This window comes from Aneurinibacillus thermoaerophilus (assembly GCF_019603355.1).
Lineage (GTDB): Bacteria > Bacillota > Bacilli > Aneurinibacillales > Aneurinibacillaceae > Aneurinibacillus > Aneurinibacillus thermoaerophilus.
Map to the genome: position 1 here is coordinate 3,472,509 of NZ_CP080764.1, position 57,671 is coordinate 3,530,179.

Here is a 57,671-nt window from a genome sequence, read left to right on the forward strand (position 1 = left end):
TACAAAAAGATTGGATAAAGCGAAACAGCCATTACAACCGCCGAAGCCGAAACAATCCACTGGGAATGCAACTAAGGGGACGGGTAAATTTAGTAAGTATGATGTAGGATTATATAAAGAAATAAAAGGTGTACCGGGGTTAGATGCACATCATGTTGGACAAAAAGCAATTATGAAAAAATTCATTCGAAATTATGATCCAAATAATGCACCAGCAATATTAGTACCAAAAGCTGGACATACAAGAAAAGGTCCTAGGGGAATAGTTTCGAGAAGTTCAAAAGGAATTGAGAGTGTAAGACAATTATTAGCAAGAGATATAATGGAATTAAGAAGAGTATATCCAGACATTCCTAATTCTCAACTTCGAAAATTAATTGAATTAAATAAACAATTGTATCCAGAGATGAGAAGGAGATGAGATATATGAATAAAGAAGAGTTTGTTAAACTTTTACATCAGTCAATTATAAAAGAAAATCGTAATTTTTATCGAGATATATTCAATAATACTGATATTAATGAAGTTACAGACCCCTATTGGAAAGAAGCATTGATGTTTTATTCAGAACTATCAGATAAAAATAAAGAAATATTATTTAAAATAATCGAACAAGTAGAAGTGGATGCTGTATCTAATATTTTAGGGGTGTTAGATGGGGTAGTATCAATAGGAGAAGAGGATATTGAGTTTAAAGTGACAATTAACGATAATAATGAACCAATTAATGGAGATTTACAAGACCTATTTTTGGAGTATGATGAAGAGAATAGGTAACAAGTTTAGAGATACGATTTTGTATTTGCTAAAATACCATTTATAACTTTCTTTTAAAGTAATTTGTGAATTTGAGATACAATGTATCAGTGGAACAAAAAGAAGGCTTCTAATAAATTATATTACCTTGATTGGCTTTATGCCTTTCAAGGTTTTTATTTTAAAACTAACAGATGTGTAATGCTACCCTCAAAAAGCGACGAAAATCAAGCAGCTTTTGTAGAGTATTCTCCCATATATACTTCCAATGGCGCCCGATATCCCAAAGCGGAATGAGGGCGCTGTTCGTTATACAAGGTAATATAAGTGCCGATGGAAGCTCGCGCTTCTTCTAGGTTCTGGTATTCGTTTGCCCAGACCTCTTCTTCTTTTAATGTGCGATACCAACGTTCCATCTTTCCGTTGCTTTGTGGATGCTTGTATGACGTTCGAATTTGCTCAATTCCCAATATCTTCAACGTGGAGACAAAATCACGACTGGTAAACTGACTCCCGTTATCCTGCACTAATTTTATCCCTTGCTCTCTCACACCATATGGAAAAGCTTCATTCACCGCTTTCTCCAGCACACTGATAGCTTCATCATCACGGCAGTAGTTGTCGAGACTCCAGGCTACAATACGGCGGTCATAGGCATCGATGATGCTCACAAGATACTTCCATCCCTCACTTGTCCAAATCTTCGTCATGTCAATATGCCAAACTTGATTGGAGGAGTTGATTTGAAAATCGACAGGCTGATAGGTGCGCTTGGCTTCATATCGCTTTTGCTTTTGTGTTAAGCCTTCGGCTTTCATCACAGAGTAAACGGTTTTCTGGTTTACTTCGATTCCCTGGCGCTTTAGTAAAGCCCAAATTCTACGATATCCGTAGGTAGGATGCTGTTGACAAAGAACACGCACTTTCTCTTGAATCACTGCCTGTTTTGGTCGTTGACGAGCACTTGGTTGGGAGAAAGTTGCCTTTGCTTTTTGACGGTAAAACGTACTTTTGTGCACACCAAGAAGACGGCATACTTCTTCCACCGATAGGTGAGAATCTTCCACTACCTCAAAGATAAATGCCCAGTGTTCTTCGCTTAGATGTCGAACGTTTTTTTTAGCTTTGAAAGTTTTACAGTCAACTTACCAATAAGTTGCTCATACTCGTCCAACTTTGCTTGAACGGCAGCGTCTTCTTTTGCTGTCTTACGTTGTTTACCCGAAAGGGCAGCCATTCCTCCTTGGATGAACTCATCTTTCCAACGGTAATACAGAGTCTGGCTAATGTTATGTTGTCGGCAAATCTCGGCGATGGATTGTTCCCCCTTCAGCCCCTCCATCACAATATTCATTTTCTCCTCTGCTGACCATTTGCGACGTTTCATGTTCCGTTCCCTCCTGTTAGCTATGATTATATCAAAAGGGATACCTCTACACATCTTATCGTCGCATTTTAGATTGGGGCACTATAGATGTATCAAATAATAAAGTGCAATTACGAGAAAATTTATATATCGTTTTTACCAACATTTTAATTCAGACTTCATAATGGTTCCGCCTACTATGAGTTTGGCTGTGATGCATGGTGAAACTATTAACAACACTAATACCCTTCGAGTATGCTTTAAAACACGAGAGAAAGCTTTCTCGTGGCGAGAAAGAGGGTATAAACTTTTAACTGACTGTGACAATAAAAAGCTGGCAAATTACTTTTGTATTGTATTTTCACTAGAGACAGTCGTATAATACTCGTCATTGTTAACAAGCGTTACATAAATTGTAATTTTCGTAACGGGGGGATGTAACATTGAATGTTGTCGGGTATATACGAGTCTCGACACAGGGGCAAGCAAAAGATGGATATAGCTTGAAATACCAAGAGGAGGAAATACAAGCGTATTGCGAAAAACATGGTTGGAATTTGATACATATATTTAGAGATGAAGGAATCAGCGGGGCAAAAATGAATGAAGAAGCGTTGGAAGTGGACAGGGTGGGCTTACAAGAGATGTTAGCCCACCTTTTTGCTTTCCAAATTAAGTATGTCGTGGTGTTAAACACAAGTCAGTTGTGGCGCTCTGACATGGTGAGAGTGTTGATTCATCGAGAGTTACAGAAGTATGGGGTGGATATTAAAAGTATTGAACAGCCAAATTACAGTATCTACAAAAAAGACCCAAGTGATGTATTAGTCAATGGACTAATGGAGTTATTAGACCAATATCAGCGATTGGAAATTGCTTTAAAACTAAAGAAAGGTCGGCATAAAAAAGCAAAAGAAGGAGGATATGCCGGAGGAAGAGCGACTTTTGGTTATAGGAAGTTAAGGGGAGAAAAAGAGTTAAGAGTCGACGAGGATAAAGCCAAAGCCGTACAACGAGTGTTTGAGTTAAGAGAGCAACATCCTACATGGTCTTTTACTCGAATTGCTGATGTGTTAAACAAGGAAGGGCATTTGACGACACAAGGTAAGCCCTTTACCAAAGTACAAGTGAAACGGATTTTAGACCGAAAGGACTTTTATAAAGGGATGTATACCTATGGATGCATACAGGCGAAAGGGAAACACCAAGCCATTCTTTAAAGCGGTCACTTAAAAAATACATGAAATTTCTTATATATCCGTATAGATGATACATCCATGGACAGGCTGATGTACCAATGCGCACCAGAAGGTGAACGCTCGAACTAAGGTTGCCGCCATGGGAGTCATCATCAAACTCAATGGATTGGGGGAGGATGTATGCATCACAAACAACGGCATATTTACGTGGGGATTGATTTACATAAACACCATCATACGGCGGTTATCATCAACTGTTGGCATGAAAGATTAGGAGAGATTCAATTTGAAAATAAGCCCGCGGCTTTTACGGATTTTTTCATCAAGGTTCATCAATTAGTACCTGAGAATATGACACTGGTCTTCGGTTTAGAGGACGTTGGTGGATACGGACGAGCATTGGCAACGTTTTTAGTCGATCATGGGCAAATGGTAAAAGAAGTGAATCCCGCTTTGTCTTATGCCGAACGTAATAGTTATCCTACGATGCAAAAAAGCGATAGCTGGGATGCGGAATGTGTAGCGAGAGTTCTTGTAAACAAACTAGATTTTTTGCCGGATGCAGAGCCAAAGGATGTATATTGGTCTATTAAACAGCTAGTCACAAGAAGAAACGCCCTTGTGAAAGCCCAAGAGGCGCTGAAAAACCAGCTTCATGTACAATTAAGCCATCATTACCCCAGCTATAAGAAATTTTTTGCGGAAGTAGACGGAAAAACAGCATTAGCATTTTGGGAAAGATATCCGTCACCATCGTGTTTAGAGGGAGTAAGGATAGATGAGCTTACTGCTTTTTTACAAGCTGTTAGCCACAACACTTGTTCAAGAAAGAAAGCAAAAGAAATACTAGAACTTGTGAAAACAGATGGAACGACCACCAAACAATACCAAGAAACACGGGATTTCCTCGTGCAAAGCATGGTGAGAGATTTGCGCTTTAAAAAGCAGGAAATGGCATTGGTCGAAGGAGAACTAAGAAAATTAATGAAATTACTCGATTACCAACTGGAGACAATGCCGGGGATTGATGTAGTGACAGCATCCGCCTTGGTTGCCGAGATTGGAGATATTCAGCGTTTTCCAAATGCCAATAAACTTGCTCGTTATGCGGGAATTGCGCCTGTGCATTTTGGCTCTGGAGGAAAAGGAAAAGACCACAAAAGCAAACAAGGCAATCGAACGTTACATGCGTTATTTTATCAATTAGCGATACAACAAATACAAGTGGCAAAAGAAAGTAAAAAGCCAAGAAATCCTGTATTTTATGAATACTACCAACGCAAGCGAAAGGAAGGCAAAACAAAAGGACAAGCGTTGGTTTGTATCATGAGAAGGCTGGTAAATATTATTTATGGCATGATGAAGAATAAGACCGCTTATATCATGCCTGACATACCTAACAGCAAAGTAAGTTGATATAATGAGTGGTAGTTACTGAACTGCCACTTTTTTTATAAAGTACATGTTTAGAACTTCCTAAGGGTAAAGGAAATCCTGCACATAATGCTGCTCAATACCAAAAATTAAAGGAACAACTAGCTTTAGATGAAATACAAAGTGTTGTAAATACAACTAAACATGGAGCAGAGAGGTTAATAGAAAGAGGATTTACACCAAAAGATATAAGTGACTTAAAACTTAGACCTGATATTATTAAAACTCAATCAGATGGTGCACAAGTATTTATAAAGCAGGTTAATGGCAAGTATAATGTTATTGTTGAAGGAGAGAATGGTGTAATTACTTCATTAAAAAACATTAGTGAAAAAGCACTAAATAGACTATCAGACAACTATGGTTGGAGGTGATTTTATGGAGAAAAACTCGTATCAGTGTTGTTTTTGTGATGAACAAATTATTTCAGATGTTACTGAATTAGTTGTAGTTGCAAATTGGGACAAAGATAAAAGTATCCAACAAGAACAACAGATGTTCTGTCATATGGAATGTCTTAAAAAAGCAGTATCAAGTAAATTTCCTCTATATATCGCTGATTTAGTGGATTAAGAGGCATATTTTATCCTAGGAAGAAACAGTAGAAAATCTTCCTAGGATTTTTGTTTTTAAGGGGGTGGAGTGCCGAATAAAACGCTTGTTATTGAGAGAATAGACATAACGGTCGTAAGCCCTATATAATATTTTCACGAATTTTAAAGGACGTACAACAACTGTAAAATGTATGCCCTATTTAATGTAATGTACCTTTTAAAAATAATCACAAAATCATTAGTTACCACCATTTCTATTCTTCAAAACCCTACCTTCGATTTCTCCCTGCCTTTAAATTTTTTCGCAACTTTTACGTACATAAAACGATTACTAGAACAAGAGGACTACTCCACCTCGATTAACTCCTGAATGTCGATGTCTAACACTTTGCATACCGTTTCTATTGTTGATAGATCGGATTAACCCCCATTACTTGGACACAAACAACCTTATTCATCCTTTTTCGTAAAATTCCTCGCTTATACTCGCACTTCTCTAATTACGAACTTACGTTCTGTTTGAAGCGCATAAAACTCTTGTGGAGCTAAATCGCAAATGCTCGAATGGATTCGTCTCTCGTTATAAAAGCGGATAAACTCTGTTACAACTTGATACGCCTCTGCATAGGACATAAACTCATAACGTGCCAGACATTCATCTTCCAGGATGCGATGAAACGCTTCGATGTGCCCATTCATATTCGGTGTTCGTGGCGGAATACGCTCATGAACAATTCCAAACGTTTCACATGCTTGTGTAAAATGATGAGACGTAAACTGCGGGCCATTAACGGGAAGCGTATCTGTTCCAAATAATTGCCGTTTAAATAATGCCTGTTGTATCGTACGACTCGCATCCTTTGCCTCTCTTTGATCTGTTCATCGGACACTTTTGTGCCGTCCTGCTTTAGGGAATAGCCCGGTATGGCTCGTCCCTCACTTTTCACTGGTTCCACATTCTGCCCTTTTCGTTTTCGATGGTAGTAATACGTGGAGCGTGGAATCCGGGCAAAACGCAAGACTAGCCGTTTTGGATAGCCCTGCTGAATATAGCGTTCCGCTACTTCAAGTTTTTCAGCAAGTGAGGGTTTTTCTTTTTTATCAAATCACGTAAAATCGCAAGTTCTAATGCTTGTTCGCCAAGTAACCGTTTAAGTTGTTCGTTTTCTTTCACAACTTCTTCGGCATCAAGGACCGGAACCATAGAGAAATCAATTTCTCCATGTTTTCCGCTCTCGAACTCTCGCTTCCAGCGCCCCACCATGTTAGCAGATAACTCATAACGGCGGGCAACGGCTGCTAAATTACCGGTCTCTTTCGCTTCTTTCACCACTTGTTTTTTGAAATCAATCGAATACTTTCTTCTTGTCATTGATGCCTTCCCCCTCTGTCACTATAAGTGTAATCAAAATACACCCTTAGTGTCCAACTTCTCTAGGGGGCTAAAGAGAGATGGACTGATTAAAAAATATGATAGTTTAGATTTTATTGGTTCATACAGAAATAAATCAGAAGATAATTATACAGTCTTTGCTCTTGCGTATAAGGGAAAACAAATTTTCCGTTTGGATGCAAAATATTTGAATCACCCAACAGATGGTAAATCAATCTGGTTCCATTATCATATTGCACCGAATATGAGCACGCATAACGATCTTGGTAAAGTTTCTATTCCTTCCTTTCCAGGATGGCCTTTTTAATTCAATAATATAGGAAAAATGGTAGAATCATAGTATAAGTGCTATGATTCTATTTTCGGTTTACATGGAGAGGAGGCATATCAAAAATTATGAATAATGAACACCAACCCATTTTTTACTATCCTAGCCACTTTACAAATTTTCAGGATCAACAAGTACTTACTATTGATTTTGGGTATAAGCAAGGTAACCTAGTATCGGATGAAAAAACTATAAATAAACTAGTAACTATTATGGAAAGGATTTTTAATGAAAACAGCTATATTTTTGTAATTTCTTGCCTAGATAAGGATATGGTTACAATACGTGAGGATTTATCTCATTTTGACTTGCTGAACCACGTAAATTCTATTGAACCTTATGGTCATATTCATACTCTTCAATATAGGATTCCTAAAGAAAGACTCTGGGAATTTCTTCAATATACTTGGAAAGGAGAATATGAGTACGATATTTGGTTATACTCACCAAAAGAAGAAGTATCCTTTGATTTAGCAAAGTTCTATCCCACGAATCAATCTTGTTTATCAGAAACAATTATATTATTAAAAAAGCTCGATTATATACTAGTTAGAGATATGGATGGTTTATACGTTCATATATTATTTTCTAAAGATAAGAAGGATTCCTTTATTTCTAGAATTTCCGATTTACATAGTATAACCAATGAGTATTAGTATTATATTTTGATTCGAATGTTCACCTTGATAAATAGGTACTACAACTTTTACTCATGTATTTATTGTAGTCAAAAAAACTTTCTCGCGACGAGTGTTAAAAACCGACACTTCCGACACTTTTTACTTGTCTAGATTACAGCATGATAAACTAAGGACAACCGAATAAATCAAATAGCCGCTTCCCTTTGGATGCGGCTTTTTTATTGGGAGGGAAAATGCGTTGATAAATGCAGTCGGGATGCAGACGCATAAACAAGAAAGGAATGATTGCCATGAAGTAGTAAGAGGTCAATATATTGTGTTTACACGGTGTTGGAGTACCTAAACAAAAATTCCTGTTCTGCTTTCAAATGTTTAGTATGTGACTTGATACATTTGCATAAAGCGCAACCGAGATACGTGTAAAAGGGGTAGAGGTAGCATTCGTCCATTTTGAGGCCATGCGTGAAAAAGAAATAGCACCAGCAAAACGCAGATTTACCACGTTAAGGCCGACAAAAGCTACTAACGAGGACTAGCGTGGTAAATTAGCGTTTTACTAAGGAGATGGCCCCAAAATCAATAGATGCTACTTCTACCCCTAAAAATAGGTCATAACCTTGCTTTTATTGGAAATAATCCTGCGGACTAGAGCAGTTTCCTTTTTACACTTTACTCGTTTGTGGAAACTAAACCTTTTGCCGGCTGAAGTGAGAATAAGTATTTTTGAATTTTTATGCATAGAACAAAGAAATAATCCAGCGTATATCGAAAGGAAATGATTAGTTAATCAACGCTTGTGACATATGCTTTCCTATACCAAAATAAAAACAGGTAGAACGATAAAGTCCTCACTCCTTCCATTTGTTACATCATTTTGCGGTAAAAGCGTTACCTCTTTGTAGAAGAAATGCAGACAAATGTTTCTACCTGTTTTTCTGGAATAACTTACATTCTTTCCGGTGCGGAGACACCGATTAAGCGCAGGGCATTGACGAGCGTAATTTTTACTGCTTTCATCAGCGCGAGACGCGCGTGCGTTAGTCCTTCATCGTCTGTAATCACGCGTTCCGCGTTGTAGAAACTGTGCAACAGAGACGCCAAATCATGCGCATAGCGCACAACACGATGCGGCGCAAGCATTTCTGCGGCTCCGGCCACTTCTTCCGGAAATTCGCCCAAATGCTTCAGCAAATCAATCTCTTTCTCGCCGGTCATGCGGTTAAAGTCAGCTTTTGTCGTATCGAGCGTAATTCCCTGCTCATCCGCCTGGCGGAAAATGCTGCAAATGCGAGCGTGAGCATACTGTACATAGAATACTGGGTTTTCGTTCGATTTTGATACGGCCAAATCCATATCAAAATCGAGGTGAGCATCCTGGCTACGCATCGTAAAGAAATACCGGGTCGCGTCCGTTCCTACCTCTTCCATCAAGTCGCGCATTGTGACTGCTTTACCAGTACGCTTAGACATCTTTACTTTTTCGCCGCCCTGATAGAGACTTACCATTTGGTTGATCAATACGACAAGCCGCTCCGGATCGTAACCCAAGCACTGCATGGCTGCTTTCATCCGTGGAATATAACCGTGGTGGTCAGCACCCCAAATATTAATCAGCTGATCAAAACCGCGCTGGAACTTATTTTCGTGGTATGCAATGTCCGGCGTCAAATATGTGTACGTGCCGTCCTGCTTAATAAGCACGCGATCTTTGTCATCACCAAACGCAGTTGAACGCAACCAGACCGCCCCGTCTTTTTCGTATACGTATCCCTTTTCACGAAGCATCTCCACGATCTTTTCGACTGCACCGCTCTCATACAGTGAAGTCTCACTGAACCATTCATCGAATTTCACACGAAAATCAGCAAGGTCTTTTTTAATCTTTTCCAATTCTTTGTCGCGGCCCCAGTTACGGAAAAACGCAAAGCGCTCTTCCGGGGACATTCTGGCATATTTGTCGCCGTCCTTTTCCGCAAGCTCTTTCCCAAATTCAATAATATCCTGACCGTAATAGCCGTCTTCCGGCATTTCCGCATCCATGCCAAGCGCTTGGAAGTAACGCGCCTCAAGCGAACGCGCTAAATTAGCAATCTGGTTGCCAGCATCATTAATGTAATATTCGCGCGACACATTGTAACCCGCCATCTCAAGCACATTGCATAGCGCATCGCCAAACGCCGCGCCACGGGCGTGTCCCAGATGCAGGCTGCCGGTCGGATTCGCGCTCACAAACTCGACCTGCACTTTCTTGCCTTTACCGGCATTCGTGCGGCCATAATTGTCTCCTGCTTCAATAATCTGGCCAATCACGCCGGTCAAATAGCTATTATCCATAAAGAAATTAATAAAGCCTGGCCCCGCAATTTCAATTCTGGAAATGCTGGCCGCCTGTTTATCGAACTGCGCTACGATTTCTTCCGCAATCTGGCGCGGGTTTCTCCGCGCAATGCGCGTCAGTTGCATCGCCACATTGGTCGCGTAGTCGCCGTGCTGCTTGTCTTTCGGCAATTCCAAAACAAAATCTGGAATTTGCTCCGCTTCTGCAATGCCGGCTGCAACAACCGCTTGCTTAATCTGATCAATGATTTTACTTTTCGTTTGCTCAACTATACTCACAATAATCCTCCTTAGATATACGTGTAACTTATTGCTTAAACACAATTTTGCAAGTTGATAACATAATCACTCTTTTTAGGAACACGATTATGAGGCTTGGAATGAGCCTTCGAGGAGGGCAGGACGGCAGACCATCCGATGACGAGAAACTCAGCCAATTTATTGGCGAACAGTTCACAATTTATCATATACGCATAAGGCGACAGCTTATCCTATAACGCCCGACTTTTTGCTCATTTAAATACAAATCATATGTCCAGACAACAGCGGATAAATCCCCTTCTTCGTCATAACATACTTGCATTTCTTTCGTTGCTGTATCCATCCACATCATACCCCCAGGGCCGGCATACGAACCGCTCGTTCTTATTCCGGGGCGGTAAGAATGACGCATGGTAACCAGCCCGTTGCGAATGACCATGATTTCGTCTTCTTTCACTTTAAGCGTAGTATACGTCTGCCCATCTTCTTCCTGCTCAACATATTTTATGTACCAGGCCCCATTCACAAAATACAATTGACCTGAATAGACGAATTGAGACATATCGGGCGGCGACATGTTCATAGAAAAAGCGCTCGTAAGTTCAATTTTGATCTCCTGTACAGGGGCCACATGTATCACCTGACATCCATCGTTACTTATCACCTTATTCTACGACGTTTCATCGAACAAAACAAATGAGAAAAATTCCTGACCTATCTGTAAGAATAATGCCCAAGTCAATCGACAAATTATCGAAAATACTGATTCTTATCATATCTATTTTTTATATTTATTTTATCATAAGAAAAATGCGCGAGCATTGTCTGTTCGTCCTTTTTCCGCCGCTAATCATGGAGAGAAAGTAAAGCGACATTAGCAACATTATGCTTTCCTATACCTAAAAAGATGCGGCCAGCAATTTGACCGCATCTTTTTTATTTATGTTTAAATTTCTTACTTCACCATTGTCAAAATCACTTCGCGAATCATTTTGGAAGCCAAAATCTGCGTTCTTTCGGACTGGTCAAGCACCGGCGCGACTTCTACAAGGTCAAAGCCGACCACATTCAGTTGCGACAACAAATAAATCGATTCAATCGCCTCCGCAGCCGTGATACCGCCTGGCTCGGCTGTACCCGTTCCTGGAGCGTAGGCCGGGTCAATCGCATCAATGTCGTATGTTACGTACACTGGACGGTCTTTCAACTCTTCGAGGCATTCTTTCAGCGGTTCAATCACTTTGAACTTATACAGATGCAGATGCTTTTTGGCAAACTCAAACTCTTCTTTCAAACCGGAACGAATTCCGAACTGGTATACGTTTTCCGGTTTTACATAGTCGAGCGCGCGGCGAATAACCGCCGAGTGAGATAGCGCCTCCCCTTCCATTTCTTCACGCAAGTCTGTGTGCGCATCAATGTGGATAAGGACAAGGTCAGGGTACTTCTCAGCCATCACTTTAATCGGTGCAAGGCTTACAAGATGTTCACCGCCAAGGCCGATCGGAAACTTGCCATCCGCTACAACCTTGCGTACATATTCTTCAATCACCTGAAGGCTGCGCTGTGCGCTGCCGAACGGAAGCGGAATATCGCCGGCGTCAAAATACGCTACTTCGCCAAGTTCGCGATCCGCATATGGACTGTAATCCTCCAAATTAATCGACACTTCGCGGATGCGGGTCGGACCGAAACGGGAACCTGGACGGAAACTGGTCGTCCAGTCCATCGGCATACCATAGATAACCGCCCTAGCATCTTCATATGTACTCTGGGCTTCAAAAAACGCATGTCCACTGTAAGACGGGTTAAAGAAATGCACAAGAATCCCCCCTTACTTCACTAGATCTTCCACAAACTTCGGCAGCACAAATGCCGCATGGTGGAGGCGAGGTGTATAGTATTTCGTTTCACGTTCCGGAATACTGTTTATATCCACCGCTTCAGGATCATATTTTTTGGAACCGATCTGGAAAATCCATATGCCGCTCGGGTACGTTGGAATATTCGCATGGTACGCTTTCGTAATCGGGAAAATTTCTTTAATATCTTTGTTTACTTTACGAATTAAATCCGCCTTGAACCACGGGTTGTCTGTCTGCGCGACAAACATGCCATCTTCTTTCAACGCCTCGTAAATACCTTGATAGAAACCGCGCTCGAACAACGGAACAGCGGGCCCTACTGGCTCCGTGGAATCAACCATAATGACATCATACATGTTTTTGCTTTTAACAATATGCATGAAGCCATCGTCCACTTTCACTTCAACGCGCGGATTATCAAGTTCGCCCGCGATTTCAGGCAGGTATTTTTTGGAATACTCAATCACTTTGCCATCAATTTCAACAAGTGTCGCTTTCTTTACTTTCTCATGCTTCATGATTTCGCGGATAACGCCCCCATCACCGCCGCCGACTACAAGCACGTTTTCCGGATTCGGGTGCGTGTTCAAAACCGGATGCGCCATCATTTCATGGTATACGAATTCGTCTTTTTGCGATGTCATTACCATGCCGTCAAGAAACAACATGTTGCCAAATTCGGGGGTTTCCACCATGTCAAGTTTTTGAAATTCAGTTTGCTCTGTATGTAAAGTTTTGTTAACTTTTATTGTAATACCAAAGTTTTCCGTTTGCTTTTCCGTAAACCATAAGCCACCCATCTTCGCCTAATCTCCTTTCACGTTTCATTGCGCTTTGTTACGCAAAGAACTTCATTTTCTCGACCTGTGTTCACGACAATACTTTACTTTAAAACAAGTAAATTATATAGGACTCATCTCAAAAATCAAGCATCCATTTTTTTAGTATTCCCTATCCCTTTTCATTATTTCAGGCGAATCAACATTAAAAACGACCATATTTTTTCTTTATTTTACCAGTATACCATTCATTTTGATAGAATAGTTAAAAAAAACAATATAAATTGATAACCTGCTTGATTTTATAGAAGCTCAATTATTTTTGCTTTTAAGCGCAACTTTAAATAAAATAAAAACGTTCATAAAATATGGAGATTAAGGAATAAAAAGGAGAGGATATTGTGTCTAATTTGATTGCATCTACATCAAATTATACAATGGTTGCTTTACTATTAGCCATTGTAAGTTTAATCGCAGCCGGAACTGCCATCTCTATAGCAAGCCGTGCATTTAAAAGGGGAGTATCTTTGCTTGAAAAGTATAATGAAGTTGTCAACAAGCAAAGTGAATTAGCTTCTCAACAAAGTGATATGCTTAGCAAGCAAGAAGATTTAGCCGAACGCCAAAGCGATTTAACTACAAAGCATAATGAACTAGTCTCTCGTCAAAACGAACTAGAGGCCAAACAAAGCGAATTCGCTACTCGCCAAAACGATATAATCGCCCGACAAAATGACTTGGCTTCCAAACAAAATGAAGTAATCAGCTTACAAAATGATTTGGTTGTCCGACAAAATGAACTGGTAGGAAAGTATAATGACTTAATGTCTAAGCAAAATAGCTTTGCTTTAGAACAATATAATTTAATTGAAGGACAAACAGAGCTATTAATCAGACAACATATATCCTCAAGCAAAAAAGCAATCGAAGATTTTCTAAACGAGATATCCAAAACCGAGGCAAGCTTAGAGCAAAAAGAAAAGCAAAATGAGATTTTGGTATCACTTATCGAAAATAGCATTAGCGCATATGAAGAAGCCTGCGCCAAATACCTTGAGAACAAAGTGAATAAAGAAAGATTTAAGAAAATGTATAAATTCGAAATTCTTAGTCTGGTAGAAAAAGAAGAATTCAAACAGTATTTCGAGGAAGGAAAATATAAATCCCTATTGCAAGTCTATAATGAATGGCAAGGAAGAGCAGCGGCAATAGGATTTTTATCTTAAGAATTTTGCGTCCAACATTCCGTTTTCCTGTCTTTTTGCGTAACGTATAGATTTTACTAGATTTCCCTATACTGATACTGCAAGATAGTAGAAGGCATAGGGAGGTCTTCACAGTGGAAATTAAACAGGAAGATCAGCTTATCCGCTGGCTAAAAATTGTCGGAAAAACAACGAAATACTTTTTTATCGCTCTCATCGTTCTCGCGGCTTTATTCGCGTTGTTTATTCTTTATTTGCGTTCCCAGCCTTTGCCCGAAACAACCATCAATGAAACGACAACCATTTACGGAACGGATCACTCGGTCATCGCTACGCTCTATAAAGGCGAAAACCGCGTTTTCCTGCCCCTTTCACAAATTCCGAAATACGTGCAGCAGGCTTCCGTTGCGATTGAAGACCGGAAGTTCTACGAGCATCCCGGCTTCGATATTAAACGAATTGCGGGTGCCGCATTAACAGATTTGCGCCATATGAATAAACGCGAAGGTGCCAGCACGATCACCATGCAGCTCGCTCGTAACCTCTATCTTAGTCTTGACAAGACATGGACACGGAAATTTAAAGAGGCGATCTTGACCATTCAATTAGAGCTGAATTATACGAAACCGCAGCTTCTGGAAATGTACCTGAACCAAATTTATTACGGCCACGCTGCGTATGGTATTCAGGCGGCGGCAAAAACATACTTTGGCAAAAACGCAAGCGAATTGACGCTCGCGGAAGCAAGCATGCTGGCTGGATTACCGAAAGGCCCGCGTTTCTACTCACCGTTCCGCGACATGAAAGCGGCTAAGAGCAGGCAACGTATCGTTCTGCAAGCAATGGTAAGCGAAGGCTACATCACTCAACAACAAGCGGACGCCGCATTAGCCGAACCGCTGAAACTGGCCTCGCCGGAAAGCATAAAAGGACAAACGATCGCACCGTATTTTCGCGATTATGTTGTAAAACAGGCAAAAGAAAAATATGGGATTGACGAAGAGCTTATCGAACACGGCGGACTGAAAATCTATACAACGCTCGACCCGGTTATGCAACAGAAAGCGGAATCGGCAGTGCACAAGTATCTACCAAAAGATCGCCCGTTGCAGGCCGCACTTGTAGCCATTGAACCACAGACCGGCTATATTCGGGCTATGGTCGGAGGTCGCGATTATAAGGAAAGCCAGTTCAACAGGGCGCTTGCCCGCCGCCAACCCGGTTCATCCATGAAACCGGCGCTGTATATGGCTGCGCTGGAAAACGGTTTTACACCGCTAACAAAAATCAAAAGCGAGCCGACCGTATTTACGTTCGGCAACGACGAAACCTATATTCCGAGAAACTTCGGTGAGCAGTATGCCCATGATTACATTACGATGGGCGAGGCAATCGCCCGCTCGGACAACATTTACGCCGTTCAAACCCATCTGGCAATTGGACCGGATAAAATGGTAACAATGGCAAAACGATTGGGTATCGACTCGCCGCTTAAGCCACTTCCTTCGCTGGCGCTCGGCAGCTATCCGGTTACGCCCCTAGAGATGACCCGTATGTTCGCAACCATTGCCAACCAGGGGCAAAAAATTGAGCCACTCGCTATTGTCAAAATTCTGGATCGGGAAGGCAAGCTACTGGTCGAAGCCCACCCCCAGGTTCAGCAAGTCGTTAGCCGGGAAAATGCGTTTATCCTTACACATATGCTGGAAAAAATATTTGCGCCCGGCGGCACGGCCCATCGGGTCAGCCCGCTGTTACACCGGCCAGTAGCCGGGAAAACCGGAACAACCGACTACGACGCATGGCTGGGAGGATTTACGCCACAGCTGGCTGCCAGTGTCTGGGTTGGCTATGATGATAACCGTCGCATTGATAATTTCGCTGACGGGCGACAGGCCGCTCCAATATGGGCCGACTTCATGGAACAAGCACTTACCGGGAAACCGGCTGCTGTCTTCCCCGTCCCACCTGGAGTCGTGCCAGCATATATCGACACTGCCAGCGGCAAGCTGGCAGGCAAAGATTCAAGAAACCCGGAATTAATGTACTTTATTCCGGGCACAGAGCCAAAAGAATACTATGAAGCACCTAAACAGGAAAAATACGAGGAACCAAAGAAAGAAAAGTCGTTCTGGGATAAGCTGAAGTTCTGGAATTAGCAAAGAGCGGGCAGTGTGCCCGCTCTCAAACTGAAGGGTGTCCCTCACTTTTGGGACACCCTTTGTGCGTCTTAGTAAAAGATGTATATAATAAACCTAGCCTTACTAAACCAATCAATAAAAAAATTCACACCATGTTCATTCTTAAAACAAGCTTAAAAACGATCGTAAATTACGCGAGTTTTTCCTTTAGCTCATCCGGCGAATTCTTCCACATATTTTCATTATGCGTCATCAGCAATTCACGCAGATTTTTCTTTTCTTTTTCATTCATACCATCTAAGATGTAGCGACGTTTCATCGCGTAGTCCATCTTATTTACATGATCGGCAAGAATTTTCCAGCCGCGGCGCGCTTCTTTGTCGATCAACATTTCGCAGGCAGTTACGCCCGCATAGTATGGACCATTGTCACCAATGTCCACCGCAACCCACACAAGCCAGTATCGTTTGCCGTTCGGAACGTCTTCTTTGTTGATGGAAAATTTCACGCCCTTTTCCACTGCACTCTTGGCATGTAAAGCACCAAGGTCAATCACAGCAGATTCTTCATCCACAATAATAGAAGACACGTTACTCAAATCAATCATGCCCGCGCCATAGCCACCGTGTACCTGGTTTTTGTTGCTAATGATATTGAACCCGCCCTGTTTGCCTTTAAAAATATCCATAATACAACCCTCCTTATATTTACTGAACACGCAACCGCCGTTTGATCTCGCGAACAACATGCGGCTTACGCGTGCCATCCTCCAGAAAATCAAGCGGATAATAAAGCTTGTGATCATACCGTCGCTTGCCGGAAATCGACTCCACAATGACAGAGCATTTCGAAAGCTCTTCTAAGCCGCCGTCCGGCATCAGTAAATAGATCGGCATCTTGTCTCCATCTTCACCGCTTCGATAAACATCATACGGTAAATCGGAGGGAGAATCCACTCCGAGATAGTATGTCGGGTCAATGCCAATCTCTCGAAACAACTCATCAATCTCCTGTTTCCATTCCACGCTTCCGACCCGCTCGCCGTATTCTGCATACTTAAAGAGACGGCGGTTCATAAACCGCTGCGACAAATCACGCAAAATATCATCCTTTTCCTTACACCATTCGCTCATATAAAACATAACCGTCGGTTCATCCAAGTCCAAATACTGTTCTAATGTAATATCTTGCTCGAACAGTGGAATAAAGTGTACAGGCTCCCACCGGAACTTATACCCTCTCCAATACAGATCGCGGGCCCGTTCAAAGATCTTGCGGAGAACGACCTCCGCGCTGCGCGTCACCCGGTGAAAATATACCTGCCAGTACATCTGATAACGCGCTACAATATAGTCTTCAACCGCGTGCATTCCCGTATGTTTCACGACCACTTTGTTTTCATACGGCCGCAGCACACGCAGAATACGTTCCATATCGAAAAATCCGTAGTTCGTGCCTGTGTAGTATGTATCCCGCAGTAAATAATCCATCCGGTCAGCATCAATCTGGCTGGAAATCAGGCTTATAATTAATGGATTTTCATATGTTTTTCCAATAATGGCCGCTACTTTGTGCGGAAAGTCCGGGGAAACTTTCCGCAAAATGCGATTCACCTGCGTATCCCCAACCAAAATACGCCGCGTCCATTCTTCATGGTCTGTGTGAAATACTTTTTCAAACGAATGTGAGAACGGGCCGTGACCGATATCGTGCATCAGCGCTGCGCTTAGGCAAAGCAGGCGTTCCTCTTCAAGAAAAGCAAAGGAAATCCGCTGCTCAAACTGCTCCAAAATGCGTCGCATAATTTCATATACGCCGAGACTATGATTAAAACGGCTATGTTCCGCGCCGTGGAACGTTACATAAGAAGTGCCAAGCTGACGAATCCGACGCAGGCGCTGAAATTCAGTCGCGCCTATCAAATCCCAGATTAACTTATCCCGTACATGTACATAACGGTGAACAGGATCTTTAAATACTTTCTCTTCATGTAAACGTCCCACCATATAGACACCTCCTACATTTGGCGGAAGCGCTTCAACAAGCGCTCCACATCTTCCGGCAATGGCGCCGTATATCCTTGCCTTTCCCCCGTTACCGGATGACAAAACTCAATGCGATGCGCGTGCAACGCCTGTCTTGCTAAGCCCTTGATCCGCGGACCGCCGTATAATGTATCGCCAAGCAACGGAAAACCATGATGACTGAAATGAACGCGGATTTGATGGGTGCGCCCCGTCGCTAATTCCACTTCCACCAGGGAAACCGCATGTTCCGCAATGCCCGGAAAAGCGACAAACTTCTCCAGCACCCGATAATGAGTAACTGCTGGATCACCTCCGGCATCGGCTCTACGCCGGATCGGGTGATGCGGATCGCGCGCAATTGGTTCCGAAAATGTGCCTGTCTCTCCTTGTCCACCCGGATAGCCGGACACTAAGGCAAGATATGTTCTCCGGATCTTATGTTCGCGAAGTTGCTTATCCAAAAGGCTATGAACAAAGCTATTACCTGCGACAAGTAATGCCCCGCTTGTGTCCTTGTCCAGCCGATGCACGGGACGGATCGCCCGCGCTTTGCCTTTCGCCTGCCAATAATAAGCAATACCATGCGCAAGCGTATCGTTCTGCCCTTCCCGCACCGGATGAACAACTATACCGGCCGGTTTGTTCACGACAAGCACCGCATCATCCTCGTATAAAACGGAAATGTCCATCGGCACCGGATCGAGCGACGTCTCCGCCTCGTCTGCAATCAGTACCTTTACTCGATCACCCGCCTTTACTTTTCTCTGCAAAAACGGTCGCTTTTTATTCAGGAACAATCCGTTCTTTCTTGTCAACCGCTGGAGCATACGGCCCGACACCATAAGCCGCTTCCTTAACAAAGATTCCAGCGTCATGCCGGCACACGCCTCATCCACCTCATATTCCAACCATTTTCCGTCCATTCTCCATGCTGTCACACTTTTCCCTCACTTTTCGTTTCGCACGCTGTTATCGGCGAACTAGCGCTTGACGAATTCTCCTCTCCAATTCACCCGGAATGACGCCGCGCTGCCGGTCAATCGTAAACCGCACGTACTGCTCATCCAAATCCAGCATTTCTTCAAAAATGCCGCGTAAACTCGATGGGCGTCTGTCCACCTGCATCAGCACATCTATACCTTCAGGGTATACGTCAAAAATTAATTCAATCTCATCCAATTCATTACGGAACATAGATGTCGGCTTTAATTCGAATTCCTGTACGAACGGTACCATCCTATGAATATGCTTCTTATATTCGCATATACCGCTGTCATATGAATGGCGGAAACCCATGCCTTCCATCTCGGCCAGCAATTGAGCCGCCAGCGGGTCCGGCAATACTGTCACCACATCCGTATCTTTCGGATCAACTGCCATTTCGATATCAAGCCCGGTACTCAAATACACATTCTGACGGCCGAAAGAAATGGGAGCATGATAAGGAACACGCAACTGGAAGGGAAGGATCTTCTCCTCCCCCGGCCTAATAAGCAAGGAGTCCGCTACACGATAAGAGGCAAGCACTTCTTTATGCTTCGTCTTAGTATCATTCGTTTCTTTATAGTATTCAGTATACAAATACATATAAATCTGTGAAATCGTTTGTTCGACATTGCCCCCCTTAACATGCACTTCTCCGCGTAATTCGCCACCGGGGTGAACCTTTGAATCAGCCAGGCGGGCATCAACTTTCGCTGCTCCAATTCCAAAACTCGCAAGAAACTTATTTAGCATAATGTCCATCCTTCCTATAAAGTGTCATTATCTGTATATACGAAACCCGGCAGCGATCGATTCATACATATGTATTTCTCTGGTCGCCCTTATTTTTCCTTTCTCCCTGACATTTTTGACGCTTTCGTCATTTCATGCCCCTTTTTTATGCGGAAAAAACATACTAACAATGCGTTACCATGAATAAAAGAGAACGGGTGAAACAAAAAATGAAACCGATTGATTAACACTACTCGGTTCAGCAATAATATGGCATAATGGTAAAAGTTATTCGTACACTTGTCTTTACAGCTATGCGCGTAGAACATTATTTTTAAGCATAATACAAGGTAAAAGAACCAACACATTCTTACCGCTTGTTTGTCTTTATCATATACAGCTTTCCTGTGTGCCGCGCGACGCGCAATACATATACAGCGTACACATCATATACAAGAAAGGAGCGGTATAATGGGCGAAAATGCGCATTCTCCGATTTCACTGCTCATCGTCATTTCCGTCGCGTTTCTAATGCCGATTTTGCTACAACGCCTACGCTGGACAATGATACCGTTTGTCGTGGCGGAAATTCTGGCCGGTATGATTATCGGCAAGAGCGGATTTAACATTGTACAGGAAGACAACTGGCTTTCGATTCTTTCTTTGCTTGGGCTCATCTTTCTGATGTTTCTAAGCGGGTTGGAAATCGACTTTGACACCTTCTCGCAAAAAAAGAAAGAAGGCGGAAATCCGTTCGCGATTGCGTCTTTTGCGTTTTTGCTCATATTCGGTGCTTCTTATCTCGTCTCACTCGTGCTAAATGGTCTTGGCATTATTGAGCAGACCTTTTTTATGACGCTGATCATTTCGACCATTTCGCTCGGTGTAGTCGTTCCGGTATTAAAAGAACGGCGATTAACCGAAACGCTTCTTGGGCAAGTCATCCTGCTTATTGCTGTTATTTCTGATTTCATGACGATGATTTTACTGGCGGTGTTTATATCTCTGCGCTCGCAAGACTCTACCAAACCGCTGCTTTTGCTTGCGCTGTTTGCGGTCACTTTCGTGCTATACCGGATTATCCGGCGAGTCCGCAAATTGTCCAGCTTTGAACAGCTATCTACCGGAACTGTACAAATCGGTACACGCGGCGTGTTTCTGCTGATTATTCTTTTCGTAGCCCTTGCGGAAAACATGGGAGCAGAAAACATTATCGGCGCTTTCCTCGCAGGCGTTATCGTTTCCATGCTGGGACCACGCAAACAGTTCGTTCGCCAGTTGGACGCGTTCGGCTACGGCTTTTTGATTCCTATCTTTTTTGTAATGGTAGGAGTCAAACTTGATCTATGGGCGCTAATTCGCGATCCAAAAGTATATATTTTCATTCCGCTTCTGTTGGCGGCGCTGTATGTATCCAAAGTCATTCCGCTGCTCATACTTAAGAAGTGGTTTAATTGGCGGGAAACTATCGGTGCTGGCATGCTGCTGACATCAACGCTCAGCCTTGTTATTGCGGCAGCCGCGCTGGCGCTGGAGGAAAATCTGATCGTGCAATCCCTGCATGATGGATTGATTTTGGTCGCGATTCTTTCCTGCTTTATTTCTCCTGTAGCCTTTAACCGATTGGTTCCTGCAAAAACGGCCGACCGCACCATCAGAGTCGGCATTGTAGGCCTCAATACCATTACGATGCCGGTAGCGCTTGAAGTACAACAGGCCGGTTTTGATGTGGAAGTATACACACAGAGACGGCAAATTAAAGAGAATAAGGATGTCATTGAAAACAGCCAGACTTTCTACAACAAATTTAAAGCGGTGCATATCGTTGACGATTTCTCCGAGGATACATTGACAGAAGAAGGCCTGTTTGAACGCGATGTGCTGGCATTTGTTTCAAACGACGATGACACGAATATGAGACTTGCCCGGCATGCGCAAGAACTGGGCAAAAAAACAATCATCGTGCGCATGGAAAACCCGACGCGGCATGATGAAGTGCAAAAGAACGGCTTCATCTTATTTTCTACCCTTTTCTCGGCAAGTACGCTGCTTAAAGCGCAAATCGAAGCACCAAACGCGATTGACCTCATCGCGCGAACGGAAGACGCTATACAAACGATTATCATGGGCAACCGTTATTACCATGAGACCCAACTTAAACAATTGCCGTTTCTCGGTGACGCACTTATCCTGCGTATCTACCGCAACAATGATTCCATCATTCCGCACGGGGATACCAGGCTTCAGCTTGGCGACCGTCTACTGGTAACCGGATCGCTTGAAAGCTTGGCCTCTCTGGAAAATGAGCTGTCATAATAAGCTCTTTAGCTTCTTGGCATCTTTTTCCTCCAGTCAGGGAAAAAGATGCCTTTTCAATACTTAAAACAGAGCTCCCATCATCACTATGCCAGAAAAAAATGGATGGCAAATAAACCTCTGAACCCATATCAAATGAAATCATCATCCAAAAAACTTATTTCTCATAAAATTGTCAAAAATAATTAAAATTTTCATCCGATTATTGTATGATATAATTAATTATTTTTCACAACCACATAAAACTACGTACAATAGCCGTCGCACTTTAGCAGTAATATATATGCAAGCGCTTTCTTACATTTAAAAACAAAGAAGGAGGAATTTTCGGATGGACTTATTAATGATTAACCTGCTCTTTGCCAGCGTAGCACCGTTATTGTTTTGGCGCTGGAACCAGAAAGTCCTGAGTGTACTGCAATTGCCGTTCATTGTCGCGATGTGGATGTATCTTCCAGAAATACTTCCATTAGGCGCACCAAAAACAGATTCTACATTCGCTTGGTGGGTGCTGTTTTACTTTAATCTTGTCTTCAGTAATTTGGCCCTCGGAATGGGAATGTTCTGCTGGGCAAACTTCGTCTGGGGAAAAGAAAGCAACACTTCACATTCCTCTGACGAACGATGTTCGACCTTAACTTTGTCTTCAGTCATTTGGCTCTCAGAATGGGAATGTTCCGCTAAGCGAGCCTCATCTAAGGGGAAAAGAAAAAAAAGGGCAACGTATTCCAGAAGATAAACAAAAACGAATAACAGAGCTCTGGCAAGTAAAAAGCCAATGCCCACGGCACCGGCTTTTTGGGTTTTGGTTTATTTTTTCAAATGCTTCCTTACTTTCTCAATCAGCTGGTCCTCCGTTACCCCTGTCAAATAGCGTCCGTTCACCACAGCAAAATGTTTTTTGAATCCAATCCCGCAATACGATTGGCATCCCGTCTCTATTTCAGCGTCGGGATCAATTTCTTTTAGCCGCGGTACCAGTGTTTTTATGTTAATCATCTTACACTCATCACATACGCGAAATTCATTGCCCATACCCATGTTCCTTTCCTTGCTCAATACTGCCTTAAGCATGCTTTGTTCATTTCATCATCATACCACATTTGCATCCATTTCTGCACGCTCCGTCCACTTTGCAGCTGACAAAAAAATACGCGGACGCAATTGCTCATCCTTTTTCGCCAAGGAGGAGCACGGTTCTGTTCCTATGCAATAAAAAATCAGGGCAGGCAAAAGCCTGGTTTCCTTCTTCATTCAGAAGAAAACGATGGCTGTGCCTACCCTGATGCTTCAATCTTTGCGATAACTTACGTCCTTGGTCGGATGCATGAACCGCCCACTCTGTGGCACATAACCTTCTTCAATGTAACCTCCTTCAAGAAGCTCTTGGTTAGCCGGAGTATTCCAGCCGATATCATTGGTCGGGTGCACCCACTCGTCTCCAGCCATAATGGCCGGATCTGTATCTTTGCTCCAATTGTTCAAGGGGGAATTTGCTGAATCGTAGAAGCTATCGCCAATCATAACACCATATCTGTTTACAAACGGTTTCTCAAGCTTTTGTTCGGCTTCCGCCCGCTCCGGCGCGTCTATCTGATGCGGCATCGCCGTTTCAGCCGGCTCCTGCCCGATTGCTTTTTTATTCTCATTTGCCACTATCTCGCCTCCTGTCTAGAGTAAATTTGAATATACATAGTGTTTACCTTTTTCCGTCCGCTTACTCTTCGATTGTTTTTGCTTGGTCAGGCACCCATCGATCCGTTCCGGGCATAGTGTAATACTGGGCTATATAATGAGAAGTGGAGGGATTACTATGTGCGGAATCGCAGGATGGATCGATTGGCAGGTGGATATCAGCAAGCAACAAGCCGTACTTCAAGATATGGCCCAAACACTGATTCCACGCGGACCTGATAGCGAAGGAATCTGGACATCAACGCATGCCGGGTTTGCTCATCGCCGTCTCATTGTGATCGACCCGGAAGGAGGCGTCCAACCTATGACCCGGACGCACGCGGGCGAAACGTATACGATCGTATATAACGGAGAACTTTATAATACAGACGATCTACGCAAGGAACTTATCGCACGCGGTCATCGCTTTCAAACAACGTCTGACACAGAAGTATTGCTTGTCTCATACATCGAATGGGGCCCGGAATGCCTTAAGTACCTCAATGGCATTTACGCCTTCGCCATCTGGGCGCATCACACAAAAAGCGTGTTTTTGGCGCGGGATCGCCTCGGCGTCAAACCTTTATTCTACACGCAACAAGGTACCAGTTTTATTTTCGCTTCGGAGATTAAAGCGCTACTCGCGCATCCAGCGATAAAGCCAGAAATTACCCAGGAAGGACTCGGAGAAATTTTCGGACTCGGTCCAGCGCGTACACCCGGTATTGGTGTTTTTCACAATATATTCGAACTGCTTCCGGCTTCCTGCCTCCTGTATACACGTTACAACATGAAAATCAAATCCTACTGGGCGCTAGAAAGCCACGAACATCCAGACGATTTGGAAACGACAATCGCTACGATCCGACACCTGCTTGGCGACAGCATTAAACGCCAGCTAGTGGCTGACGTTCCGGTTTGCACCCTGCTTTCGGGGGGAATTGACTCCAGCGCCATTTCCGCGTTTGCAGCGCAGGCATTCAAAGAAAAAGGCTACGGGCCGTTGCACACCTTCTCCATTGACTATGTGGACAATGACATTCATTTTCATCCGAATGAGTTCCAACCGAACGCAGACGCTCCCTGGGCAAAGCGCGTCTCCGAATATCTTGGCACAATACATCACAATGTATACTTCGACACGCCACACCTTATCGACTCCTTGCAAGCAGCATTACGCGCCCGCGACCTTCCTGGAATGACCGACGTCGACGGTTCGCTCTATCTGTTCTGCGGTGAAATTAAAAAAGAAGCAACGGTAGCTCTATCCGGTGAATGCGCGGACGAATTGTTCGGCGGTTACCCTTGGTTCCACCGCGAAGAGGCGCTAACGGCAACCATATTTCCGTGGGCGCGAAACCTCAAAGAAAAAATGCAATTCTTCTCGTCTGACCTGCTTTCGCAAATCGACCTAGAGGACTATACAAAAATGCGGTATCAAGAAGCGCTCGACGAAGTGCCGCACCTTAAGGGGGAAAACACGAAAGACGCACGAATCCGCGAAATGTTCTATCTCAATCTAACGCGCTGGATGCCAACGCTGCTGGATCGTAAAGACCGCATGAGTATGGCTGTCGGCTTAGAGGTACGTGTGCCATTTTGCGATCACCGATTGGTGGAATACATGTGGAATGTGCCATGGTCAATGAAAACGTACGGCGGGCGTGAGAAAGGTATTTTACGTCAGGCACTGCACGGCTTGCTGCCGGACGATGTACTAATGCGGCGCAAAAGCCCGTATCCAAAAACGCATAATCCGTCCTACTTGGCCGCAGTATGCAAAAAAACGCTGCAAATTCTGGACGATAATACATCTCCCATTTTACCGTTCATCAACGTACGGGCAGTAAAAGAATTTGCGGCGCTCGATCTGGCTTCAATCCATATGCCGTGGTTCGGCCAGCTCATGAACGTGCCGCAGTTCTTCGCTTACCTCATCCAGCTTGATCATTGGATGCGTGAGTATAAAGTAATTGTAAAATAACGGAAAGCGGTGAACTATGTGTTTCACCGCTTGCTGCCTATCATTTATGAACTGAATTTTCCTTGTTTATATTCATGAACCCAACGATAAATCATTTTGCTGTTTAATCTATATTTTCTCGCCACCAGGCTCAAGCTTTTTTGCAAGAGTGCGTCTTTGACCACTTCACGTTTAAACTCCAATGAATACTTTTTTCTCATTTCTTTTCCTCCCCCTTCAGCTAGCAGCCCATCAATGTTGATAAGGAAGACGAAGCATAACGGCTGAGGGGTCCTGAGCATTTTTTACTGATTCTTTTTCCACTTCTTTGCTATTAAAAATTCCGTTAATACTAATAAGTAAAAGGGCCGTCATTCCTAGTGAAAAAATTTTCCTCTTCACTGTCTTATACCCTCCTTTCAACTTGGAAAATTATGAGACATATGTTAGTACTATCATAATATATTACATATATTTACGAATTTAGGCTAATAGAGTATTTTTCGAGAAAAAAATAGTTTTTTTTAGCTTTTTCTCAAAAATACGCGATAATCTATAAAAATATTTATATAGGAGCTATGCATGAGTACTCAAAGAATCGGAGAAGTCGTCCGGGAAATCAGGAAGTATCTTAACATCTCACAGACAGAGCTAGCGAAAGGAATTTGTACTCAAGCACTTATCAGCAAAATCGAAAAGGGAGAAGTGATTCCTTCCGCCGAAATTCTTTACTATATCGCCAAGCGATTAGGAATTACGCTCGATTACTTTTTTGACCGAATGGAAAATCCAAGATTTACTTATGTTCAGGAGTTCTTCTATCAAATTCGCAAACTTATCCGAGAACGAAATTATGAGGAAGTGGCTATCCTTATTAAAGCGGAAAAAAACAATCCGATTTTCCAAAATCGGAAAAACCGGCAATTCCTCGTCTGGCATGAAGGAATTTGCGCCTATTACACGGAACAGAACACACAAAAAAGTTTGGATTTACTGCATCAGGCGCTTAACATGGCTGTAAGCCCGGATAACTATACGGAAAAAGAAGTGGAAATTTTGAATAGCATCGGCATCATTTACAGTGAAGAAAAACAATTCACAAAATCAGCAGAAATCTTCTCGACCGCCATCAAACACATGAGCAACGTGACGCTTGTTCAAGATTATACGATATACATCAGACTATTTTATAATTATGCCAAAGTACTTACCAAACTAGGCAATTTCTCTTCATCACTGGAATATTGCGAACGGGGAATTTCTCTCTGTCTACAGCATGAATATTTGTACCTATTTGGAGAGCTACATTATCAAAAAGGAGAGAACTTGTTTCATTTGTGCAACAAGGAACAGGCCATTGAATTCTTCCGCAAATCTATCATCATTTTTGAACTGCAACAAAACAATATTTTTGTGGATTATGTAAGAAAAAGACTTGCAGAAGTTGAGTCTATATCAAAGTAAATGTCCCCTTTATTCTAATGCATTGAAAGAACAGGAGAAAAGAAAAAGACGGAAGGCCTCTCTCTTCTCCTGTCCAGCCTCATCCCCCCAAACACTGCTCACGAATTACATCGCAGGTCGCCTCCCTGGTTCTTATTTCTCCCACGGCTCGACATGGACATGCACACTGATAATGCCATGTTCCTCCTGCATTCTTTTCTCAATCGCTTCCGTAATATGATGACTCTCTATAACGTTCAAATCAGGGTCAACATAAATAACCACATCTACTAGCACATTGTTACCGTGCACGCGCGCTTTTATATCGTTTAGCGCTTTCACTCCCGGTATTTCTTCAATGGTCTGGCGCAATTTCATAAGTTTTTGCTCATCGAAACCATCCGTCAGATTGTGTGTCGCATCCCGAAAAATTTCCCACGCTGTACGACAGATCATAAACCCGACAACGACCGCCGCTAGCGGGTCAAGCCAAGGCATACCAAACTGAGAACCAAAAATACCGACAGCCGCGCCAATGCTTACCCAAGCATCTGATAGATTGTCTTTCGCCGCAGCCATCATAGCCTGACTATTAATCCGCAAAGCGAGCCTGCAATTAAAACGGTACACACCATACATCACCAGGGCGCATCCTACAGCCGTCCACGCCGCCAATGCATCCGGCGTCTCTGCCCGAAAATCCACAATGGAACGCCCGGCGTTGTACAATACCTGCATCCCTACCACCATCATAATGAACGAAGCCATCAATGAAGCAATTGTCTCCGCGCGCCAATGGCCGTAAGGGTGATCCTCGTCCGGCGGTTTGCGGGAAAAACGAAGGCCGATTAGCACCGCAACCGACACTATAATATCAGTCGTATTGTTTAAACCGTCCGCCATCAACGCCTCTGAGTTGGATAGATATCCTATAATCAGCTTAAGAGCAGATAGCGTAAGATAAGCAATAATGCTAACCCAGGCACCTCGTTCCCCTATTTTCAAGTTATTGTATTGCTCTTCCATGCAACTAGACCTCCAGCCATTCCTGTATAAATATGCTACCAGAAAAATTTTGTGTGGGTCTAGAGAAACCTTTTTGCCGAGGTCTAGCATTGTAGGGTAAATAAAACTTATTGCGTTTAAGGCAAATAATTTGCCTAAAGGAAACAAATTGTTGTCTTGCTTTCCGTTATTCTGCTTACACCTTTTTACGTAACACTCTCCAGCTGTATACATAAGAAAAACTAACGCCAATAACAGGGGCAGCCAGCCAGTGCCACCCCGGCATAAACGGGATAAACACCGCAGTATACAAAACCAGCGCCTGTACAAGTAAAAGCATAAATACCACACGCACAACAGCATCCTGCCTTGTCCCAGCCGGAACAGGATAAATATGGTGCCAGAATACATACCGATAATACTGGCGTAGCATCGAAAGCTGCGCCCCTGTCAGGGACAAGATGATAAAATAGGCAGCCACTTTTCCCCAAGCTTCGCCAATGAATGCGATCACGATCCAGCCGATAACTGTCAGACGAAGAAACATCGGCAACAAATCGGAACGCGCGAACACTTTTCTATACAGATAAGCATATGCATTTCCCCTGGTAAACGGCAGCTGGTCTGCCCAAGCCGCTGCCCAGGAACGGCGTTGCACCCGGTTTGCAATGTGCGGCACATCGACAAACTGGGTGATAAACGTATAAAATCTCGCCTGCATTCTTTTTTCGATCTGTACAAGGCGCTCCCAGTGAATCGCCTGATGCGCCAAGCCCCTATAACAGAAAAAAGCTGCCAAAAGAAACGCGCCTGTAACCAGCATAACAACCGGGATAAACCCGTGTGAGAACAGCATAAATAAAATAGCCGCATTCGCTATCCAGCGAACGAGCATGCATAAAGCTCTCCTGCTTTGTTCTCGCAGGCGCTCCTCCTGCCACTTGCAAAGCAAGTTTACACCCTTTAATACAAGCGAGAAAACAAGCAGTGCAAGAAACGACTCCGCTTTTTCCCCCATCCGATGCGTATATAAAGGCCACACCGCAAGCAGAAACAAAAATATATACAGCGTATGCCAAAACAATGTATATATGATAGAAGCCCGGAAATACGAGCCCATCCGGCTCTCTATCGGCAATAAAAAGACCAAATCCGCTTCTTTCAAGAACGTACGTACCGTCCCTGCTGTCATAAGAACAGAAAACAAGAACGCAATCAACCATTCAACCGGATACGAGCGCGGAATTTTCCCAAGTGCCTGTGAATAATAATACGCCGCTAAAATAAACGCGAAGACAAGAAAAGCAATCATTCCGCTATTTGCAACATAACGAGCATAGCCAAGCGCTTCCTTCTGGAACGCTTCTATCCGCCTGCGCCAAAGATGCCTAGCGTCCATCATTGGCCCCATCCTTTGTCAGTTCGTAAAACACATCGTCCAACGAAGCGGCTGCCATTCCCGCCTGTCGGCGAATCTCTTCCAGCGTACCTGCAGCGCGGATACGGCCATTATGAAGTACGATAAATTTGTCGCAATACCGCTCAACGGTTGAAAGGATGTGCGAACTCATCAGAATCGCCGCGCCCGTATTCTTCATTTTCACCATTAATTCCAGCAGCGAACGGATTCCGCGCGGATCAAGTCCGACAAACGGTTCATCGATAATATAAAGCACAGGACGGACAAGAAATGCATTCATGATCATCATTTTCTGCCGCATCCCTTTGGACATATGCTGCGGAAACATCCTTTTTTTGTCCTGCATATTAAATTCTGCAAGCAATGACTCGACCCGCTCTTCAAATACCTTGCGTTCCAATCCGTACGCCATCGCTGTCAGCTCAAGATGCTCCCACAGCGTCAAGTCATCATACACAAGCGGTGTCTCTGGAACGTATGTGTAAGACGCGCGGTATAACTCCGGCGCTTCTTTCAGCGTTTGGTTGTGAATACGAACCGACCCTTCCGCCGGTTGAAGCAACCCGAGAATATGCTTAATTGTTGTGCTTTTGCCCGCGCCGTTCAAGCCAATAAGTCCAATCATTTCGCGCGGATAAATATCAAACGTAATATTATGGATGACCGGGCGTTTTCGACTATACCCACCCGTAAGGTTTTGTACCTGTAAAATTGGATTCATAGCCATCTCCAGACAATTTTTCTTCCATTATAACAAATCGTCCGAAAAGCTATACAAACGAGGAAAAGGTGAAAAGGATAAAATTTGGAAAAAGCAGGAGGGGAAAGATTAAACGCTCGGCTTCGCCTGTGGAGGCATTCACAAACGGTCCGTAAAAGGACAAGAAAAAGAAAGGCCTGTCTTTCGTTCAACCTGTATCCCAGTACTCCATTCCTGCCTTCCCATAAGCTTCCACTGACACCATGAACCATGCTATCTCTTCACCAGCTCCCCGTCTGTCCGTCCGCATCACGCAAGACTCATATGTTGCCTTTCGTAAGTCTTCACTATAATTCAGGTGCAAATACAACGAATCATCTCCTTCACGGCTAACCCTTCCATTCAGACCAATCTCGGTCAGTACACCTTCTTTGTAGTAAGTAAAAACTTCCTCATTGAAATCGTGATTCATTTTTCATTCCTCCTCTAAAGTATACTTCATCATAACGTTTGACTTATCCCTATCAAAACTGTCGCATGACGGCTTATTATCGGTCATATTATCTATAAATAAAAGGTACGGGGGAATATACCTGTTTTTTCGTTGTTTTTATATAGTCTCAGTGATAGGTTAGACATTGCTTATTTGTTGTTGGTGACTTTAGTATAAAATAAAAGGAAGCGAAAAAAAACAAAAATCGTGCGACAATTCACGCAATTGTAGGCGCTGATCTTGTTAGATTGCGCGATCAAGAGAATTTTTTGTTGGAAGAAAACGAGAAATATGAGAGAATGTAAAGAAATGGAAAGTTATGTCGAAGGAGGAATATGTATGAAGCAGGTTCGCCAAGAATGTGATGTACCCGCTGTTCGCGTAATGTAACGGGGACAGCGATACCCCGTTACGCGAAAAAAGAAATAAGCGAACGGAGGTATTACCATAATGAACAAAAATAAGCAAGCATGGCTAGGATATCTCGCTTTAGGCACCGCCGCAAGCATCTGGGGCGGCATGTACGTTGTCAGCAAAATGGTTCTCGATTCTCTTCCCCCATTTACACTGCTGTGGCTGCGTTATGTAATAGGATTTGTTTTTCTCTGGTATTTTGTAGCGCAGCGCGGCGAGAAACAGCCGCTATCCAAGGACTGGCGTCTATTTTTGTCGATCGGATTTGTCGGATACTTTTTGTCCGTTGGGTTACAATTTATCGGAACCTGGCTGTCTTCGGCCCATATGGGTGCGATTTTGACATCCGCAAGTCCCGTATTTATCGTGCTGTTTGCGTTTCGGATGCTGAGAGAGTCCATCACCTTGCGCAAATTGGTATCGCTGCTGCTTGCGATGATCGGTGTCGTTATTGTAGTTGGCTGGGAAAACAATCTAACCGGAAATGTAAAAACGTTTATCGGGAACCTCTGCCTCATTGGAGCTGCGATTACGTGGGCGCTATTGTCAGTACTGGCAAAGAAGGCATCGCTTCATTATTCACCGCTTGTGGTAACGACATATTCCATTTTTTGGGCAATTACGTTCACGACGCCGGTGATGGTGGTAGAGTGGGGCTTCTTGCCAGTGCAAAATCTGGATGAATGGTCTACATGGTTTGCTGTGTTGTATGTTGGGATTGTGTCTACGGCGGGCGCATTCTATTTATGGAATAAAGGGCTTCAGCTCGTGGAAGCGGGCACCGGTTCCATGTTCTTCTTCTTTCAACCGGTGGTCGGCGCGCTGCTAGGCTGGTTATTGCTGAAAGAGGATCTGAGCCCCTCTTTCTTCATTGGTGGATCGTTAATTTTGTTCGCTGTGCTTTTCATGTCGCTCCCGGTGCGGGAAAGCTTGCACGAACGAAGCGACGCAAAGCCAAAAAAGAATGTATGAAAATCAAAAGTCGAAGTACTAATCGTAAAGTCTAAGAAGAAATCAGAATAGACTTACAATGAATAAAGCCCGGCACATTACTATATGCCGGGCTGCTTCTTTAGCGCTAGAAACTTCATTTCTTCATATCCTCAAAAAATCCTTCTTATTCCACAAAAACAACACTTCTTTTTTCGCATCATCCCCTTTCTTTCTCACACATTCTCCTGTCTTCTTTCTAAAGTAAAAATGTCGTCGATCCCCCGGAATTTTTGCACGACTCCCGATCAACGAAAATAAAATGTAACTGAACAACCAAGAAACCCCCACTTCAAGCGATAGCTAAGTGGGGGAGCGTTCACAACCTATAGTAATGTGATATTAAGCTATATTAGTATCTCCTTTTCGTAATATAAATTTTGCCAACTTCTATTCTACGTGAATTTCTGATGATGGCTCTTCTTTTTTGAAACTGATCATTTTTACACCATTATATGGACTCAACCCAGTAACAAAAAAGAGCTAAACATTAGAAAAGTATAAGAAAAAGTAGGAGCATACATTTGTAGATCTCCTCATAAATCTGCCAGTGAAAGCTTAAAGTAAATGTAAAAAGTGGAATGGGAAAAGCCCTATACTCTTGACCGTACTTCGTAAATGGCAAATTTCAAATAATCGCCTTCATCAGCGCCCGTCAATTTCGGATGATCAACGCCTGCACCGCTCCAACGCAAAAGACGGAGAATTTTTTTCGCATCCATCGCCGCCTCCTGAATCGTCTCCTCGAACAATTCTAGACTCATATGGTAAGAACAGCTGGCTGTTACTAAATAGCCGCCGTCCCGCACAAGCTTAAGGCCGTTCAAGTTAATATCTTTATAGCCGCGCAGCGCACCTTTTACCGCACTGCGCGATTTGGCGAACGCGGGCGGATCGAGAATTACAACGTCCCACTGCCTTCCCTCTCGTGCCGCTTCCCGCAGGTAGTCAAACGCATTTGCCACGACAAACTCGACCCGGTGCAGGAACCCATTTAACTGAACATTACGTTTAGCTGTCTCAATCGCGTGATCCGAAATGTCAAGCGTGGTTACTTTTTTGGCACCATACTTGCAAGCATTCAATGTAAAAGAGCCAGTGTGTGTGAAACAATCCAGCACCTCGGCACCGTCCCAGAACGGATTTTTTACAATCTTTCCGCGGCGATCCACCGGCCACATTTCTTTTTTGCCATCAATCTCCACTTCCTGCATGCGGATACCGTGCGCCTCTCCCCAACCGGTCATGAGCGGAGCGATGGAGGCGCGGTTCTCACGCTGGTCGAAGAAATAGCCGGTTTTCTGACCGTGTTCAATATCAACGATAAGCTTCAACCCGTTCTCTTCGATTTGGATTTCCGTTTCCGATTCGCCGTACCAGAACCCTTTTTCCTGTTCCAACCCTTCAAGCTCGCGGACATACACATCATTGCGCAAATATATCGCTTTCGGGGAGAATACTTCCAAAAGTGCATGTAAAATCCACTCTTTACGCACTTCCATTCCAAGAGAAAGAATTTGGACAACAAGTACGTCTTCGAACTTGTCCACTACAAGACCTGGCATAAAATCAGCCTCTCCGTATAATACGCGGCAGGAACGAATGTCCGGAAGAAACCGACGGCGGAAGCTCCATGCCTGCCGGATGCGAGATATGAACAACTCCTGATTGATTTCTTCTTCCTGCTTTGTCGTAAGTAAACGTACAATCATTTGCGACTCGGGGTTGATATATCCTCTACCGAGGAAGTGACCCTGATGATTTACCACTTCAACAATATCACCTGGCGTGAATTCCCCTTCGATTCTTTCCACTTCACTCCGAAAAATCCAAGGATGTCCCTGTTCTAGGCGTTTGCGGCGGTTCCGCACAAGAAACACTTTTGTCACGATAATGTCCCTCCGTATTTATCTTCTACCCTGTAACCGAATAGCATAATAATGAACATAAACCTAATGGCATAAAATGAGCATAGTGGTAAAATAACTATAAATAACCCTACATGTCAATGGAGATCGGGTATGGATAAAAAACGAAAAAAACACCGGCTTATCCAGTTTGGCCAGGAATTGGTGGACCGTTTTATAAAGGACGATGTTTCCGGTATGTCCGCTCAGTTGGCCTATTATTTTTTGCTTTCTATTTTTCCTTTTTTTATTTTTGCCTTTACGCTGATCGGATATATGCCAATTTCAACGGAAAATGCGCTGACAATCATTCGGATTATCGCCCCGGAAAAAGTGACCGAACTGCTGGAAAGCAATCTGCACAGTTTTTTAAACACACGGCGCGGCTGGCTGCTGTTTCTCAGCCTGGCAGGCACACTATGGACATCGTCGAGCGCCATACATGCGATTATTGTGGCGCTGAATCGGGCATACGGAGTAGCCGACGAGCGCTCTTATTTTACGTCGCGCCTGCTGGCAATTCTATTTACCATCGGCATGGTGTTGGCTATCTTTATGACGCTGATTTTACCCGTATTCGGAAAAATGATTGAGACGTTTTTTACTTCGCGAATGCATATACCTTACTACATTTTGTTTACCTGGCGTTTGTTGCGCTGGGTCGTCAGTCTTCTATTCCTGTTCAGCCTATTCGCCTTCCTATACTATTTTGCACCAAAATGCAACGTGAATGGGAAAGTAGCCATTGTCGGTGCGCTGTTCGCCGGTTTTGGCTGGCTTGCCGTATCGTACGGTTTCTCTTACTACGTAAATAACTTCAGCAACTATTCGCTAACATACGGCAGTCTCGGGGGCGTGATTATCTTAATGATCTGGTTTTACCTTTCGGCAATGATCCTGATTTTAGGCGGACAGATTAATGCGATGCTCCAAAAATATATGGACGAAGACCGATGCTAGCTAACTGTGCCATTTCAACAGCCATGTTCCTAATCTATTAAGAAAAACTCGCGTATGCTGCCTATCTACCTTTTCTCTGTTCCACACGTGTCGCGTTTTTTTCTATATCCAAAAGGAGGGAACACACATGCAAAAGCCAATCCCAAAGCTAGGCTTCTATTTCACGCCCGAAAACATTACGATGGCGCAAAAAAATAGCCAGAATCATCCCTGGGTAAAGCAGCGGCTTGAAACGTTACACAAGCATTGCGATCATTTTCTATCCGAATACAGGGATGAAGACATTTACCGGTGCGTGCTCTCTATGCAGGGACAGGCATTTGCTTATGGCATATCCGGCTGTCCCTACTGCAAGGGAGCGTTTCCTTCCTCTCCGGAAATAGGCGGTGGCTTTCTTTCCCGGTTTCCAGAAAAAAATCTGACCTGCCCGTCCTGTGCTTCCATTCTGCCGAATCAAGATTTTCCGGATGATGGAGAAGGATTCCTGCGGGAAGGTAAGGCTTACTATCCTATCGGGGTGTGGAATTTTCACACTGCGGGATGGTTGCTTGGAGGCGTGCGCGATCATGAAGGAATGGTCACCAAGCTGACATATGCGTACATGCTGACTGGAGAAAAAAAGTACGCTCAAAAAGCGCTCGTCATTCTGGATGCATTTGCGGCCATTTTCCCGGAAACGATCGGCCCGCGCGATTTTACTCCGTTCCAGAGCAAGGCGGAAATGGGGCGGCTGCACCTTTTGACTAGCGTGGTGCATCGGGTTAAAGTTTTTCTCGCCCATAATTATGACTGGCTCTATCACCTGGAAGAAATGGATACCCCCTCTCCGGCACTCGCGTTGCTCGGACGACCGGGAACATTCCGGGAAAACATCGAACGAATGCTGAATGATTATATGTTGACAGAACCCGGAGGCCCAGCATACGACCTGAAAGGAGGAAATCTAACTGAACTGCATAACCATGAAGCCGACGGTGTCCGGGCAATGCTAGCAGTAGGACTTGTCACGGAACAGCCAGATTATCAAAAGTGGGGCATCAAAGCGACGGAAGTCTTCCTTTCCAACGCGGTCGGTCGGGACGGTATGTACTTCGAAGGCTCCTATGGCTATTCCATGTTTACGATTACCGTCTTCCTCGACATGGCGCTTCTTGCGATACGGGCCGCCTCCCCGGAGCAATTGCGCGCATTTCATCCTTTTGCCAGTGAACGCTTTTTCCGCTTCGCCGTACAAAATCCCGCAGAAATGCTGTGTCAGGGCCACCTGCCCTGCTACGGCGACTGGGGACAGGACCGGAGACGCGACCGCAAGCTTGATCCTAAGACGGCCGCTGACATATACCGCGCCGCGCTTCACTTCTATCATTATTCTCCGGATCCGGCCATCCAAAAAGAAGCTTTTGACATGTTGCAGCGCACTTGTACATCTGCCCGCCCAGAGCTGGGGGACAAAGGGATGGATTTATTTTTGTTCCACCCGTGCTTAACACCTCGACGTTTTACTTGGCCTGCTGGAACAACGCTCGCAGGGCAAGCAGGCGTCGGCATTCTCAGGGACGCCAATGACACAACCATCCTGATGAGAACGGGCGCCAATCATACGCACGCGCATGACGATGTACTCGCCTATAATTATTATGTGTACGGAAAAGAAATCTCTGCCGATATCGGCTACAGCACATACGGTTCCAACGGACATTACGGATGGGCAACCAAATCCATCGCCCACAATACCGTTGTTGTTAATGAAGATCAAGAGATGAAAAAAGGGCAACTTTACAAACCTTTTCCCGGCGGAGAGGTTTCGCTTCTCTACGAATCGCCGCACGTAGCGGCATACGAAGGAAAAGCGCCCGGTCTCTATGGACTGGATGCTTATCAGCGCATGGCAGCGCTTGCGCCGCTGCCTGACGGTTCTTCCTACCTGGTTGACTTATTTTATATTCAGGGAGCTGAAATATGCGACTATACATGGCGTAGTTTTCATGAAAAGGCGGAACTGCGGCTCGACGGCGTAAAAGAATGCAAAACGAATGACGCTTGGACGCTTGCCGGGATAAATGCCCGGGAAAAACCGTACTTCGACACACCCGGAAACAGCTTCGGAGAACGACTTACAATAGGAGAGACGTTCTCGCCGCTGCTCGAAGAGGAAAAAGCACAATACTGGACACCAGCGCCGAATAACGGATACGGATTTATCTATGGAATCCGGCAATACGAGCCACTTCTCCCCTGTGTAAAGGCCTGCTGGGAATCTGAAGAAGGGTTTACGTTGACTTGGCACGGCCTCACCGATCCGGACGATCATATCATTATCGGAACGTATCCGACGCTGTCAGGAAAAGAACACCATCCTGTTCTTATCGTGCGCAGTCGCCGCCCTGCCAAGCAATACGTCGCCCTTATCCATACCAGAAAAACAAAGAGTGCTTTACGTATTCAAACTATACACAGATTAGCCACGCGCGGAAGTGCAGTTATGGCGTTTGCCACTGAACTTACAAATGGCTGGCTTGACTTCTGGGCCTATAGCCCGCTGACGCAGACGATGTGCATCCACACGAGATTCGGAGAATGGCGGATTCGCGGACGTTGCGGCTTTATCCGAACCGACCGCACCGGCAAAATTCTCGCCAGCGCCTGCATCGAAGCCGACGTCATGACATTCCAGGGTCTGAAAATCGAAGGAAACGCCCGACCATGGGTACAAGTTCAAGAGCTAAACTACAAAAAAAGAACGATCCGGCTCCATCCGCATTCTCCGCCGAAGAATGCGAAATATATCCGAATCGCTCCATCGCCTGAAGCTCCTGCTGCTCTCTATTCGGTAAAAGAAATTTTGCAACGCGAAGACGGCATACTCGTCATCACAAGGGATTCTTTCAGCCTTTCGCAAGGCGCGGTCGCCACCTGTCAAAAAGATGTCATCCGTTCTTTGTACCCGTTGCCGCTCGCTGCCTCTTTCCGCGGCAAACTCCTGCTCGGGAAAAACGGTGGACGCGCCGTTATCGAAGACATACCCGATGTAAAAACGATACGGGCCCATATTCTTGCCCCATTCATGGTCGGAGAAGCATTCGATATTGTGGATGTGGCAGAACATTACTGGGCACAATGGCTATAGGCTATTTTTTTGCTGCGGCAACCGCCAGAAAAATCCAGCCGATCAGGAAGCAAACGCCGCCGATAGGCGTAATCGCTCCGAGCCAGCCAATATTAGTCAAGGCTAAAGCATACAAGCTAAATGAGAAGAATAAAATCCCGGCTTGCAAAAACCAGCCGGCAAGCCTCAACTGCTCCATCCCGGCGGTCAGGCGTTCTCCGAACACACCGACCGCCAACAGGCCAAGACCATGTACCATATGATAATGGACACCTGTTTTGTAAACTTCAAACAGTCGTTCTGCGATTCTTCCTTCCAATCCATGGGCGCCAAACGCGCCGAGCGCTACCGATAAAAATAGGTTTATACTGCCAAGAATAATAAAAATACGTGCCATGGCTCTCTCCTTTGCTTTAGAAAATCTTATTCTCATTATAGCAAACGTTATTACGAAGTTTTTGACAGAGCCGGTACATTTCGCGCAAATAAACTCCGGCTTATCAAAACACCGATGCAAGCTATAAGAAGCAGCCCTCCCATTACCAAAAGCGAAAAGGAAGCGCCTGTATAGGAAACCGTCCGCGCAAACAACCCGATTAAACTAATTCTAAGTAACATTCCTATCGCCGAGAAAAAGCTATTCACCCGTCCCATAAATTCATTAGGTACTTCATTCATCATAATCGTGTTCCGCGCGACACGAGAACCGGCATTTCCCCAACCTAGAATGACATCCAGCGCAAGAAAAAGAAGAACCGCGGGAAAAATAGCGATAAGAATCGTACCAGCCGTATAAGCGCAAACCGTAAACAAAACCGTGCGAAAAGGCCCTATTCTACCTAGCATCAGTGGAATGATACATCCGCCCAAAACCGCACCAACCGCATCTATCGCATCCGCCAATCCCATTACCGTACCGTCCGCTCCGAGCGTCTTCGCAATATACACCGGGTACAGATAATTGCCGACCATAACACCGACAAAGGGCATAAGCGAGCTTACGTAAAAAACAATGAACAGCGGCTTATCTTTAAGATAAAAGAATCCTTCTTTCATCGTTGACCAAACAGAAGCCTTCGATACATTCATTTGCTGTCCGGAAAGCCTGTAGGGAACAAGGGAAAGCAGTGCAAATCCTCCGGCATAGGTCAACGCATTCGCGAATAAAATCCAGAAAAAATCAATCCTTTCAATGAATACGCTCGTCAGGCCGCCCGCCAGCATGGAAGCGACCTGATTCTGAATTTCCATCACGCTGTTCAATTCTTGGTACTGCTCTTTCGTGAAAATCTCTTGGTTAAACGCGAACTGGGCCGGATAATGCAACGCATAGTAAAAAGAACTGACGGCGTATATGCCGAGAAGGTGCCATGTTTCATAGGCTCCAGCTCCAAAACCCCATGCTGCAAAAAAAGCGGCGGCTATGAAGCCAAATCCCTCGCTAAACAGCAACACCTTCTTCCGCGACATTCTATCAATAAATACACCGATATACGGTGACGCAAAAAAAAAGAAAAGCCGTCATGCAGAATGCCGCATATCCGTAAATCTGAGCGCCGTCCTCCCGATTTACCAGAAGCCAGGGAACTCCGATCATAGTCACACCTGAGCCGATAGAGGAAAGAATATTAGCGAATATTAATTTTTGAAAACGTGAATCCCGCAACACACCCTTCATTCATGTCACCCCATGATTCCACAGGATATTTTTATAAATATTATTTGTAATCATTTTAATTTATCATCTTTACAATGTCAACAAATTTATAATAATTTTAAATAAAAAGAAAAGTTTGCAGGAATTGCCGGTTCGACCGACGTGCTACACGCTCCACATGAAAAAAGGCCATGACACAATTTGTCATGACCTTTCGTATCTTAATCTATAATGAAAATCAGTGCGTCTGTCCGCCCACCTCTACTATATCTTGCTCATGAGTAAGAGTCGTTTCGACAGCAAGTTCCAGTCCTTTTACAATCATATTAAGCGGCATACTTGGCTGTCCTGGATGGGCGACAGCCTGTTGTGGAAGATATGGAATATGAATAAATCCTCCGCGCGCTTTTTTTTCCGATGTATTCAGAATATGCATTAATCCATAAAATACATGATTACAGACGAATGTACCTGCCGTTTGTGAAATCGAAGCCGGAATCCCCTGCTCACGTAGCCTTTTAACAATAGCCTTAATTGGAAGCGTCGCCCAATATCCAACCGGGCCTCCCATCACAACCGGCACATCCACAGGCTGTTTGCCTCTATTATCTGCTATTCTCGCATCATCCACGTTAATTGCTACACGTTCGACCGTAATATCCGGACGACCACCTGCCTGTCCCACACAAATAATAACTTCCGGCTTTAACTCTTCTATATATTTTTCTAATTCGGCTATTGATTCATGAAATACAGTAGGAAGCTGACGGGCCACCACTACATAATCATCAATCTTCTTACCGTCTAACTGTTTCACGGCTTCAAGCGACGGGTTTACCGTTTCCCCACCAAAAGGCTCAAAACCTGTAATCAACACGTGTTTCATTGCTGCATCCCCTTATCGCCTTTTATTTAAATGACTAGAAATGATAAACAAGATAATACATTAACAGCATGTTAATAATAAAAACAGGAATTGCCGTCATCAATTGCGTTTTTACAACCGCATTCTTATCTTTCAGTTCAAGCAACATCGCTGGAACAATATTAAAGTTAGCAGCCATCGGTGTCATCAGCGTACCACAATAACCGGCAAACATACCAAGTGCAGCCATAATCGCCGGATTTCCACCATGCATATTCACAATAAGCGGAACTCCGATTCCCCCGGTGATTACGGCAAAAGCCGCAAACGCATTTCCCATTACTATTGTAAACAGCATCATGCCTAAACAATAAGCAGCTACAGCAACAAACGCATATTGAGTAGGCAGAATATCGCCCACAATACCGGATACTACTTCACCGATGCCCGCCTTCGCAAAAATACCACCAAGCGCAGCCAGCATTTGCGGCAAAATAACTGCCCAACCTACTGCCTGCATCAAACGGCTTCCTTCTGTCACTGGAACAGTCGCTTTTGCGCCCGTAATGCGCAACGCAGTTATCGTCGCAATAATCATAGCCAATCCCAGCGCAATCAACGTCACTTTTTTCGGATCAACTAACAAAACAGAACCAAAATTAATTTTATCAAGTGTAAATGTTCCGACAACTGTAAGAAGAGGAATTAAAATAGCAGGAATAAAGACCTTATTCTTCAAACGCTCAGCATGCCCTGCACGCTCTTCTACATCCGCTTCTTTTTCATTAGATTTTGTTACTTTGCCAATAGAGGCGAGTACAACCATGACTAAAACAAGATACCCAACATAAAGCGGCGGAATCTGATTGCCGAATAAAAAGGTTACAGCAAAAATTCCCCAGAACATACCCGAACCTATACGATTCGGATGATTTCTATCTAATGCTACACGAATCGCAATAAACGCAATAATAAGACCTGTCAAATAGTAAAGCGTATCTAATGTGAGCAATTTCATATTTACGCCCCTTTCTCATCCTGCTGAACAAACTCAGCATGACTGTTTTGTGCATCGTTTGCAATTCGTTTATCCAAACGATGAAAACGAATCCAACTTACAAAGAAAGCGGCCAATGCGGTAGGGATTCCCCATAACGCCATGTCCCATATGTCTACATCCATACCCAGAGAATCGAAAAATCCCTTCATGAGTAAAATGGCCCCTGTTGCAATAAAAATATCTTCACCAAAGAACCACCCTGTGTTTTCAGCTGTAGCTGCATAAGCTCTGATTTCACTTCTCGTCTTCTCTGAGATGTTACCATACCGCGCAACAGCGGCTCCTTCCGCCATTGGTACAATCAGCGGTCGTACCGCTTGTGCATGTCCACCGATATTCAATCCAATAGCCGCTGATGCTTCACGAATAAGCAAGTATGTTAGGAGTACACGACCTGTTGTCGCATTTTTTGCTTTTCTAATTAATGCTTCAGCCCTCTCTTTTAACCCGTACCGCTCAAGTACTCCAATTACAGGGAGTGATAACACAATGGCTAGGGACATGTACCGGTTTTCAACGAAAAACTTACCGAATAAGGCCATAACTTCATTCAAGGACATCCCTGATACTAAACCGGTTACAATGCCGGCCACCATAACAACTAGCAAGGTATTAAAACGAAAGGCAAACCCAAGTGCAACAACCAATATCCCTATTAACTTGATCATACGGTTACTCCCTTCTATGTTGTTATTAAAAAATAAATGTATCTACACCTCTCCAATAGCCTTCGCAATGACACCCGCATCCCCAAGAAGAGTGTGGAGCTGTTTCGCAAATTCATACGCATGTGCACCATCCCCATGAATGCAAACCGTATCCGCCTGAATATCAATATCCTGCTGCTGAACAGTATGCACTTTCCCTTCTTTAACCATACGGATAACCTGATATACAGCTTTTTCTGTATCTGTAATCAGTGCATTCGGTTCGCGTCGTGAAGTCAAGGAGCCATCAAGTTGATAGGTACGATCGGCAAATACTTCATTGGCTGTACGAAGCCCGATTCTTTCCCCCGCTTTCACCAGTTCGCTTCCAGAAAGCCCGAACAGAATCAAGTCAGGATCTACTTTGTATACCGCTTCAGCAATCGCTTCCGAAAGTGTCGGGCTTTTCGCGGCCATATTGTACAATGCTCCATGCGGTTTCACATGCTGCATCTTACCTCCTGCCGCTTTCACAAAGCCATACAGCGCACCCACTTGGTATACCACCATGTCATACGCTTCCTGCGGCGTAATATCCATATTGCGGCGGCCAAACCCTTCCAAATCCGGCAAACCCGGATGCGCGCCGATCGCTACACCTTTCTCAAGAGCCATTTCTACCGTCCGGCGCATAACAGCAGGGCCGCCGGCATGAAATCCGCAGGCGATGTTTGCGGAGGTCACAAACGACAGGATTGTCTCATCCGCTCCCATCTCATAAACGCCAAAACTTTCGCCCATATCACAATTGATATCTACTCTATACATGGTATTCCTCCTTACATCGTGTATCGTGCTACTGGTAGCGCAGGGCAATTCCCTGTTTTACCTGCTGAATCTGTTCCTCGCGGGTAAGATACAGCATCTCCGCTTCTTCCAAAGAAACTTCTTGAAACCGAATTTTCTCCCCTGGCTTTACCTGCGCAATAACGGGTAGGTCTACCGAAATAATCTGGGCGATCTTTGGATATCCGCCAACTGTTTGTCTGTCTGCCAGCAAGGCAATCGGTTGGCCTTCAGACGGTACCTGTATCGTTCCCGGCGCCACCGCTTCTGAAATCATTTCAAGGGGATCAGCAAGCGAAAGTTGCGGCCCCTGCAACCGATATCCCATCCGATCCGATTGTGGCGTCACCCGAAACGCGGAAGCAAAAAATTGCTGCCGGCTTTCCGGGGTAAAACAGTCAAACTGCGCGCCGCGGATCACCCGTACCACTGGATTTTTTCCGTATGCGGGAAAAACCTCAGAGCTTATCGTCCAGTCCGCTGATCTTCCTCCTGCCGCGGCCAGCATCCGCATTTGCCAGGCCCCCCATTCGGATGGCTCCCCAAATTCCAACCTATCTCCTTCCTGCAATGCCCTACCCTTATATCCTCCAATGTGCGCACGTAAATATGTACTGCGGCTTCCTAATACCTTCTCTACATTAAAACCGCCTGCCACCGCCAGATACGCTCGGCACCCGGACGTGCAACCTCGGAATGCAAGCACGCTTCCACCTCTCACATATACTGGCCGCCATAACAAAATCGGCTTGCCATCTACTTCCGGTGACAAATCAGCGCCGCAGATCGAGATAAGTGTATCGGATTCAAATTCCAGGCGCGGCCCCATCAGCGTAATTTCCAGTGCGGCAGCGTTTTCCTCATTGCCAACAAGCAAATTCGCCATTCTAAGCGCAAACGGATCCATCGCTCCGCTTGCAATAATCCCCTGCTTCTGAAATCCGTAACGACCTAAGTCCTGAATGGTAGTCAACAATCCGGGCCTGAGCACTTTTATCCGCATGCGCCCCTCTCCTTCCATTCATCATACTCCTGCCGGGAAATAGCCCGGAAACGAATCCGATCCCCTGCCTTAAGCGGTGTCGGCGGATCACTGTCCGGCATGAACAACGGAAGCGGCGTACGGCCAATAAGCTGCCAACCGCCAGGTGTTGCAATCGGATACACGCCTGTTTGCTTACCAGCAATGCCAACAGAACCGACCGGAATTGACAGGCGCGGCGATGAACGGCGCGGTGTGGCGATTTGTTCCGGCATTCCCCCAAGATAAGGAAATCCTGGCGCAAAACCAATCATGTATACAAGGTACTCAGCACTGCTGTGAATACGGATAACATCCTCCTGAGTCAGCCCATTGTGTTCGGCTACAAACCCCAGATCCGGCCCGAACTCACCGCCGTAGCATACCGGAATTTCAATAACGCGCGTTTTTTCCACTGTCTTATCCTGTAATTCAGATAAAATATTTTCCAGCATGGCACGCATCTTTTGATAAGGCGAAACAAATGTCTTCGTTTCCGCTCCGCTGTTAGCCAATACGCGGCATGGATCATAAAACACCGTCACCGTCGTAAATGCGGGTATATATTCTATCATGCCTGGAAGCGGATGCCGCGTCAGATATTCGGATAACGCCCGAACTTTACAATGGGTTTCTTCATTAATCACACTACCCAATTCAACGACAATAGCGGCGTCTCCGAGGGGAAATAATTTCATGCGTTTCACCTCGCTCGTTATTCATCCCTCCAGCCCAATTGCAGGGAAATCTCCCGGGCGGTTTGTTTAATCTTTTTAATAAGCGGAGGTAGTTTATCAGGCGCATAATGGGCCTCAAGCCCAGCCATGCTTAATCCGGCCACCACTTCTCCTTTATGATTGTAAATCGGGGCCGCCACAGCCGCTGAATGATCCTCTAATTCCGAATAGCTAACGGAGTACCCGTTTTTCTGCGACTCGACAATCACCTGGCGCAAACGCTCTTTATCTGTAATTGTTCCGGAAGCAATCGCTTTCAATTCTGTTTGTGCAATATATTGTTCAGCTTCTTCCGGTGGCATAAACGCCAGCAAGATTCGTGAACATGCCCCGGCGTACAGCGGAGAGCGGCGCCCTACACGCGTATAGAGACGAACCGGTTTTTTTGTATCCACTTTCTCGATATAAATCGCTTCATTTCCTTCACGCACAATTAAATTGACCGCCTCTCCCATTTCATCGCGCAACTTGTGCATAAAAGGAAGCGCAACTTGCCTAATATCAAGCCGATCAGCCACAAGCTGTCCAAGTTTTATAAAAATTAGCCCCAGCCTGTACTTACCGTCTATGTCGCGCGTAAGCAACCCCATTTCTTCTAACGATTTCACCTGACGATAAACGGATGTTTTTGGGATATTTGAAATTTCTACCATCTCTTGCAGCGTAAGCCGGTCATGCTCATAAAATAACTTTAGAATTTCAAGCGATTTAACAACTGTTTTGTTTCCGCCCATCAAATCCCCCTGTTCCGAATTTCGGAACTACAATTCCGAATTTGTTTATTTATCTGTTATCATAAAATTATCTGAATAAAAACGCAAGAGGTAAATTTTCTTTGTATAATCCATAGTTGTTGGTATAAAGCAAAAAACTATAATAAATAACAAAACAGAGCGGGAAAGCTGCTATGTCAAAGTCAACGTGACTCTATGCTATCTTTTTATGAGAGGGAAAGATACAGTGACAATTACTACGCACTGGAGGATGATTTTGAGGACTTGCTGGATGTACAGAGGAAAGCGTTTCCTCCGCCTTTCCCGGAAGAATTATAGTAGAGCCGTGAACAAATCAAAGCACATGTCGAGATGTTCCCCGAAGGGGCTATGCTAGCAGAATGGAAAGGCAAAGTTGGCAGATCAGCCACATCCCTTATCGTTCAATATGACGGTGAACTTCATGCGTGGGCGAAAGTATCGAATCATGGATATATAAGAAATAGCCATAATCCAGACGGGGACAGCTTGTATGGTATCGACGTTTGCGGACACCGCTTTTGTCAAAGCGGTGCCGATAAAAATCGCTTCTTTGCAGGAAGTCAACAAAGCCCGGAAAGAAGAGACGTACTTGTTAGCAATCCGCGAAGGAAAAGGGATATTTTACCCAGCAAAAACCCGGTAACGGATGACGTAGAAGCTCCACACCAACAAAAACACTCCGATACCTGCCAACGTTCCAGCAGTTTGTGTAACCTGGCCTATACTATAATCATTAACGAGCAGCGCCTTCATCCCGTCCAACGCCCATCCCTGTGGCGTCAACAGTGATAACGTTTTAATCCATCCATTCAACGGAAGAAAAGGCCAAAAACAACCGCCTACAAAACCTGTCAGCAAAGCCAGAAGCGGTGCGGTGGTCTGCAATTGCTGCGGCGTCGGCAGCAACGTTGCAAAAAGCATACTAAGTCCAATAACAGCAAGAATATAAGCGCCAAGAATAATAGATTGCAGCGGATGGTATAGCAGGCTTGCATCAAACCAAAAACGCGCCACAGCTTCGCACAGCGCCGCTAGAAATACAGATAACGTGAACAGCATGGCAATGTTGCCCAGATAGAAGGTTCGAAACATGCCCGGAACGGACATCATCCGTTTCAGCGTACCGTTTTCTCGTTCTTCGATCAGCCACCTGCTGTGCAGCGCCACGAACATCATCATAAACACCAAAAGTGCGCCAATTCCAGTTAATGCCGCTACGGATACACGGGTCAGGCGCGTAACAGACTGCACACCCCCGGCCTCCATCTCTTTGTAATTAATTGTCATCAACGGTTTCGGAGTCCACTGGGAATCAGCATACTTCCATACCCGCTCCCATAACCTCTCCGGTTCATTACTCGTCAGCCCGTAGAGCCTGTACCATTCCTCTGCGCGATTTGCCGCGCCTGTATTGGCAGACAGACGCATAACTTCACTGCCTAGCATCTCGCCAAGAATCCCATAAGACAATGAACCGGGGTTTTTTACCATTTTGATCGTCTTATCCGTCTCTTCTTCCAATACCGCATCCTGAAAACCTTTCTGTATGACGAACGCCGCTTCTACCCGGTAGTTTTCTACCAGACGATAGGCCTCGTCACTGGTCACGCGAAGTACTCGAATTCCTTCTTTTCGGGCAAAGCGATCAACGATCAGCCTGGAATATTCACTATTGTCCTCGTCCGCCACCGCTACTGGAATCACCGGCTCTTTCCGAAAGCTCTGGGTCGCCCCCAAAATAAACACAAACAGAACCGGAAACAAAAGCAATAACACAAGAAACATCTTATCCTGTAAAATCAATCGCATACGCAACCATAAAACTTGTAGTACCCCGTACATCTATTTCCTCCCGGTCAGGGGCAACAGCACGACCGCCGCCACAAGCAATGCTCCGCCTATGGCTAACAGCATCATTGTTTCGGGCCATACCGATAAAGAATGATTCCCCGAAAAAACTTTTAACATCCCGTGCATCGCCCACTTGTTAAATGTAAAGTCACTCGCTGTCTGCAGGCTTTCCGACAGGGAAAAAAGCGGATAAATATTACCGCCGATCAGCGCCAGAAAAAACGTTCCCACATAACCGAGCAATTCCGCTCCTCTGGAAAAAAGGCCGATCACCGCAAGCAAGAACGACCATGCCGCAACCGAAAATGCCGTACCGAAAAACACAAGAATAAAAGACAACGGCGCCGCGCCAAGATAATTTTTAAACATGAGGCTGGCCATCCCTACAATGAGCGCCGTTTGCAACAAAAGCAAAAGAAACATGGCGATAAATTTTCCGACATACAAAGATAAAACCCCGCCCGGAAGCGTCCGGAAGCGATCCAGCACACCCAGTTCCTTTTCTTCCGCAAGCAAACGACTGCCGCGAACGCCAAGAAAACTGACAAATACTATGGTCAGCGCCGCCGTAAAATACTCGGGAAAACTCACATCGGGGATCGTGGCGAGCGTCACCTCATCATAAATTTCATTGCGACCTAGCGCCCTCGTCATAAAATCAAACACACTCTCTTTTAAAATGCGGTCAAGTTGCTGGGGGGTAGCACCTCCGTCACGCGCCGCATACCAGACCGCCTTCACGCCGCTCTGTCCGGCCGACAAATCATTCGTCGCACTGATTAGCTGATTCTTTGCCTGATCGGCTTGTACCTTTTGGCTTCTATTTCCAATAAAGGTCACCGGGAAATTATCCCCGCTGTATAGGCTTGCTGTAAACCCTTTAGGAATAATAATGCAGCCAGCGATTTGGTTCTGCGCCAGCATATCCATTGCGCGCTTCCTGTCCACACGGTGCACAGTAATAAATCCTTTCATGTAGTCCAATTCTTCTAGCTGCTGGCTAATCATCTGCGTGTTTAACGTTTGGTCTTCGTCGACAAACGCGATCGCAAACGTCTGACTGTAACGGCTGGAAAACAAGTATGGAGACAACGCCTGCGCAAAAAGCCAGATAAAAAAAAGCGGCATCAGGAAAAGCAGCAGGGCCGCCTTTTTATCTCTCCAGTACAACATCCATTCTTTCAAAATAATGGTGATAAGTCGCAAGATGAAAACCTACCTGTATACAAATTCGGGAAGGCACCTTATCGGTCCCTTCCCGTTGCTCTTTTTTCCTTACTGTACCATATTTCCGGCCCCTGGCGGCATAATGCCAAGTTGCTGGAATAATTGCATGTTCTTCATCACGTACTGGCCGACACTGCTCTGGATTTCCTGCTGAATTTGCATCATTTGCTGATCCGTCAGCGTTGCCAGATTAATGCTATTCTGTACACCCAGCGCCGGAAGCTTTACTTCTCCTACATCGAACTTCTCATCGTTCTTAATAGTAAACCCTATTTTTTTCGGCATCGTCGGCGGCATCGTCGGATCATTTTTCGGCAGATTGATTTCTACTTTGTAGTCGGCTGCACGTGTTTTATCCTTGTCGTTCTCCGTTGTCGCTCCTTTCCATGCCAGCGCGATCGGATCCGTATTGTTGCCATTGACATACAGCTTAATATTTACGTCCTGATTTTCCTTGTTTCCATCTTTGGCAAGCGTAAAATCAGCATCCGCTTTAAAATCGGACATAGGAGTGTTGCCCATTTTTTCGGTTACATTCAATTTTACATTGCCTTTGCTGTTGTCACCGTCTTTTTTGTTTACATATGTGATGGTAAAGATGCTTTCCCTATCTCCTGACTTCGTAGAAGACACGTTAAAAACAACACGATCCTGCTTCTCGTTGTCTTGGAAACTAGCAAGTTTTAGGACATCTTTTTGGCCGGCGTTTTTGTTGTTAAATTCAATCGTACGGCTCAAAATATTATCATTTCTGTCCACGTATACGATCATTTTTACCCCGTCACCAAAATCAGCCTTATTAAGGGAGCGATCCGTTTCCTCTTTAAACTCAGCGAACTTCTTCTTGAATTCTTCTTTACTCAGCTTTGGCAGATCCTCTTCCGATCTCCCACTACCTGTTAATTCAACTAATTTTTGATAACGAGGATAAAGAAGATCCTGTAATTTTTCGTCCTTGGAAATTTTTTCAACAATGTTTTTCATAAGCTGTTTGTATTGTTCAGGAGTGAATGTTACTGTAATTTCTCTGGCAGCCAATTTCACGCCGTTCTCTTCGAACGTCGCGCCTTTTTTCACGCTTACTTGCTCATCTTTAATGCTATCAGCGTAAAGCTTGGCATACTCACGTATAATCGGCTTTAATTCTTTGCTCGGAATCTGGATCAGTTCCACATATTCTTTTTGGGAAGGTATTTTATCCGGAATGTCCATGTCGTATTTTTGCTTGATAACTGCTTTGTCTTTCCAGTTGAAGTAACCGTATTTGTTATACAAAGCCGGAGCACCAAAGGCTAGTTTCTCAGCATCATAGAAAAATTCGGCACCAATAAGATTGCTGTTTTTAACGTTGAAATTAACTTTCACGTAATTTTTCTTGTTTGTGTCATCCATCTTCGATTCCATGATCAACTTGGAATCTTTGAGAAGGTCCATGACTTTCTGAACTTGCGGATCCGGAACTTCCATATCTATATTTAGATTGGAAATTTCCATCTTCTGTTCCACGGCCCCTTCTAGGTAAGGAGCGATGTACTCATTGTATTGCTTGTTGTACTCTTCCACTTTCTTGGATAGGTTGTTCATCTCTTTCGCTTCTGCTTCTAAATAAATCGTTTTGTTGCTTTTGAATACGTCAAAAAACGCATACGCGAAGTAAGCGCCGAAAGCGACCAGCAATACGACGACAACCGCAATAATCACTGATTTTTTACTCTTTTTCTTCGTCTCCATATTGTTCCCCCTCCAATTCATGTTGCACCTCTTGTGGTGTACCAACGGCGACCAATCGCCCCGATTTCAGAACGCCGATTCGATCACAAGCCTTCATTTCTTCAAGATGGTGGCTTGTATACAAAATCGTGCACCGCCGCTCGCTTATTTCCTTTAAAGCTTTTAAAATGTGTTTCCTGGAGCCGACATCTACTCCCGCCGTCGGTTCGTCAAGAATCAGCAGCTTAGGCCGATGCAGCAGCGCCACACCAAGATTAAGCCGTCGCTTCATACCGCCGGAGTACGCTTCGACGCGCTCACGAATTCTGTCGCGCAAATGGATGATTTCCGCCACCTCATCCATGCGCTGTGCAAGTTCTTTTCCACGCAGACCGTACATCCTGCCCCAAAAGGCCAAGTTATCAATGCCACGCAAGGAAGGATACAGCGCCAGTTCCTGCGGCACATACCCGATTTGTTGTTTGGCCTGAGAGCCAAGCACATGGACGGACTGTCCGCCAATAAGCACTTCTCCACTGTTTGGCTTCATGACAGCCGCGACAATAGAAAGCAATGTCGACTTGCCCGCACCATTGTGACCCGCGACTCCAAACATTTCTCCTTCTGCAATTTCCAGATTTACCTCTTGCAGCACTTGTTTTTTTCCATACCGCTTGCTTACATTGCGAATGTTTACAAACACACTGTCTTCCTCTTCCCTCTCAAAATCTGTGCATGGCTAGTAGTTGCACGGCCGCCTGCCCCGACCAAAATTGGCTTTACTGCATATGATTCTTTCCCGGTAAACCGGTTCTCGAAATAGGTCGAAAACATATAGCACCCAATCGTGTTTTGCTCTTCTTCTGTGAAGAATTCTCCACCCCTCGTACAGGCTCTATATCAGTCTCTATAGCACTTTCGTCTAGGCGATACATGCGGAGAGTGGATTGCTAATACTTTCATAAATACCATAACAGAAATCTTCTACTACACAAGATGTCTTTTCACAGACCATCCCATCTTTCACAAAATAATCGCAAGCTTATCTTTAGCGATTAAATCATACAGTAAAATACCGAGAACCTCTTCGTCTCATCCAGCATTCAGTATTCCAGTCGACTCCCTCTATTTCCTCCCTTCTCTTTATTTACAACATCATATACGGATACGCGCAAGAAAAAGTTCCTCATTTTCCCTCTTTTAGTAATTTAGACAGAAAAAGAAAACGCCTGATAAACACCTATTTTCCTAGTAGCTTTTAGCCTATAATAATCTTTTCTTTTGGATAATGGACGTCCGCTGTTGATTTGCCCGAAGTAAAACTTGACAAGAACGGCATCATGCCAATTCGGCCTATATACATCAAAAGCACCAATATTATTTTGCTGCTGTAAGACAAACCGCTTGTAATCCCAACGGAAAGGCCACATGTGCCAAACGCGGAGCATACTTCAAATATAACATGTACCAACTCAAACCTTTGATCCTCTAACATATGCACAACTAACGTGCCGCCTGTCACAAGCATCAAGGCTGTTACAAAAAACACAAAACTTTTAATAATGTCCTCCTGTCGAATGGAACGGCCAAACACACGCACCTCGCTCCGGCCACGCGCAAACGTAACAATCATCAAAATCACAACCGCAAGCGTTGTTGTGCGGATGCCTCCTCCCACACTGGAAGGACTGGCCCCGATAAACATCAAGATGGAGGTGACAAACTGGCTTCCCACGCTTAACTCCGATACATCAACCGTCGTTAATCCGGCACTACGTGCAGTAACTGAAAGAAATAAAGAATGGAAAAACTTCTCATACCAGGACATTTCAGCAAAATATCGTGAATCTTCTGTAATCCAGATTACAAGCATGCCCAACACAAGCAGCACCAGAAACGTCACAGTCGTAATCTTCGTATACAAGGAAAAGCGAAACCGATTATGGCCACCGAACAAATATTCACGAACTTCAACCAGTACCGGGAAACCGATGGCACCAAGAATGATGAGAAGCATGGTTACCGATTGAACAAAGTAGTCGTGAGAATAGTCAATCAGCGAATTGCCAAAAAGATCAAACCCTGCGTTCGTATACGTCGAAATCGAATGAAAAACCGCATAATAAAAAGACGCATAAAACGTATCGTAATAACCAGCAAAATAGAAATACAGTCCGAAAATCAGTGTTCCTACCGCTTCAAACAACAGCGTCATCCCAAGCACCAGCTTCATCAGCTGCACCAAACCAGACAGATTGTACCGGTTCTGGTCGATCATAATCAACCTGCGCTGCGAAAGCCCTATGGGCGCACCGAACAAAATCCAGAAAAATGTGCCCAGCGTCATTACGCCGATTCCACCGATTTGAAAAGCTAGTATCAAAACAAAAGAACCGAATGTACTAAATGTGTCCGCTGTGCTGACTGTCGTAAGCCCAGTCACGCTCACCGCACTTGCAGCGGTAAACAAAGCATCTATCAATGACAGGTTGACCCCCGGTTTTACACTGATAGGCAACATCAATAGCCCGGTAATGATCACAATGGCTGTAAAATAAGCGCTGACAATAATTTGCGTTGGAGAAAGTTTATATACGTATTTACGCAGCATGTCTTTTGCCCCTTATTCCTGTTACATCAGATGAATATTACAGATTTTCCTCACGCTTGTCAAATCAATACGCTTGAGCGTCATGAGAGAGAAGCCTCCGACATACATATCTAAACATAAGCGTTCAGAGAAACGGAGGCGACCCTCATTAGAAACGCGATTACAGTCGGTATCGTCTTTTTTATGTTGTTCATTCTGTACGCGTCCGTGCAGGCAAAGGCACACTATGACACACTGCGCATGCTTGAGCAGATCCAGCTCGAAAACCAGAAATTACAACGGGTAAACGAAAATCTACGAAATGAACTGAAAAAAAAGCAGCAAGAATTAGAAAAAGCGAAACAAGCGCAAAACAATAACACTAAAGTAGCATACCTTACATTTGACGACGGTCCATCCACCAATACAGAAGAAATTCTCGCAATTCTGGATCGCTATAAGATAAAAGCGACATTTTTCGTTATCGGCAACAACAGCGAATTCGGTAAGCAAATGTATCGGCGCATCGTAAGCAAAGGGCACGCGCTCGGCCTGCACTCCTACTCGCACGAATATCGTAATATTTATACTTCTGCCACCGCTTTCCACAGTGACATGGAAAAACTCAGACAGCTGATATACAAAGCAACCGGCCAAAAGCCCAAAATTATGCGTTTCCCCGGCGGTTCCAATAATCACATTAGCCGCAAATACGGCGGACATTCCTTAATGCAAACCCTTATCCAACAAAGCGTACAGAAGGGCTATAAGTACTTCGATTGGAATGTTGATTCCCAGGATGCCAAACGAAAAGTCCAACCACGCGACGTTATTATTCAATCCGTGATGAAGGAAAGCCGAAACAAGAAAAAAATTATCGTCTTAATGCATGATTCGCAGATCAAAGTCACCACCGTTCAAGCGCTGCCAGCTATTATTACAGAGTTAAAAAAACAGGGCTTCTCGTTTGATATATTAAGCGATACATCTTTTACCTATCATTTTACTTTAGAACCCCCCTACTTCTAAGCGAGGTGGAAGTGGTAGGTAGTTCACTAAGTCTACTCATTTGCTTATTATCCTCCTTTACCCGGCATACGTAAGAGCCAGACAATAAATAAGCGCAAGGAATATGGTACAATAAAAAATACACGCATTGCCGCAAAACAAAGGAGGCATGAAGCATGAAGCTAATTATCGACCCTGCGGCCATGGAATGGTTCCGCAAAGAAATGGATGTGAAAAAAGGGGACGCCGTCCGCTTTTTTGTCCGTCTAGGCGGTTGCAGTACTGTGCAAAGCGGATTTTCGCTTGGCATTGCCAAAGAACAGCCGAAAGAAATCGGCGTTTCTACCGTGGAAGGCGGCATTACATTCTATATCGAAAAAGAAGACGCCTGGTATTTAAATAATTCCGACCTTGTCGTAACATACAACAAAGAACGGGATGAAATCGAATTCCGTTAAGAAACGGCCGGAATGCCGACTTCACGGGCGGTCACCGCGCCGTACAACAACAAACTGCCTGACCCTATAGTCTATCCTCGTTTACTACATGGAAAAAAAGCATATGCTGCTTTATCACTGTAAAGCAGCATATGCTTTCCTACTATCTATCACAAAAAACAAAAAACCGAAGCTCTTTGTTTATTCTTGCGGTGTCAATTTGTGTCCAGAAATCTTGTTAACCATAAGCGCAATCGCGCCGTCGCCCGTTACGTTGCACGCAGTGCCAAAGCTATCCTGTGCAAGGTATAGCGCAATCATTAATGAAAGCAGCGTCGGATCAAAATGCAGCATCGATTGGAGCAAGCCGAGAGCCGCCATCACTGCACCGCCTGGCACGCCCGGGGCTGCTACCATAGTTATACCAAGCATCAAAATAAACGGGAATAACGCACCAAACGAAGTATTCATGCCGTTCAGCATCATAACCGCCATCGAGCAACTGACCAGCGTAACCGTACTTCCTGACAAATGAATGGTCGCGCAGAGCGGTATTACAAAATCAGCAGAGCCCTCATGCACACCGTTCTTTTTGGTCTGGCGTAACGTTACGGGAATGGTCGCTGCGGACGATTGGGTGCCGATTGCAGTAAAATACGCCGGCATCATATTTTTAAGCATTCTAAGCGGATTGGCTCCCGCTATCGCGCCACCGAACGTGTACTGCAACAACAGGATGACAATATGCAGAATAATAATCATTACAAACACTTTGGCAAATACGGACATAATCATTGCCACTTGTCCAGCGTATGTCATATTCGCGAAAATTCCCATAATATGCAGAGGAAGCAGCGGAATAATAATATTCCGGATCAATTTCTCCACAATTTGCTGAAAGTCATTCATTAGATTCTTTAGGGTATCGCCTTTAATTGCGGCGATACCGAGACCAAGCGTAAACGCGAGCAGTAGCGCCGTCATTACTCCCATAACAGGAGGCATGTCCACTTTGAATAACGGCGGTACCAGCGCTTCTTCCGGATTTTTCGCGTTCAAGTGCATGCTGCCGACTTCCAAAATGTTGGGAAGTACAACAGCGCTCGTAACATAGGCGATAAGTCCAGCCACAATCGTAGAAACGTAAGCGATCCCTGCGGTAATCGCCAGCAGCTTGCCTGCGCCTTTTCCTAATTCGCCTATGCCCGGTGCAACAAATCCAATAATGATGAGCGGAATGACAAATCCCAGAAAATTACCAAAAATACTGTTAAAAGTCGCGGTAATTTTGATCACCCACTGCGGACTAACCATTCCAATAAAAATACCCAATAGAATTGCCGCAATTAACCTTGGTAAAAGACCGAATCTTTTCATTTTTATGTTCCTTCCAAACTAATTTACATATAAAATATTATTTATATAATTTGTTCTCCCACAGTATACAATAGTTTATACAGGAAGGACAATAGATAATTTATTGATTTAATAATATTATTTATATATGAACCTTCCCCACTTACCATACCATAGGTTGAAGTGGGGGTTTCTGAACTATCCACCTCGGCAGAACAGGCGATCAACGGGTTGTCGCTGATCTCACAGACACGTGCCGTCTGCGAGGGGAATCATTCAGCAACACACCCTTACGGGCGTGGGTCGGAACAAACCATCTACTACTTCTCGCTTAGGCGATCCGTAGATACGTGGGTTTCTGAATTTCAAACGGCAAGGACTGAATCCGGTTTTCATACAACACTTTGGACAGTAGATTCGCCGCACCGTGAATGTCCCGATGTTGGGTATAGCCGCACGAACAGCAATACATACGCCCACGCACGTTCTTTTTCGCCCCGCAAACCGGACAGGTTTGCAATGTATAACGTTCCTCGCGCTTGTGGAGCATGATGCCTTCCGCCTTCAGTTTGTACGTTAGGTACTTCTTTACTTTCCCAACCTGCCACTGGCTCATTCGCTGATTGTGGCAGCGAGAACGTTTCTTTTTGCGTTTACTTTTAGAAAGAAGATATTGTTTCGCCCGGTTGTACCGCTTCCACTGACGGCTGTATTTCTGGCACTTGCTCATTTTTCGCTGAAGCTCTGCAAGCTTCTTGTTATTTTTTTCAACAAGGTTCCACAAACGAATGTTTTTGGCGATTTCCGTAAGACATTTTTCTGGTCGTTCTTTGGGTAGTTTTCTCATATCCAAAAGTTAGACCAAAAATAAATCACCAAAACATCACTATTCAACCGTTTTTGGTTATATCAATTTACATTATTTGTATTAATGTATAAAATCCACGAAATGTCGTCAGTACCCCTACATGTGGTTCCACCAACAATACATGAACATGTGAAGTCTATTTCAGTTGGTGAGGAAAAAGCGAAAAGAATATTGTGTTGTTGAAATCCATAGGCCGGTCGTTTGATACATTCTGTAAACAGAACCGAATCCATAAAATACAGAAAAGAAAACAATGTGAATTTGTAATTTTGGAATGAGAATATTTTCATTCCAAAAAAATACAATTTTTTTGGTTTTTAAGTTAAAATATTGGTAGTACTCTATTGTATATTATTAGTGTACAGTTTACTCAGTTTTTTGAAGGGTCATCTTACATCCTTGAAATATCTCAAAATTGGAGTAATTATTATGCGATGGATGAAATTAGCAATTATTTCCATTATCTCTTTTTTTGTAGGCATTTTAACTTATTATGTAATGTTATCAATTATTTGGAATCAACCTATCCATGATTTAATACCAGTTTTATTATGGGGTGGAGGATCGTATATCATTATTGTGTTCCCACTATATCTTTTAACTTTCTCATTAATACAGAAGAAATTTCAACCTGCTATTAGTC

General features: G+C 44.3%; 57 protein-coding genes and 1 pseudogene (2 of these 58 cut by a window edge). 19 read left to right on the forward strand and 39 right to left on the reverse strand.

The window, feature by feature from the left end:
• Nucleotides 1-421: the final stretch of a hypothetical protein gene (locus K3F53_RS19540; protein ID WP_246615662.1), read on the forward strand. The gene continues 686 nt to the left of window position 1, outside the view; only the last 421 of its 1,107 coding nucleotides appear in the window; its start codon lies off the left edge, out of view; the stop codon is at nucleotides 419-421.
• A 5-nt stretch (nucleotides 422-426) separates the two neighbouring features.
• The gene (locus tag K3F53_RS17790) at nucleotides 427-777 is read left to right on the forward strand and encodes a transposase (protein ID WP_006324125.1); all 351 of its coding nucleotides are present in this window, start codon (nucleotides 427-429) and stop codon (nucleotides 775-777) included.
• 206 nt (nucleotides 778-983) lie between these two features.
• Here K3F53_RS17790 and K3F53_RS17795 read toward each other — a convergent pair whose 3' ends face one another.
• Both K3F53_RS17795 and K3F53_RS17800 read right to left on the reverse strand, forming a co-directional pair.
• Nucleotides 984-1,823 carry an IS3 family transposase gene (locus K3F53_RS17795; protein ID WP_220558939.1) on the reverse strand — a complete coding sequence of 280 codons (840 nt, stop codon included), beginning with the start codon at nucleotides 1,821-1,823 and terminating at the stop codon, nucleotides 984-986.
• Nucleotides 1,824-1,855: 32 nt separating this feature from the next.
• A complete protein-coding gene (locus tag K3F53_RS17800; protein WP_220558938.1) occupies nucleotides 1,856-2,143 on the reverse strand; it encodes a transposase in 288 nt (95 codons plus the stop codon).
• Between the two features lie 422 nt (nucleotides 2,144-2,565).
• Between K3F53_RS17800 and K3F53_RS17805 the strand changes: the two genes are divergently transcribed.
• The 3 genes from K3F53_RS17805 to K3F53_RS17815 all read left to right on the forward strand — a co-directional run bounded on the left by K3F53_RS17805 (nucleotide 2,566) and on the right by K3F53_RS17815 (nucleotide 5,328).
• On the forward strand, nucleotides 2,566-3,342 hold the full coding sequence (locus K3F53_RS17805; protein WP_220559198.1) for a recombinase family protein: 777 nt from the start codon (nucleotides 2,566-2,568) through the stop codon (nucleotides 3,340-3,342).
• A gap of 159 nt (nucleotides 3,343-3,501) precedes the next feature.
• The gene (locus K3F53_RS17810; RefSeq protein WP_057897361.1) at nucleotides 3,502-4,737 is read left to right on the forward strand and encodes an IS110 family RNA-guided transposase; all 1,236 of its coding nucleotides are present in this window, start codon (nucleotides 3,502-3,504) and stop codon (nucleotides 4,735-4,737) included.
• A gap of 396 nt (nucleotides 4,738-5,133) precedes the next feature.
• Nucleotides 5,134-5,328, forward strand: coding sequence for a hypothetical protein (locus K3F53_RS17815; RefSeq protein ID WP_057897360.1), 195 nt, complete (start codon nucleotides 5,134-5,136; stop codon nucleotides 5,326-5,328).
• Nucleotides 5,329-5,789: 461 nt separating this feature from the next.
• On the opposite strand, the gene K3F53_RS17820 is transcribed toward K3F53_RS17815, so the two are convergent.
• The 3 genes from K3F53_RS17820 to K3F53_RS17830 form a co-directional block, all read right to left on the reverse strand.
• A complete protein-coding gene (locus K3F53_RS17820) occupies nucleotides 5,790-6,008 on the reverse strand; it encodes an integrase core domain-containing protein (RefSeq protein WP_220559199.1) in 219 nt (72 codons plus the stop codon).
• Entirely contained in the window at nucleotides 6,005-6,265 is a 261-nt protein-coding gene (locus K3F53_RS17825; protein ID WP_220559150.1) for a hypothetical protein, read from the reverse strand. Before K3F53_RS17825 ends, K3F53_RS17820 begins: the two co-directional genes overlap by 4 nt.
• Nucleotides 6,266-6,369: 104 nt before the next feature.
• Nucleotides 6,370-6,681: a transposase gene (locus tag K3F53_RS17830; protein ID WP_057897358.1), complete on the reverse strand. Its 312-nt coding sequence runs from the start codon at nucleotides 6,679-6,681 to the stop codon at nucleotides 6,370-6,372.
• A gap of 417 nt (nucleotides 6,682-7,098) precedes the next feature.
• On the opposite strand from K3F53_RS17830, the gene K3F53_RS17835 reads away from it, so the two are divergent.
• A complete protein-coding gene (locus tag K3F53_RS17835; protein WP_057897357.1) occupies nucleotides 7,099-7,686 on the forward strand; it encodes a hypothetical protein in 588 nt (195 codons plus the stop codon).
• A gap of 930 nt (nucleotides 7,687-8,616) precedes the next feature.
• On the opposite strand, the gene argS is transcribed toward K3F53_RS17835, so the two are convergent.
• The 4 genes from argS to speE all read right to left on the reverse strand — a co-directional run bounded on the left by argS (nucleotide 8,617) and on the right by speE (nucleotide 12,934).
• Nucleotides 8,617-10,287: an arginine--tRNA ligase gene (argS, locus tag K3F53_RS17840; RefSeq protein WP_220559200.1), complete on the reverse strand. Its 1,671-nt coding sequence runs from the start codon at nucleotides 10,285-10,287 to the stop codon at nucleotides 8,617-8,619.
• 184 nt (nucleotides 10,288-10,471) lie between these two features.
• The gene (locus K3F53_RS17845; protein ID WP_139184970.1) at nucleotides 10,472-10,909 is read right to left on the reverse strand and encodes a YwiB family protein; all 438 of its coding nucleotides are present in this window, start codon (nucleotides 10,907-10,909) and stop codon (nucleotides 10,472-10,474) included.
• 315 nt (nucleotides 10,910-11,224) lie between these two features.
• Complete coding sequence (gene speB / locus K3F53_RS17850) at nucleotides 11,225-12,091, reverse strand: agmatinase (RefSeq protein ID WP_057897352.1); 867 nt, start codon at nucleotides 12,089-12,091, stop codon at nucleotides 11,225-11,227.
• Nucleotides 12,092-12,103: 12 nt separating this feature from the next.
• Nucleotides 12,104-12,934 carry a polyamine aminopropyltransferase gene (speE, locus tag K3F53_RS17855; protein ID WP_057897351.1) on the reverse strand — a complete coding sequence of 277 codons (831 nt, stop codon included), beginning with the start codon at nucleotides 12,932-12,934 and terminating at the stop codon, nucleotides 12,104-12,106.
• Nucleotides 12,935-13,314: 380 nt separating this feature from the next.
• On the opposite strand from speE, the gene K3F53_RS17860 reads away from it, so the two are divergent.
• Nucleotides 13,315-14,139 (forward strand): hypothetical protein, encoded by an 825-nt coding sequence (locus tag K3F53_RS17860; protein WP_057897350.1) that lies wholly within the window; start codon nucleotides 13,315-13,317, stop codon nucleotides 14,137-14,139.
• Nucleotides 14,140-14,252: 113 nt separating this feature from the next.
• Nucleotides 14,253-16,277, forward strand: a complete 2,025-nt coding sequence (locus K3F53_RS17865) for a transglycosylase domain-containing protein (protein WP_057897349.1) — start codon at nucleotides 14,253-14,255, stop codon at nucleotides 16,275-16,277.
• A gap of 172 nt (nucleotides 16,278-16,449) precedes the next feature.
• Here K3F53_RS17865 and K3F53_RS17870 read toward each other — a convergent pair whose 3' ends face one another.
• Genes K3F53_RS17870 through K3F53_RS17885 form a run of 4 tightly spaced genes read right to left on the reverse strand, consistent with a single transcriptional unit; the run spans nucleotide 16,450 to nucleotide 20,023 of the window.
• Nucleotides 16,450-16,947, reverse strand: coding sequence for a YwhD family protein (locus K3F53_RS17870; protein ID WP_057897348.1), 498 nt, complete (start codon nucleotides 16,945-16,947; stop codon nucleotides 16,450-16,452).
• 19 nt (nucleotides 16,948-16,966) lie between these two features.
• Nucleotides 16,967-18,265 carry an HD domain-containing protein gene (locus K3F53_RS17875; RefSeq protein WP_057897347.1) on the reverse strand — a complete coding sequence of 433 codons (1,299 nt, stop codon included), beginning with the start codon at nucleotides 18,263-18,265 and terminating at the stop codon, nucleotides 16,967-16,969.
• Nucleotides 18,266-18,276: 11 nt separating this feature from the next.
• Nucleotides 18,277-19,224 carry an RluA family pseudouridine synthase gene (locus K3F53_RS17880; protein ID WP_322787667.1) on the reverse strand — a complete coding sequence of 316 codons (948 nt, stop codon included), beginning with the start codon at nucleotides 19,222-19,224 and terminating at the stop codon, nucleotides 18,277-18,279.
• Nucleotides 19,225-19,255: 31 nt separating this feature from the next.
• Complete coding sequence (locus K3F53_RS17885) at nucleotides 19,256-20,023, reverse strand: sporulation protein (RefSeq protein WP_057897345.1); 768 nt, start codon at nucleotides 20,021-20,023, stop codon at nucleotides 19,256-19,258.
• Between the two features lie 450 nt (nucleotides 20,024-20,473).
• Here K3F53_RS17885 and K3F53_RS17890 point away from each other — a divergent pair, with 450 nt between their 5' ends.
• Together K3F53_RS17890 and K3F53_RS17895 are read left to right on the forward strand one after the other, a co-directional pair.
• Nucleotides 20,474-22,318, forward strand: a complete 1,845-nt coding sequence (locus K3F53_RS17890) for a monovalent cation:proton antiporter family protein (protein ID WP_057897344.1) — start codon at nucleotides 20,474-20,476, stop codon at nucleotides 22,316-22,318.
• Between the two features lie 331 nt (nucleotides 22,319-22,649).
• Nucleotides 22,650-23,057 (forward strand): spore morphogenesis/germination protein YwcE, encoded by a 408-nt coding sequence (locus K3F53_RS17895; RefSeq protein WP_220559201.1) that lies wholly within the window; start codon nucleotides 22,650-22,652, stop codon nucleotides 23,055-23,057.
• Nucleotides 23,058-23,128: 71 nt separating this feature from the next.
• Here K3F53_RS17895 and K3F53_RS17900 read toward each other — a convergent pair whose 3' ends face one another.
• Together K3F53_RS17900 and K3F53_RS17905 are read right to left on the reverse strand one after the other, a co-directional pair.
• Nucleotides 23,129-23,353: a YuzB family protein gene (locus K3F53_RS17900; protein ID WP_220559202.1), complete on the reverse strand. Its 225-nt coding sequence runs from the start codon at nucleotides 23,351-23,353 to the stop codon at nucleotides 23,129-23,131.
• Nucleotides 23,354-23,608: 255 nt separating this feature from the next.
• Nucleotides 23,609-23,923 carry a DUF3905 domain-containing protein gene (locus tag K3F53_RS17905; protein WP_057900199.1) on the reverse strand — a complete coding sequence of 105 codons (315 nt, stop codon included), beginning with the start codon at nucleotides 23,921-23,923 and terminating at the stop codon, nucleotides 23,609-23,611.
• 208 nt (nucleotides 23,924-24,131) lie between these two features.
• Between K3F53_RS17905 and asnB the strand changes: the two genes are divergently transcribed.
• Nucleotides 24,132-25,976 (forward strand): asparagine synthase (glutamine-hydrolyzing), encoded by a 1,845-nt coding sequence (gene asnB / locus K3F53_RS17910; RefSeq protein ID WP_091260790.1) that lies wholly within the window; start codon nucleotides 24,132-24,134, stop codon nucleotides 25,974-25,976.
• A gap of 44 nt (nucleotides 25,977-26,020) precedes the next feature.
• Here asnB and K3F53_RS17915 read toward each other — a convergent pair whose 3' ends face one another.
• Both K3F53_RS17915 and K3F53_RS17920 read right to left on the reverse strand, forming a co-directional pair.
• Nucleotides 26,021-26,176, reverse strand: a complete 156-nt coding sequence (locus tag K3F53_RS17915) for a helix-turn-helix domain-containing protein (protein WP_162264982.1) — start codon at nucleotides 26,174-26,176, stop codon at nucleotides 26,021-26,023.
• Nucleotides 26,177-26,207: 31 nt separating this feature from the next.
• Complete coding sequence (locus tag K3F53_RS17920; protein ID WP_220559203.1) at nucleotides 26,208-26,357, reverse strand: hypothetical protein; 150 nt, start codon at nucleotides 26,355-26,357, stop codon at nucleotides 26,208-26,210.
• A 180-nt stretch (nucleotides 26,358-26,537) separates the two neighbouring features.
• Between K3F53_RS17920 and K3F53_RS17925 the strand changes: the two genes are divergently transcribed.
• Nucleotides 26,538-27,419, forward strand: coding sequence for a helix-turn-helix domain-containing protein (locus K3F53_RS17925; protein WP_220559204.1), 882 nt, complete (start codon nucleotides 26,538-26,540; stop codon nucleotides 27,417-27,419).
• A 132-nt stretch (nucleotides 27,420-27,551) separates the two neighbouring features.
• Here K3F53_RS17925 and K3F53_RS17930 read toward each other — a convergent pair whose 3' ends face one another.
• From K3F53_RS17930 to K3F53_RS17945, 4 genes are all read right to left on the reverse strand, one after another.
• Nucleotides 27,552-28,424 (reverse strand): cation diffusion facilitator family transporter, encoded by an 873-nt coding sequence (locus tag K3F53_RS17930; protein WP_057897340.1) that lies wholly within the window; start codon nucleotides 28,422-28,424, stop codon nucleotides 27,552-27,554.
• 175 nt (nucleotides 28,425-28,599) lie between these two features.
• Nucleotides 28,600-29,805: an ABC transporter permease gene (locus tag K3F53_RS17935; RefSeq protein WP_175493615.1), complete on the reverse strand. Its 1,206-nt coding sequence runs from the start codon at nucleotides 29,803-29,805 to the stop codon at nucleotides 28,600-28,602.
• The gene (locus K3F53_RS17940) at nucleotides 29,792-30,544 is read right to left on the reverse strand and encodes an ABC transporter ATP-binding protein (protein ID WP_057897338.1); all 753 of its coding nucleotides are present in this window, start codon (nucleotides 30,542-30,544) and stop codon (nucleotides 29,792-29,794) included. Before K3F53_RS17940 ends, K3F53_RS17935 begins: the two co-directional genes overlap by 14 nt.
• Nucleotides 30,545-30,731: 187 nt before the next feature.
• Nucleotides 30,732-30,995 (reverse strand): hypothetical protein, encoded by a 264-nt coding sequence (locus tag K3F53_RS17945; protein ID WP_220559205.1) that lies wholly within the window; start codon nucleotides 30,993-30,995, stop codon nucleotides 30,732-30,734.
• A 471-nt stretch (nucleotides 30,996-31,466) separates the two neighbouring features.
• On the opposite strand from K3F53_RS17945, the gene K3F53_RS17950 reads away from it, so the two are divergent.
• Nucleotides 31,467-32,402, forward strand: coding sequence for a DMT family transporter (locus K3F53_RS17950; RefSeq protein WP_057897336.1), 936 nt, complete (start codon nucleotides 31,467-31,469; stop codon nucleotides 32,400-32,402).
• A 611-nt stretch (nucleotides 32,403-33,013) separates the two neighbouring features.
• Here K3F53_RS17950 and K3F53_RS17955 read toward each other — a convergent pair.
• On the reverse strand, nucleotides 33,014-34,309 hold the full coding sequence (locus tag K3F53_RS17955) for a class I SAM-dependent rRNA methyltransferase (RefSeq protein ID WP_220559206.1): 1,296 nt from the start codon (nucleotides 34,307-34,309) through the stop codon (nucleotides 33,014-33,016).
• Between the two features lie 132 nt (nucleotides 34,310-34,441).
• Here K3F53_RS17955 and K3F53_RS17960 point away from each other — a divergent pair, with 132 nt between their 5' ends.
• A complete protein-coding gene (locus K3F53_RS17960) occupies nucleotides 34,442-35,287 on the forward strand; it encodes a YihY/virulence factor BrkB family protein (protein ID WP_057897334.1) in 846 nt (281 codons plus the stop codon).
• Nucleotides 35,288-36,743: 1,456 nt separating this feature from the next.
• Nucleotides 36,744-38,414: a heparinase II/III domain-containing protein gene (locus tag K3F53_RS19970; RefSeq protein WP_409338417.1), complete on the forward strand. Its 1,671-nt coding sequence runs from the start codon at nucleotides 36,744-36,746 to the stop codon at nucleotides 38,412-38,414.
• Between the two features lies 1 nt (nucleotide 38,415).
• Here the strand turns inward: K3F53_RS19970 and K3F53_RS17970 are convergent, their stop codons facing one another.
• From K3F53_RS17970 to K3F53_RS18010, 10 genes and pseudogenes are all read right to left on the reverse strand, one after another.
• On the reverse strand, nucleotides 38,416-38,790 hold the full coding sequence (locus tag K3F53_RS17970) for a DUF423 domain-containing protein (RefSeq protein WP_220559208.1): 375 nt from the start codon (nucleotides 38,788-38,790) through the stop codon (nucleotides 38,416-38,418).
• A gap of 50 nt (nucleotides 38,791-38,840) precedes the next feature.
• Complete coding sequence (locus K3F53_RS19805) at nucleotides 38,841-39,383, reverse strand: MFS transporter (RefSeq protein ID WP_340399940.1); 543 nt, start codon at nucleotides 39,381-39,383, stop codon at nucleotides 38,841-38,843.
• Nucleotides 39,360-39,896: pseudogene (locus K3F53_RS19810) on the reverse strand (MFS transporter); the annotation flags it as partial. The gene K3F53_RS19805 and the pseudogene K3F53_RS19810, both read right to left, overlap by 24 nt.
• A gap of 392 nt (nucleotides 39,897-40,288) precedes the next feature.
• Nucleotides 40,289-40,936 (reverse strand): pyroglutamyl-peptidase I, encoded by a 648-nt coding sequence (pcp, locus tag K3F53_RS17980; protein ID WP_091260786.1) that lies wholly within the window; start codon nucleotides 40,934-40,936, stop codon nucleotides 40,289-40,291.
• A 34-nt stretch (nucleotides 40,937-40,970) separates the two neighbouring features.
• The gene (locus K3F53_RS17985; RefSeq protein WP_057897330.1) at nucleotides 40,971-41,933 is read right to left on the reverse strand and encodes a DUF979 domain-containing protein; all 963 of its coding nucleotides are present in this window, start codon (nucleotides 41,931-41,933) and stop codon (nucleotides 40,971-40,973) included.
• Between the two features lie 2 nt (nucleotides 41,934-41,935).
• Nucleotides 41,936-42,643 carry a DUF969 domain-containing protein gene (locus tag K3F53_RS17990; protein WP_220559210.1) on the reverse strand — a complete coding sequence of 236 codons (708 nt, stop codon included), beginning with the start codon at nucleotides 42,641-42,643 and terminating at the stop codon, nucleotides 41,936-41,938.
• A gap of 42 nt (nucleotides 42,644-42,685) precedes the next feature.
• Complete coding sequence (locus tag K3F53_RS17995; protein WP_057897328.1) at nucleotides 42,686-43,450, reverse strand: LamB/YcsF family protein; 765 nt, start codon at nucleotides 43,448-43,450, stop codon at nucleotides 42,686-42,688.
• Between the two features lie 28 nt (nucleotides 43,451-43,478).
• On the reverse strand, nucleotides 43,479-44,471 hold the full coding sequence (locus K3F53_RS18000; RefSeq protein ID WP_057897327.1) for a 5-oxoprolinase subunit C family protein: 993 nt from the start codon (nucleotides 44,469-44,471) through the stop codon (nucleotides 43,479-43,481).
• Nucleotides 44,462-45,187 (reverse strand): 5-oxoprolinase subunit PxpB, encoded by a 726-nt coding sequence (gene pxpB / locus K3F53_RS18005; RefSeq protein ID WP_057897326.1) that lies wholly within the window; start codon nucleotides 45,185-45,187, stop codon nucleotides 44,462-44,464. Before pxpB ends, K3F53_RS18000 begins: the two co-directional genes overlap by 10 nt.
• A 17-nt stretch (nucleotides 45,188-45,204) precedes the next feature.
• Nucleotides 45,205-45,963, reverse strand: coding sequence for an IclR family transcriptional regulator (locus K3F53_RS18010; RefSeq protein WP_091260781.1), 759 nt, complete (start codon nucleotides 45,961-45,963; stop codon nucleotides 45,205-45,207).
• Between the two features lie 508 nt (nucleotides 45,964-46,471).
• On the opposite strand from K3F53_RS18010, the gene K3F53_RS18015 reads away from it, so the two are divergent.
• Nucleotides 46,472-46,624, forward strand: coding sequence for a hypothetical protein (locus K3F53_RS18015; protein WP_156423979.1), 153 nt, complete (start codon nucleotides 46,472-46,474; stop codon nucleotides 46,622-46,624).
• Here the strand turns inward: K3F53_RS18015 and K3F53_RS18020 are convergent.
• The 5 genes from K3F53_RS18020 to K3F53_RS18040 all read right to left on the reverse strand — a co-directional run bounded on the left by K3F53_RS18020 (nucleotide 46,603) and on the right by K3F53_RS18040 (nucleotide 53,380).
• Entirely contained in the window at nucleotides 46,603-47,823 is a 1,221-nt protein-coding gene (locus tag K3F53_RS18020; protein ID WP_057897324.1) for an ABC transporter permease, read from the reverse strand. The genes K3F53_RS18015 and K3F53_RS18020 overlap by 22 nt on opposite strands.
• Nucleotides 47,824-49,038, reverse strand: a complete 1,215-nt coding sequence (locus tag K3F53_RS18025) for an ABC transporter permease (RefSeq protein ID WP_057897323.1) — start codon at nucleotides 49,036-49,038, stop codon at nucleotides 47,824-47,826.
• Nucleotides 49,039-49,107: 69 nt separating this feature from the next.
• Nucleotides 49,108-50,790: a DUF6583 family protein gene (locus K3F53_RS18030; RefSeq protein WP_220559211.1), complete on the reverse strand. Its 1,683-nt coding sequence runs from the start codon at nucleotides 50,788-50,790 to the stop codon at nucleotides 49,108-49,110.
• Nucleotides 50,768-51,472, reverse strand: a complete 705-nt coding sequence (locus K3F53_RS18035) for an ABC transporter ATP-binding protein (RefSeq protein ID WP_220559212.1) — start codon at nucleotides 51,470-51,472, stop codon at nucleotides 50,768-50,770. Before K3F53_RS18035 ends, K3F53_RS18030 begins: the two co-directional genes overlap by 23 nt.
• A gap of 555 nt (nucleotides 51,473-52,027) precedes the next feature.
• A complete protein-coding gene (locus K3F53_RS18040) occupies nucleotides 52,028-53,380 on the reverse strand; it encodes a TrkH family potassium uptake protein (protein WP_220559213.1) in 1,353 nt (450 codons plus the stop codon).
• 183 nt (nucleotides 53,381-53,563) lie between these two features.
• Here K3F53_RS18040 and K3F53_RS18045 point away from each other — a divergent pair, with 183 nt between their 5' ends.
• Nucleotides 53,564-54,388: a polysaccharide deacetylase family protein gene (locus tag K3F53_RS18045; RefSeq protein WP_220559214.1), complete on the forward strand. Its 825-nt coding sequence runs from the start codon at nucleotides 53,564-53,566 to the stop codon at nucleotides 54,386-54,388.
• A 155-nt stretch (nucleotides 54,389-54,543) separates the two neighbouring features.
• Nucleotides 54,544-54,825, forward strand: coding sequence for a HesB/YadR/YfhF family protein (locus K3F53_RS18050; protein WP_057897318.1), 282 nt, complete (start codon nucleotides 54,544-54,546; stop codon nucleotides 54,823-54,825).
• Between the two features lie 180 nt (nucleotides 54,826-55,005).
• Here the strand turns inward: K3F53_RS18050 and K3F53_RS18055 are convergent, their stop codons facing one another.
• Entirely contained in the window at nucleotides 55,006-56,181 is a 1,176-nt protein-coding gene (locus tag K3F53_RS18055) for a dicarboxylate/amino acid:cation symporter (protein ID WP_057897317.1), read from the reverse strand.
• Nucleotides 56,182-56,491: 310 nt separating this feature from the next.
• Complete coding sequence (locus tag K3F53_RS18060) at nucleotides 56,492-57,007, reverse strand: zinc ribbon domain-containing protein (protein WP_220559215.1); 516 nt, start codon at nucleotides 57,005-57,007, stop codon at nucleotides 56,492-56,494.
• A 450-nt stretch (nucleotides 57,008-57,457) separates the two neighbouring features.
• Between K3F53_RS18060 and K3F53_RS18065 the strand changes: the two genes are divergently transcribed.
• Nucleotides 57,458-57,671 carry the beginning of a hypothetical protein gene (locus K3F53_RS18065; RefSeq protein ID WP_091261523.1) on the forward strand. The gene runs 227 nt beyond the window's last position, so 214 of the gene's 441 nt are visible here — the first part of the coding sequence; its start codon is at nucleotides 57,458-57,460; the stop codon falls past the right edge of the window.

Bases quoted from the DNA above. Each gene is read 5' to 3' on its own strand.
- K3F53_RS17790 (WP_006324125.1), top strand. From the start codon at position 427: ATGAATAAAGAAGAGTTTGTTAAACTTTTACATCAGTCAATTATAAAA.
- K3F53_RS17800 (WP_220558938.1), bottom strand. From the start codon at position 2,143: ATGAAACGTCGCAAATGGTCAGCAGAGGAGAAAATGAATATTGTGATG.
- K3F53_RS17810 (WP_057897361.1), top strand. From the start codon at position 3,502: ATGCATCACAAACAACGGCATATTTACGTGGGGATTGATTTACATAAA.
- K3F53_RS17815 (WP_057897360.1), top strand. From the start codon at position 5,134: ATGGAGAAAAACTCGTATCAGTGTTGTTTTTGTGATGAACAAATTATT.
- K3F53_RS17820 (WP_220559199.1), bottom strand. From the start codon at position 6,008: ATGAATGGGCACATCGAAGCGTTTCATCGCATCCTGGAAGATGAATGT.
- K3F53_RS17830 (WP_057897358.1), bottom strand. From the start codon at position 6,681: ATGACAAGAAGAAAGTATTCGATTGATTTCAAAAAACAAGTGGTGAAA.
- K3F53_RS17835 (WP_057897357.1), top strand. From the start codon at position 7,099: ATGAATAATGAACACCAACCCATTTTTTACTATCCTAGCCACTTTACA.
- speE (WP_057897351.1), bottom strand. From the start codon at position 12,934: ATGGGTGGCTTATGGTTTACGGAAAAGCAAACGGAAAACTTTGGTATT.
- K3F53_RS17870 (WP_057897348.1), bottom strand. From the start codon at position 16,947: ATGGATATTTTTAAAGGCAAACAGGGCGGGTTCAATATCATTAGCAAC.
- K3F53_RS17875 (WP_057897347.1), bottom strand. From the start codon at position 18,265: ATGGTGGGACGTTTACATGAAGAGAAAGTATTTAAAGATCCTGTTCAC.
- K3F53_RS17885 (WP_057897345.1), bottom strand. From the start codon at position 20,023: ATGCTAAATAAGTTTCTTGCGAGTTTTGGAATTGGAGCAGCGAAAGTT.
- K3F53_RS17890 (WP_057897344.1), top strand. From the start codon at position 20,474: ATGGGCGAAAATGCGCATTCTCCGATTTCACTGCTCATCGTCATTTCC.
- K3F53_RS17895 (WP_220559201.1), top strand. From the start codon at position 22,650: ATGGACTTATTAATGATTAACCTGCTCTTTGCCAGCGTAGCACCGTTA.
- K3F53_RS17900 (WP_220559202.1), bottom strand. From the start codon at position 23,353: ATGGGCAATGAATTTCGCGTATGTGATGAGTGTAAGATGATTAACATA.
- K3F53_RS17905 (WP_057900199.1), bottom strand. From the start codon at position 23,923: ATGCCGCATCAGATAGACGCGCCGGAGCGGGCGGAAGCCGAACAAAAG.
- asnB (WP_091260790.1), top strand. From the start codon at position 24,132: ATGTGCGGAATCGCAGGATGGATCGATTGGCAGGTGGATATCAGCAAG.
- K3F53_RS17915 (WP_162264982.1), bottom strand. From the start codon at position 26,176: ATGAGAAAAAAGTATTCATTGGAGTTTAAACGTGAAGTGGTCAAAGAC.
- K3F53_RS17925 (WP_220559204.1), top strand. From the start codon at position 26,538: ATGAGTACTCAAAGAATCGGAGAAGTCGTCCGGGAAATCAGGAAGTAT.
- K3F53_RS17930 (WP_057897340.1), bottom strand. From the start codon at position 28,424: ATGGAAGAGCAATACAATAACTTGAAAATAGGGGAACGAGGTGCCTGG.
- K3F53_RS17935 (WP_175493615.1), bottom strand. From the start codon at position 29,805: ATGATGGACGCTAGGCATCTTTGGCGCAGGCGGATAGAAGCGTTCCAG.
- K3F53_RS17940 (WP_057897338.1), bottom strand. From the start codon at position 30,544: ATGAATCCAATTTTACAGGTACAAAACCTTACGGGTGGGTATAGTCGA.
- K3F53_RS17945 (WP_220559205.1), bottom strand. From the start codon at position 30,995: ATGAATCACGATTTCAATGAGGAAGTTTTTACTTACTACAAAGAAGGT.
- K3F53_RS17950 (WP_057897336.1), top strand. From the start codon at position 31,467: ATGAACAAAAATAAGCAAGCATGGCTAGGATATCTCGCTTTAGGCACC.
- K3F53_RS17960 (WP_057897334.1), top strand. From the start codon at position 34,442: ATGGATAAAAAACGAAAAAAACACCGGCTTATCCAGTTTGGCCAGGAA.
- K3F53_RS19970 (WP_409338417.1), top strand. From the start codon at position 36,744: ATGGATTTATTTTTGTTCCACCCGTGCTTAACACCTCGACGTTTTACT.
- K3F53_RS17970 (WP_220559208.1), bottom strand. From the start codon at position 38,790: ATGGCACGTATTTTTATTATTCTTGGCAGTATAAACCTATTTTTATCG.
- K3F53_RS19805 (WP_340399940.1), bottom strand. From the start codon at position 39,383: ATGCCCTTTGTCGGTGTTATGGTCGGCAATTATCTGTACCCGGTGTAT.
- pcp (WP_091260786.1), bottom strand. From the start codon at position 40,936: ATGAAACACGTGTTGATTACAGGTTTTGAGCCTTTTGGTGGGGAAACG.
- K3F53_RS17985 (WP_057897330.1), bottom strand. From the start codon at position 41,933: ATGAAATTGCTCACATTAGATACGCTTTACTATTTGACAGGTCTTATT.
- K3F53_RS17990 (WP_220559210.1), bottom strand. From the start codon at position 42,643: ATGATCAAGTTAATAGGGATATTGGTTGTTGCACTTGGGTTTGCCTTT.
- K3F53_RS17995 (WP_057897328.1), bottom strand. From the start codon at position 43,450: ATGTATAGAGTAGATATCAATTGTGATATGGGCGAAAGTTTTGGCGTT.
- K3F53_RS18000 (WP_057897327.1), bottom strand. From the start codon at position 44,471: ATGCGGATAAAAGTGCTCAGGCCCGGATTGTTGACTACCATTCAGGAC.
- pxpB (WP_057897326.1), bottom strand. From the start codon at position 45,187: ATGAAATTATTTCCCCTCGGAGACGCCGCTATTGTCGTTGAATTGGGT.
- K3F53_RS18015 (WP_156423979.1), top strand. From the start codon at position 46,472: ATGGTATCGACGTTTGCGGACACCGCTTTTGTCAAAGCGGTGCCGATA.
- K3F53_RS18020 (WP_057897324.1), bottom strand. From the start codon at position 47,823: ATGTACGGGGTACTACAAGTTTTATGGTTGCGTATGCGATTGATTTTA.
- K3F53_RS18030 (WP_220559211.1), bottom strand. From the start codon at position 50,790: ATGGAGACGAAGAAAAAGAGTAAAAAATCAGTGATTATTGCGGTTGTC.
- K3F53_RS18040 (WP_220559213.1), bottom strand. From the start codon at position 53,380: ATGCTGCGTAAATACGTATATAAACTTTCTCCAACGCAAATTATTGTC.
- K3F53_RS18045 (WP_220559214.1), top strand. From the start codon at position 53,564: ATGTTGTTCATTCTGTACGCGTCCGTGCAGGCAAAGGCACACTATGAC.
- K3F53_RS18050 (WP_057897318.1), top strand. From the start codon at position 54,544: ATGAAGCTAATTATCGACCCTGCGGCCATGGAATGGTTCCGCAAAGAA.
- K3F53_RS18055 (WP_057897317.1), bottom strand. From the start codon at position 56,181: ATGAAAAGATTCGGTCTTTTACCAAGGTTAATTGCGGCAATTCTATTG.
- K3F53_RS18060 (WP_220559215.1), bottom strand. From the start codon at position 57,007: ATGAGAAAACTACCCAAAGAACGACCAGAAAAATGTCTTACGGAAATC.